This window comes from Acinetobacter sp. YH12219 (genome assembly GCF_013417875.1).
GTDB lineage: Bacteria > Pseudomonadota > Gammaproteobacteria > Pseudomonadales > Moraxellaceae > Acinetobacter > Acinetobacter amyesii.
On record NZ_VPDC01000002.1, the window covers coordinates 1 to 57,671 of the forward strand.

The 57,671-nt window shown below is 41.1% G+C and carries 51 protein-coding genes (1 of these 51 running past the window's edge); 22 read left to right on the forward strand and 29 right to left on the reverse strand.

Annotation, left to right across the window (positions count from 1 at the left end):
* Positions 1–103 precede the first annotated feature (103 nt).
* The 5 genes from FTV04_RS01245 to FTV04_RS01265 all read left to right on the forward strand — a co-directional run bounded on the left by FTV04_RS01245 (position 104) and on the right by FTV04_RS01265 (position 4,088).
* Complete coding sequence (locus FTV04_RS01245) at positions 104–655, forward strand: hypothetical protein (RefSeq protein ID WP_180088235.1); 552 nt, start codon at positions 104–106, stop codon at positions 653–655.
* A 96-nt stretch (positions 656–751) separates the two neighbouring features.
* The gene (gene puuE, locus FTV04_RS01250) at positions 752–1,714 is read left to right on the forward strand and encodes an allantoinase PuuE (protein WP_180088237.1); all 963 of its coding nucleotides are present in this window, start codon (positions 752–754) and stop codon (positions 1,712–1,714) included.
* 143 nt (positions 1,715–1,857) lie between these two features.
* Positions 1,858–2,361, forward strand: a complete 504-nt coding sequence (gene uraD, locus FTV04_RS01255; protein ID WP_180050819.1) for a 2-oxo-4-hydroxy-4-carboxy-5-ureidoimidazoline decarboxylase — start codon at positions 1,858–1,860, stop codon at positions 2,359–2,361.
* Positions 2,358–2,678 carry a hydroxyisourate hydrolase gene (gene uraH / locus FTV04_RS01260; RefSeq protein ID WP_180088239.1) on the forward strand — a complete coding sequence of 107 codons (321 nt, stop codon included), beginning with the start codon at positions 2,358–2,360 and terminating at the stop codon, positions 2,676–2,678. The genes uraD and uraH overlap by 4 nt, the downstream gene beginning before the upstream one ends.
* Before the next feature lie 30 nt (positions 2,679–2,708).
* Complete coding sequence (locus tag FTV04_RS01265; protein WP_180088241.1) at positions 2,709–4,088, forward strand: nucleobase:cation symporter-2 family protein; 1,380 nt, start codon at positions 2,709–2,711, stop codon at positions 4,086–4,088.
* Between the two features lie 225 nt (positions 4,089–4,313).
* On the opposite strand, the gene FTV04_RS01270 is transcribed toward FTV04_RS01265, so the two are convergent.
* Together FTV04_RS01270 and alc are read right to left on the reverse strand one after the other, a co-directional pair.
* The gene (locus FTV04_RS01270) at positions 4,314–4,814 is read right to left on the reverse strand and encodes an ureidoglycolate lyase (protein WP_180088243.1); all 501 of its coding nucleotides are present in this window, start codon (positions 4,812–4,814) and stop codon (positions 4,314–4,316) included.
* Between the two features lie 89 nt (positions 4,815–4,903).
* Positions 4,904–5,911 (reverse strand): allantoicase, encoded by a 1,008-nt coding sequence (gene alc, locus FTV04_RS01275; protein WP_180088245.1) that lies wholly within the window; start codon positions 5,909–5,911, stop codon positions 4,904–4,906.
* Between the two features lie 208 nt (positions 5,912–6,119).
* Between alc and hpxO the strand changes: the two genes are divergently transcribed.
* Positions 6,120–7,277, forward strand: coding sequence for an FAD-dependent urate hydroxylase HpxO (gene hpxO / locus FTV04_RS01280; RefSeq protein WP_180022858.1), 1,158 nt, complete (start codon positions 6,120–6,122; stop codon positions 7,275–7,277).
* A 104-nt stretch (positions 7,278–7,381) separates the two neighbouring features.
* Here the strand turns inward: hpxO and FTV04_RS01285 are convergent, their stop codons facing one another.
* Positions 7,382–8,311: a LysR family transcriptional regulator gene (locus tag FTV04_RS01285; protein WP_180088247.1), complete on the reverse strand. Its 930-nt coding sequence runs from the start codon at positions 8,309–8,311 to the stop codon at positions 7,382–7,384.
* Between the two features lie 248 nt (positions 8,312–8,559).
* Between FTV04_RS01285 and FTV04_RS01290 the strand changes: the two genes are divergently transcribed.
* Positions 8,560–9,615, forward strand: a complete 1,056-nt coding sequence (locus tag FTV04_RS01290; RefSeq protein ID WP_180054681.1) for an aromatic ring-hydroxylating dioxygenase subunit alpha — start codon at positions 8,560–8,562, stop codon at positions 9,613–9,615.
* Between the two features lie 70 nt (positions 9,616–9,685).
* Here FTV04_RS01290 and FTV04_RS01295 read toward each other — a convergent pair whose 3' ends face one another.
* Positions 9,686–10,126 (reverse strand): DUF2147 domain-containing protein, encoded by a 441-nt coding sequence (locus tag FTV04_RS01295; RefSeq protein ID WP_168379617.1) that lies wholly within the window; start codon positions 10,124–10,126, stop codon positions 9,686–9,688.
* A gap of 524 nt (positions 10,127–10,650) precedes the next feature.
* Here FTV04_RS01295 and FTV04_RS01300 point away from each other — a divergent pair.
* Entirely contained in the window at positions 10,651–11,487 is an 837-nt protein-coding gene (locus FTV04_RS01300; RefSeq protein WP_180088249.1) for an SDR family oxidoreductase, read from the forward strand.
* Between the two features lie 179 nt (positions 11,488–11,666).
* On the opposite strand, the gene benE is transcribed toward FTV04_RS01300, so the two are convergent.
* From benE to catA, 6 genes are all read right to left on the reverse strand, one after another.
* Positions 11,667–12,890, reverse strand: a complete 1,224-nt coding sequence (gene benE, locus FTV04_RS01305) for a benzoate/H(+) symporter BenE (RefSeq protein ID WP_180088251.1) — start codon at positions 12,888–12,890, stop codon at positions 11,667–11,669.
* 63 nt (positions 12,891–12,953) lie between these two features.
* Positions 12,954–13,739: a benzoate diol dehydrogenase BenD gene (gene benD, locus FTV04_RS01310; RefSeq protein ID WP_180088253.1), complete on the reverse strand. Its 786-nt coding sequence runs from the start codon at positions 13,737–13,739 to the stop codon at positions 12,954–12,956.
* A gap of 14 nt (positions 13,740–13,753) precedes the next feature.
* Positions 13,754–14,770, reverse strand: coding sequence for a benzoate 1,2-dioxygenase electron transfer component BenC (benC, locus tag FTV04_RS01315; protein ID WP_078190731.1), 1,017 nt, complete (start codon positions 14,768–14,770; stop codon positions 13,754–13,756).
* 94 nt (positions 14,771–14,864) lie between these two features.
* On the reverse strand, positions 14,865–15,374 hold the full coding sequence (gene benB, locus FTV04_RS01320; protein ID WP_168379612.1) for a benzoate 1,2-dioxygenase small subunit: 510 nt from the start codon (positions 15,372–15,374) through the stop codon (positions 14,865–14,867).
* On the reverse strand, positions 15,371–16,768 hold the full coding sequence (gene benA / locus FTV04_RS01325) for a benzoate 1,2-dioxygenase large subunit (protein ID WP_180027181.1): 1,398 nt from the start codon (positions 16,766–16,768) through the stop codon (positions 15,371–15,373). Before benA ends, benB begins: the two co-directional genes overlap by 4 nt.
* Before the next feature lie 85 nt (positions 16,769–16,853).
* Positions 16,854–17,774, reverse strand: coding sequence for a catechol 1,2-dioxygenase (gene catA, locus FTV04_RS01330; protein WP_078193335.1), 921 nt, complete (start codon positions 17,772–17,774; stop codon positions 16,854–16,856).
* A gap of 281 nt (positions 17,775–18,055) precedes the next feature.
* Between catA and FTV04_RS01335 the strand changes: the two genes are divergently transcribed.
* The 4 genes from FTV04_RS01335 to FTV04_RS01350 all read left to right on the forward strand — a co-directional run bounded on the left by FTV04_RS01335 (position 18,056) and on the right by FTV04_RS01350 (position 24,474).
* Positions 18,056–18,970, forward strand: coding sequence for a LysR family transcriptional regulator (locus FTV04_RS01335; RefSeq protein WP_180073804.1), 915 nt, complete (start codon positions 18,056–18,058; stop codon positions 18,968–18,970).
* A 191-nt stretch (positions 18,971–19,161) separates the two neighbouring features.
* Complete coding sequence (locus FTV04_RS01340) at positions 19,162–20,535, forward strand: MFS transporter (protein ID WP_180088255.1); 1,374 nt, start codon at positions 19,162–19,164, stop codon at positions 20,533–20,535.
* 126 nt (positions 20,536–20,661) lie between these two features.
* Positions 20,662–21,975: a DcaP family trimeric outer membrane transporter gene (locus tag FTV04_RS01345; protein WP_180088257.1), complete on the forward strand. Its 1,314-nt coding sequence runs from the start codon at positions 20,662–20,664 to the stop codon at positions 21,973–21,975.
* 369 nt (positions 21,976–22,344) lie between these two features.
* The gene (locus tag FTV04_RS01350; RefSeq protein ID WP_180088259.1) at positions 22,345–24,474 is read left to right on the forward strand and encodes a TonB-dependent receptor domain-containing protein; all 2,130 of its coding nucleotides are present in this window, start codon (positions 22,345–22,347) and stop codon (positions 24,472–24,474) included.
* A gap of 107 nt (positions 24,475–24,581) precedes the next feature.
* Here the strand turns inward: FTV04_RS01350 and FTV04_RS01355 are convergent, their stop codons facing one another.
* Positions 24,582–26,018, reverse strand: coding sequence for an amidase (locus tag FTV04_RS01355; RefSeq protein WP_180088261.1), 1,437 nt, complete (start codon positions 26,016–26,018; stop codon positions 24,582–24,584).
* A 120-nt stretch (positions 26,019–26,138) separates the two neighbouring features.
* Positions 26,139–27,563 (reverse strand): PLP-dependent aminotransferase family protein, encoded by a 1,425-nt coding sequence (locus tag FTV04_RS01360; RefSeq protein WP_180088470.1) that lies wholly within the window; start codon positions 27,561–27,563, stop codon positions 26,139–26,141.
* 197 nt (positions 27,564–27,760) lie between these two features.
* Here FTV04_RS01360 and FTV04_RS01365 point away from each other — a divergent pair, with 197 nt between their 5' ends.
* Entirely contained in the window at positions 27,761–28,576 is an 816-nt protein-coding gene (locus FTV04_RS01365) for a hypothetical protein (RefSeq protein ID WP_180088263.1), read from the forward strand.
* Positions 28,577–28,786: 210 nt separating this feature from the next.
* On the opposite strand, the gene FTV04_RS01370 is transcribed toward FTV04_RS01365, so the two are convergent.
* A complete protein-coding gene (locus FTV04_RS01370; RefSeq protein ID WP_180088265.1) occupies positions 28,787–28,945 on the reverse strand; it encodes a hypothetical protein in 159 nt (52 codons plus the stop codon).
* A 121-nt stretch (positions 28,946–29,066) separates the two neighbouring features.
* On the reverse strand, positions 29,067–29,948 hold the full coding sequence (locus FTV04_RS01375; protein WP_218949878.1) for a LysR family transcriptional regulator: 882 nt from the start codon (positions 29,946–29,948) through the stop codon (positions 29,067–29,069).
* Positions 29,949–30,111: 163 nt separating this feature from the next.
* Between FTV04_RS01375 and FTV04_RS01380 the strand changes: the two genes are divergently transcribed.
* From FTV04_RS01380 to FTV04_RS01420, 9 genes are all read left to right on the forward strand, one after another.
* Positions 30,112–31,629, forward strand: a complete 1,518-nt coding sequence (locus tag FTV04_RS01380; protein WP_180088269.1) for a CoA-acylating methylmalonate-semialdehyde dehydrogenase — start codon at positions 30,112–30,114, stop codon at positions 31,627–31,629.
* Positions 31,630–31,644: 15 nt separating this feature from the next.
* Entirely contained in the window at positions 31,645–32,538 is an 894-nt protein-coding gene (gene mmsB / locus FTV04_RS01385; protein WP_180088271.1) for a 3-hydroxyisobutyrate dehydrogenase, read from the forward strand.
* A 91-nt stretch (positions 32,539–32,629) separates the two neighbouring features.
* The gene (locus FTV04_RS01390; protein ID WP_180088273.1) at positions 32,630–34,285 is read left to right on the forward strand and encodes an AMP-binding protein; all 1,656 of its coding nucleotides are present in this window, start codon (positions 32,630–32,632) and stop codon (positions 34,283–34,285) included.
* A gap of 121 nt (positions 34,286–34,406) precedes the next feature.
* Complete coding sequence (locus FTV04_RS01395; RefSeq protein ID WP_078190717.1) at positions 34,407–35,534, forward strand: acyl-CoA dehydrogenase family protein; 1,128 nt, start codon at positions 34,407–34,409, stop codon at positions 35,532–35,534.
* A gap of 80 nt (positions 35,535–35,614) precedes the next feature.
* Positions 35,615–36,388, forward strand: coding sequence for an enoyl-CoA hydratase (locus FTV04_RS01400; RefSeq protein WP_180088275.1), 774 nt, complete (start codon positions 35,615–35,617; stop codon positions 36,386–36,388).
* Positions 36,389–36,411: 23 nt separating this feature from the next.
* Positions 36,412–37,437, forward strand: a complete 1,026-nt coding sequence (locus tag FTV04_RS01405; protein ID WP_180088277.1) for an enoyl-CoA hydratase/isomerase family protein — start codon at positions 36,412–36,414, stop codon at positions 37,435–37,437.
* Between the two features lie 201 nt (positions 37,438–37,638).
* A complete protein-coding gene (locus FTV04_RS01410; RefSeq protein ID WP_180088279.1) occupies positions 37,639–38,976 on the forward strand; it encodes an MFS transporter in 1,338 nt (445 codons plus the stop codon).
* 519 nt (positions 38,977–39,495) lie between these two features.
* Positions 39,496–39,732, forward strand: coding sequence for a VF530 family DNA-binding protein (locus FTV04_RS01415; protein WP_180088281.1), 237 nt, complete (start codon positions 39,496–39,498; stop codon positions 39,730–39,732).
* Positions 39,733–39,860: 128 nt separating this feature from the next.
* Positions 39,861–40,559, forward strand: a complete 699-nt coding sequence (locus FTV04_RS01420; protein WP_180088283.1) for a DUF1826 domain-containing protein — start codon at positions 39,861–39,863, stop codon at positions 40,557–40,559.
* Between the two features lie 105 nt (positions 40,560–40,664).
* Here the strand turns inward: FTV04_RS01420 and FTV04_RS01425 are convergent, their stop codons facing one another.
* From FTV04_RS01425 to FTV04_RS01495, 15 genes are all read right to left on the reverse strand, one after another.
* Positions 40,665–43,820, reverse strand: a complete 3,156-nt coding sequence (locus FTV04_RS01425; RefSeq protein ID WP_180088285.1) for an efflux RND transporter permease subunit — start codon at positions 43,818–43,820, stop codon at positions 40,665–40,667.
* Positions 43,810–45,036 (reverse strand): efflux RND transporter periplasmic adaptor subunit, encoded by a 1,227-nt coding sequence (locus tag FTV04_RS01430; RefSeq protein ID WP_180088287.1) that lies wholly within the window; start codon positions 45,034–45,036, stop codon positions 43,810–43,812. The genes FTV04_RS01425 and FTV04_RS01430 overlap by 11 nt, the downstream gene beginning before the upstream one ends.
* 13 nt (positions 45,037–45,049) lie before the next feature.
* Entirely contained in the window at positions 45,050–46,372 is a 1,323-nt protein-coding gene (locus FTV04_RS01435; protein WP_180088289.1) for a TolC family protein, read from the reverse strand.
* Positions 46,373–46,419: 47 nt separating this feature from the next.
* Positions 46,420–46,851, reverse strand: coding sequence for a cation efflux protein, CzcI-like (locus tag FTV04_RS01440; RefSeq protein ID WP_218949694.1), 432 nt, complete (start codon positions 46,849–46,851; stop codon positions 46,420–46,422).
* Between the two features lie 198 nt (positions 46,852–47,049).
* Positions 47,050–48,453 carry an amino acid permease gene (locus FTV04_RS01445; RefSeq protein ID WP_180088291.1) on the reverse strand — a complete coding sequence of 468 codons (1,404 nt, stop codon included), beginning with the start codon at positions 48,451–48,453 and terminating at the stop codon, positions 47,050–47,052.
* A 213-nt stretch (positions 48,454–48,666) separates the two neighbouring features.
* Positions 48,667–49,305 (reverse strand): ATP-binding cassette domain-containing protein, encoded by a 639-nt coding sequence (locus tag FTV04_RS01450; RefSeq protein ID WP_180088293.1) that lies wholly within the window; start codon positions 49,303–49,305, stop codon positions 48,667–48,669.
* Complete coding sequence (gene modB, locus FTV04_RS01455) at positions 49,292–49,990, reverse strand: molybdate ABC transporter permease subunit (RefSeq protein ID WP_180088295.1); 699 nt, start codon at positions 49,988–49,990, stop codon at positions 49,292–49,294. The genes FTV04_RS01450 and modB overlap by 14 nt, the downstream gene beginning before the upstream one ends.
* Positions 49,991–49,993: 3 nt before the next feature.
* Positions 49,994–50,755 (reverse strand): molybdate ABC transporter substrate-binding protein, encoded by a 762-nt coding sequence (gene modA, locus FTV04_RS01460; RefSeq protein WP_180088297.1) that lies wholly within the window; start codon positions 50,753–50,755, stop codon positions 49,994–49,996.
* A gap of 9 nt (positions 50,756–50,764) precedes the next feature.
* Complete coding sequence (locus FTV04_RS01465; RefSeq protein WP_180088299.1) at positions 50,765–52,015, reverse strand: molybdopterin molybdotransferase MoeA; 1,251 nt, start codon at positions 52,013–52,015, stop codon at positions 50,765–50,767.
* A complete protein-coding gene (gene moaCB, locus FTV04_RS01470; RefSeq protein WP_180088301.1) occupies positions 52,012–52,935 on the reverse strand; it encodes a bifunctional molybdenum cofactor biosynthesis protein MoaC/MoaB in 924 nt (307 codons plus the stop codon). The genes FTV04_RS01465 and moaCB overlap by 4 nt, the downstream gene beginning before the upstream one ends.
* A gap of 60 nt (positions 52,936–52,995) precedes the next feature.
* Positions 52,996–53,559, reverse strand: coding sequence for a molybdenum cofactor biosynthesis protein MoaE (locus FTV04_RS01475; protein ID WP_180004420.1), 564 nt, complete (start codon positions 53,557–53,559; stop codon positions 52,996–52,998).
* 2 nt (positions 53,560–53,561) lie between these two features.
* Positions 53,562–53,813 (reverse strand): MoaD/ThiS family protein, encoded by a 252-nt coding sequence (locus FTV04_RS01480; RefSeq protein ID WP_180059966.1) that lies wholly within the window; start codon positions 53,811–53,813, stop codon positions 53,562–53,564.
* Positions 53,814–53,815: 2 nt separating this feature from the next.
* Positions 53,816–54,853, reverse strand: a complete 1,038-nt coding sequence (gene moaA / locus FTV04_RS01485; RefSeq protein ID WP_180088303.1) for a GTP 3',8-cyclase MoaA — start codon at positions 54,851–54,853, stop codon at positions 53,816–53,818.
* 356 nt (positions 54,854–55,209) lie between these two features.
* Positions 55,210–55,833 carry a molybdenum cofactor guanylyltransferase gene (locus FTV04_RS01490; protein WP_373683881.1) on the reverse strand — a complete coding sequence of 208 codons (624 nt, stop codon included), beginning with the start codon at positions 55,831–55,833 and terminating at the stop codon, positions 55,210–55,212.
* On the reverse strand, positions 55,833–57,671 hold the 3' portion of the coding sequence (locus FTV04_RS01495; protein ID WP_180088305.1) for a nitrate reductase. 954 nt of this gene lie beyond the right edge of the window; the window shows 1,839 of its 2,793 coding nt (coding positions 955–2,793); the start codon falls outside the window, past its right edge; its stop codon occupies positions 55,833–55,835. Before FTV04_RS01495 ends, FTV04_RS01490 begins: the two co-directional genes overlap by 1 nt.

A 57,671-nucleotide genomic window follows, 5' to 3' on the forward strand; every position in this document is an offset into this window, starting at 1 on the left:
GAGGATCAGAAAGCTTGTTTGAATCGATGTATTTCATCCGCAGATTATGCACGAATGCTAAGAAATCCGGAGTGCAAATATTAACCAAAAAGAAGATCGTTTTTTGATTTATGAAAGAGATCTATTATTTTTAAACCTAAATTTGGGTTTTATCTTATTTATATTGGCAGTGCTTACAATAGTAATTACAGCTAATATATGGTTTATTACACTTTGTATTTTTATTATTTGGAATGCAATAATTTATCATCCTCATATTTGGTTTGTAGATTCTATTGATTTAAAACAAGATATAAAAAATAAAACAAATGAATTTGAGAGTGTAAGACAGGAGAAAGGTGATTTTGAATATTTTAATGATGGTTTCACTTACACTACAACTGGGCCTGAAATAAGCACTAAAACTATATTATGGAAAAATATTCAAAGTATAGATGTCGTACGCCAAGATCTTGGAACCATTGATGAGATTCAGCTCTATATATTGTGTTCAAATACAATCATTTATATTACCGAAAATACACCGGGTTATTACTATTTCATTGATCAACTGCATCAGAATTTTCCAGAAATAGATGAAATTTGGCAAATTTCAATCATTGCAGATGATTCAGGGCAACCATTCAATATTTTAAAAAAAGGCAATGGTCATTGATATGAAAAGTTATTTAGCCGTCTACGACATTGGCGCATAATTTGCTTGTTTCTACCTAATTTTTTACTGTTTGATATAACAAATTAGGAAGTTGAAGTGACTACAGGCTACTTACGTGGACAAGACTTAATTGACCAGATCCAACAACAGGATTATTCCAGAGACCTAATTGGATATCATGGCGATGTACCTCAAGTCGTATGGCCTAATCAGGCACGTATCGCAGTGCAGTTCGTGTTGAACTATGAAGAAGGTGGAGAGAACCACATCGAACATGGGGATGCAGGCTCAGAACAATTCTTATCTGATATTATTGGAGCGGCTAGTTTTCCTGCCAAGCACATGTCGATGGACTCGATGTATGAATATGGCTCCAGAGCAGGTTTTTGGCGGATTCATGAAGAATTTAAAAAACGTGATTTACCCATGACGGTCTTTGGCGTGGGTATGGCTTTAGCGCGTAATCCTTATATCGTCGAAGCAATCAAACAAGCCAATTATGATGTCGTTTCACATGGTCAACGCTGGTTACATTATCAAGATATGCCGATAGAGCTGGAACGTCAGCACATGGATCAAGCGATTAGTGTGCTTGAAGCTTTATTTGGAAAGACGCCTATTGGTTGGTATACAGGGCGTGACAGTCCCAATACACGTCAGCTATTGGCTGAATTTCCGCAAATCAAATATGACTGCGATCACTATGGTGATGATTTACCTTTTTGGAGTCATTTGACGAATGAAAATGGTCAAACCCGTCCTCATTTAATTATTCCATATACACTCGAAAGCAATGATATGAAGTTTTGTTCACCAGGTGGTTTCAACAGTGGTGAACAATTTTATCAATACCTTAAAGATGCTTTTGATGTGCTATATGCAGAAGGTGAAAGCGCGCCAAAAATGTTATCGATTGGGATGCATTGTCGTATTTTAGGGCGACCAGGCCGTTTTAAAGCACTACAACGATTCTTAGATTACGTGCAATCACATGAAAAAGTGTGGATTTGTCGCCGTGGTGATATTGCGGAACATTGGTATACACATCATGCAGTCTAGTAAAAAAATATTTGGATAAAGAGGAGCTTAGCTCCTCTTTTTTTAGGCCTGTACTTAGGTAACTGACATCATAGACCTAGGTTGGCACTGATATTGCAAAACTAAATTTGAACAATCATTCAATAATTTTAGGCGATTTTATAGTGCAACTTGTTGAATTTAATAAAGCATCCGAAGCAGATGTAAAAACTTTTTTAAAGCACTGTGTGCAAATTGAAAGCTGGGCAGAACACATTGTGGCGCAGCGCCCTTATACCTCTGTCACGCAAATCATAGATCAAGCAGTAAAAGCTGCAAATGCTTGGACTTGGGATGAAATCAAAAATGCTTTAGATAACCATCCCCGGATTGGTGAAAAAAAGGCGCAGGCTGAATTAAGTAGTTTTGAACAACAATTTTCAAATCGAGAACAGTCTAAAATTTCAGCAGATGAAGAAACTCAATTTGCATTGCTCAAAGGCAATATCGCGTATGAGAAAAAGTATGGTTATCTCTTTTTAATCAAAGCCTCTGGCCTTAGTAGTGAAGATGTACTACAGGCACTGCAATATCGATTATTGAATGATCCTGAAACAGAAAAAAGAATTGTCCATCATCAACTGGCTGAAATTGCCTTATTAAGATTAAAACAGGAGCTTAGCGCATGATTAGCTCACATATTTTAGACACCAATCTAGGCAAACCTGCAGCGAATGTCCACATTCAATTATTTAATGCTGAAGGTAAGTTGTTGGGTTCAGCCCAAACCAATGCTGATGGCCGCGTTAATGATTTTGCACTCAAGGAATTTACAGCAGGTGCGTATAGCCTTGAATTTGCGACTGCTGAATATTTTCAGACGTTAAATACCGAAACCTTTTTTCCAAAAGCTGTGATTCATTTTTATGTAAAAGATGCCTCGCAGCATTTTCATATTCCTTTACTCATTAGCCCATTTGCATATTCTACGTATCGCGGAAGCTAAGAGCAAAGTTAAAAAATAGGGGATATAAAAATGACAGAACAAGATAAAACAGTTTCACCAGAACATGAATATTTAGGCGCAGGGAAAAGCCTTGCCTATGGACTACAGCATGTATTAACCATGTATGGCGGTATTATCGCTCCGCCATTGATTATTGGTACAGCCGCGGGACTTGAACCTGCGCAAATCGGTTTATTGATTGCCGCGGCGCTTTTTGTCGGTGGCTTGGCGACCATCCTACAAACCGTAGGTGTGAAATATATCGGTGCAAAATTACCCTTAGTTCAAGGGGTTTCATTTGCAGGTGTGGCGACGATGATTGCCATAGTAACCGCAGGCGGTGGGCTTTCTGCTGTTTATGGTGCGGTGATTGTTGCATCTCTAATTGGCTTTTTTCTAGCACCTTATTTTTCAAAAATTATTCGTTTTTTCCCACCGATTGTGACTGGCTGTGTGATCACCGTGATTGGTCTTTCATTGCTGCCTGTCGCGGTACGCTGGATGATGGGTGGGAACAATAAAGCACCAGACTGGGGAAGTGCTGAGAACATCAGTTTGGCATTTTTAACTTTGGGTATCGTGATTGCGCTGAATTTAACACGTAATGCAACCATTCGACGTCTATCTATTTTGTTAGCCATCGTCTTCGGTACGGTGCTGGCTTATGCCTTTGGCTTTTGCGATTTTTCTAAAGTTGCACATGGTAACTGGATTCAATTTCCAAGCTTCTTTGCTTTCGGTATGCCAACTTTTGAGTTAAGTACCATTATTGCCATGCTGATCGTAACTTTAGTGATTATGACTGAAACGACGGCAGACATTATTGCTGTCGGGGAAATTGTAGGTACCAAAGTGGATGCTGAGCGTATTACCAATGGCTTACGTGCAGATATGCTATCTAGTGCAGCAGCGCCAATTTTCGGTTCATTCATGCAAAGTGCTTTTGCACAAAATGTCGGTTTAGTAGCGATTACAGGTGTGAAAAGTCGCTTTGTTGTCGCAGCGGGTGGAATGATTTTAGTCGTATTAGGCGTTCTACCAATTATGGGGCGACTGATTGCAGCGATTCCAGTCCCTGTATTAGGTGGTGCTGGTTTAGTTTTGTTTGGAACGGTTGCGGCAAGTGGTATTCGTACCTTGGCGAAAATTGACTATAACGAGCAAAAGAACCTCATCATTGTTGCGACTGCAATTGCAGCAGGGATGATTCCAATTATCGATCATTCTTTCTATGCAAACTTCCCGAAATGGGTGCAAACACTCTTTCACTCAGGTATTAGTTCAACTTGTTTGATGGCGATTATTTTAAATATTGTGTTCAATCATTTGAATTTATTTAAAAATAAAGAAGTGAATATGAGCAAAGATCAGGTTAAAAACCCAAGCATGGCGATAGATGTGCATCATTAATCATGGCAGATCTTGGGTCTTGAACCATACGATGATTCATAGAATATAGTTTGTATCGAACAATAAAGCCCTCGAAGTAGAGGGCTTTTTTATTGCGATATTTTTTAATTAAACTATATCAAGAGGTGAAATAAATTATGTATTAACAGATGGTTAGATGGTTAGATGGTTAGATGGTTAGATGGTTTTTAGTCTATTTAACTCTAAGTATTTAAGCTAAATACATTAATTTGAAATGTGAATAGGCATTGGGAACTGGAACACATCACAATTATGCCCAGTCCCAATACGATCGATGACGGCAAAGCTACTTGGTGCTTCGAGTGTCAGGAGAGGATGATGCCATGTTCCTGCACGATAGTTGACTCCTTGGCTACCATCAGTGATGAAAGCACATAGCTGTGTAAGATCGGGGCTGTGATCATCCAACGCAGGTGCAACTACCACTAAAAAAGCCTGTGCTTGCATTGGAATAAACGCTTGTGAGCCGTTGGGATGCCGCTCTAACATCGAAATCGTAAAAGGCAATTCAGTGGTTTTGATATTTCTAAAGATGCTAATTCCAGCAACCGCATCACCTGAAATTTCTGCTTCCACGAGCGCATGATATCGCTCTGTATGTGCGTCATTGATGTGGAAAAAATCATGTCCAGTTGTACAAATAACCTCACCAAAAGGCGCAAAGCCTTCAATACTGAGAGCTTGTATTTTTATGCTGTGTGTCATGTTTAGATATCTTATAGGGTATTTAATTAAAAAAATTGAAACCATACACATAGGAAGCACGAAGGCTTCCTATTTTATCAATATTGCAATTAAGGATGTATTTTTCCCCATAACCGTATGCGACTAATCCCCCCGTCAGGAATCATATTGATGCGGATATGCGATATTTTTTCATGCTTTAAAATCTCACTGACGAAGCTATGAATGTGATCCATCTGCATGTCTTGTGAATCTAGCAAAAACGGCCAGAACATACTTTGCGGAATCAGTTGAGGGTCAGTGGCATCTTCCACATAAATAGCTTGTATGGACACTTGCGCAGGGAAGTTGCCTTTAAAATGGGCAGTATCAATATCAATTTTTTCAATTGCACCAGATTGACCCAAAGCCAAAATACACCAGTCAAAACCTGGTGCACGGCGACGTTTAGTTTCCCAACCATCTCCCATATTGATGCCGCGACCAGGGTTAATTAAGTTTCGTGGATGTCCAAAATGAGCATCACTATAAGCAACAACACGTCCACCATTTTCTAGCGCTACGAGGTCTAAAGTGTTCGTACTATCTTGAATCTGAACCTGAACTTCACCATAGACTTTAAATCGCGCAATACCGCCGTCTGGATATATATTTAAACGCACATGGGTAAAAACCTGATCAGTTGAGACCTTCAATATATGGTGTTGGCTCGGGCCCAATACGGTATTGCCTAAGATATTGACCCATGCTGCCTGTGCTAGCTCTCCACTTGGTGCAAAACAGGCCTCAACTGATGCGGAAGCTGGGTAATTCCCAGTAAAGAATGTTGTATCAATATCTAAGGCTTGAATTCGACCAGCAACACCGAGTTGGATAATTGCCCAATCATAACCTGCATGGCGTTTACGACGCGTTTCCCAACCATCCATCCATTTGCCATGATCATCAAATTTATCTTCGACAAAGATTGGTGCATTAAATTGAAGCATGCGTTTTGCTTCTGCAAAAAAATCATCTGAACATTCAAGTATTTTTGCACCAATACGGTCATCTGCTAAATTTGTAAGTGTCTGTAATTGTGCAGGAATATCAAAACTAGGTGCAAGTAAAGTTGCCATATATAAAATCCATTCACTATTTTCATTTAAAACATATGCATTTAGTTTTCAGTGTTAAAAATTTAACATTTGATAAAAACAAGCATTTACACGTGTTTAGAAGCACAGCGTGTGCCAACTTTAGAATTTTTTATTGTTTGTTTGAAAAAATGGCATGCTTTTCGCTTTTTAGGAGAAAGATATTTAAAAAAACACAGGGGAGTTATAGATGGACATTACAATTATTGGTGCAGGTATGGCGGGCCTAACGACAGGGATCGCTTTGAAAAAATTTGGACACCAAGTAACCATCTATGAACAGGCAGAGCAAATTTTACCTGTTGGAGCTGCTATTTCTTTATGGTCTAACGGTGTCAAATGTTTGAACTATTTGGGGCTAACCGAACAAGTCGAAAAGCTCGGTGGCAAGATGGATCACTTAGCCTATATCGATGGCTTAACTGGTGATGTTATGACGCAGTTTAGTCTGTTTCCTTTAATCGAAGAAGTTGGTCAGCGACCTTATCCAGTTTCACGTGCAGACTTACAAAATATGCTCATGAATGAGTTTGGCCGCGAAAATATTCATCTAGGCAAAAAAATGGTGAGCTTCTCAGAACAAGATGATCAAGTGATCACATGTTTTGCCGATGGAAGTGAGGTTCAGGCTGATTTATTGGTTGGCGCCGATGGTACACATTCATTGACACGAGCGTATGTATTGGGGGAACAAGTTGAGCGCCGCTATGCAGGTTATGTCAATTGGAACGGGTTAGTCGACATTTCAGAAGAATTTGCTGCGGCAGATCAATGGACGACATTTGTAGGAGAAGGTAAACGTGTTTCGCTGATGCCCGTTGCCGACAACCGATTCTATTTCTTCTTTGATGTCCCTTTAGCAGCAGGCTTAGAAAATGACCGCACACAATATAAGGCTTTATTTAAAGAATACTTTAAAGGTTGGTGTGAACCGGTGCAAAAGCTGATTGATGCTGTAGATGCCCAAAAAACCAATCGGGTAGAAATTCATGATATTGAACCTTTTGCAGATTTCTACAAAGGTCGTGTGGTGATCGTGGGTGATGCAGCACACAGTACAACGCCGGATATTGGACAAGGTGGCTGCCAAGCAATGGAAGATGCAATTTATTTAGCTCGTTCTTTGCAAATCAATACTTTGGGCTTACAAGATTCATTGCGTCGTTATCAAAATAAACGTAATGAACGTGCTAATGAATTGGTTCTGCGAGCGCGTAAACGTTGTGATGTGACGCATATGAAAGATGAAAGTGTGACGCGCGAATGGTATGCAGAACTGCGTAAAGAACAAGGCAATCATATTATGAAAGGCATCATTAGTAATATTGTAGGCAATCCATTGGATTAAAAAAATAAACTAATAAAACTTTAGCTTTCAGCAGCCAGTACGGGTTATTCGCACTGGCTTTTTTTTAAATAATTATTTGCTATTACAACGCCAAAATATTGGTTTTAGGGGGTCATGGATTTTAAATTGATTTTAATTTCTTCCATTTTTTCCACCAAATGATTAATCATGATCTGAGAAATTCGAGAAGTTTGGCGCTTCGATGCGACACATAAAGCAATGGTCAAACTGTGCAAACCTTTTTCACGGATCGGTTTAAAAATAATCTTATTATTCTCAAGCAGTGGTAAAGCATCCATGTATGACATCAAACTGATACCTAATTGCTGTTGAACCAATGACAATATCATTCTAATGTCATTACATTCGATCTTTTGAATCGGACTAAACTTATGATGTTTATATAAAGTCTGTACATATTCACTAATAATGAGTGGATCACTCGGCAAAATATGCCGTTCATTTAACGTATCTGAAAGATAAATTTTATCCATCCCACCCAAGGTATGATGCGGCGACATCACAAAGCCCAACGGAATTTCTATAAAGGATAAAATCTCTAATTGGCTATGGCTTTTAGGATTTAAAATAATGCCAAAATCTAATTCTGCATCAACGATTTTTCTGGAAATATCTTCACTGCTATTCATGCTGATGTTGAGGTTGATCCACGGATAAGTTTCAGCCATCTTTTGAATACAGTCGACAACAAAGCTATCATTCAAAGCCGCAATAAAACCCATTTCAATGTTTCCTCGGTTTAAACCTTGGATTTCATCAAATCGAGTTCGTGTCAGTTGATATTCTTTTTGCCATTTTAATAAATCGGCATACAGTAATTCACCCGCGAGCGTCAGTTTTAAGCCCTGAGGTAATCGTTCAAATAGGGCAACCCCCAGTTCTTCCTCTGCCAAAACGATTTGCCGATGTACTGCTGAGACTGAAATAAAAAGTTGTTCAGCAGCTTTGCGCAGACTTCCAGTCCGTGCAACCGCCATAAAATATTCAGAAAATCTAGAAAAGGTAATCGACATACAAGCTTCAATCTCTATCGCGTGATTAGCGAATTATAATGTTATGCATTTTAAGCGATATTCATGCCAGCTTTATCAAATCGTGCAGAGATCAATGCTTATTGTTCTAAAAAACAGAACAATCTATGCAAATCATTCTAATAGACAGAAATGTGTTTAGATTTTAATTTCGACTTAGAAAATAAGGATTTAGCAAAATTTAAATAGTGCTAAATGCTAAAGAAATATTGAAAATTTCGAGATGAACTATGAATGCCATTCCAGTACTCAATTTATTTACCCAACCTCAGTGCAGTACATTTGATGCCAACGACTGGAATATTTTGGCGCAGCATTGGTATCCCGTTGCACGTGTAGAAGATGTTTCGACTGAACCGCAACAAGTGCAATTACTCGATGTAAAAATGGCGTTATATCAAACTGAAAGTGGAAAAATTCATTTAGTTCGTGATATCTGTCCACATCGAGGGGTGCCATTAACCAAAGGCTGGGTCAAGGGTGAAGACATCATTTGTCCATACCATGGTTTACATTATAACGGCGCAGGAAAGTGTGTAAAAATTCCTGCACAGCCTGAGTTGACACAAATTTCAGAGCGTTTTTCATTAACTAAATTTCCAGTCGTATTGAAATATGGATTGGTGTGGACCAGTTTATTTAACCGAGATGAATCTACGGCCAATTTTCCAAATTTAGACACGTGGGATAACGAGCAGCACCAATCTATATTGCCACCTTATGTAGATATTGGTGGTTCAAGTGGGCGCCAGCTCGAAGGCTTTATTGATGTTGCACATTTCGCATGGGTGCATCATGAGAGCTTTGCAGACCGTGAAAATCCTAAAGTACAAAAATATTCGACAGTACGTACGGACTATGGACTACATACAGAATATCTTAGTGATGTGAGTAATTATCCGCATGGTTTACAACATTTAGCGCCAGAAGATTTTTTATGGAAAAGAACGTTTGATGTCTATCCGCCATTTTCTGCAATTTTAACCATCGATTTTCCTGAAAATGGAGTGTTAAAAATATTAAATGCCTGTTGTCCTGTATCGCATAATAAAACCCGTTTATTTGTGCCTTTAACTCGTAATTTTGATACCACAGGCGATTTACAAGCGGTCTATGATTTTAATGCACAAATTTTTGCTGAAGATCAGGACATGGTGGAAAGTCAAAAACCTGAGGAATTGCCACTGGATATCAGTATGGAGGCGCATTTCGAAGCAGATCGCTCATCGACAACCTATCGTCGAATATTAGCCGAATGGGGGCTAAGCAAACGTTATACCGTTTAAATTTTATATTTGAAGTATTCATACAAAAAAGCGACTCAATCGAGCCGCTTTTGACTTTGTACACTAAGGATTAGTTTACACGTATCCATGTCTGGCTGCGTCCAAGCGCAGATACACCAATATAGCCACGACCATTTAAAGTCTTGCCGTCATTCGACATTTTGGCATTGAAACTATAGGTTTTACCATTTTTCGGGTCAGTAATTTTACCGCCGTCATAGGTATTTTTACCGGTATTTTTCAAACCATTCACGATTTGCACACCGAGTAGTGGTTTATTGTGGAATTTACCTACACATTTTTGGCAGTTTTCTGCTTCACCCGGGGTGAGTACATCCACGATTTTTGCAGATAAAACGCCCTTTGATGTTTCATTAAATTGAACTACAGATAAAGGTTTTTTGGTTTGGTCATCGATGGTTTTCCATTTAGTACCATGCAATGGATCAGCAGCCAAAGCTAAGCTAGACACCAGTGACAAACCGATTAGGCTAAGAGTTGTTTTTATCATTTTAGAACCTCTATTGAACATAGTAAGAGATGTGCATCCCTGATCTTCCAAAAGGTGGATACACAAGACTTGGAAAATTACAAAACATCAGCCTTGCTGTCTTCAAGGGCTATATTCACAAAAAAATAAGTATATATTGTGGATTTTATATACTGATTTTGAATATGTAGAATCTGGATCGTGTAGAAAAATAGAATAAATGTTGAGCTTTGTTTATAACATTTGGGATTTGTATCACTTTTATAAATATCAAACGCTGTTTGAGCTGAAAAATTTAGAGCTACAATCCCAAAAAAAGCCGGAGCTAAAAGGCTCATTTAAGTTTTCAATTTTTGCTCTAATCATGTTGAATTACATTAATTTGATTTGAAGCAATAACGCTAAAGAGCTATGTATAGCATTCATATTTTACAATTAAATAAAATCATTTCATTCATAGATCAGTTCTCGTTAAGCTTGTGTTATGAATAATATGAAAATGCAGCTTGTTCACTGAACGAGATTAAGTGTGTATAGGAATAACGATGAAAAATTTTAACAACAAAGTCGCAGCCATTACTGGAGCAGGTTCAGGTATTGGGCAGCAGTTAGCCATTCAACTGGCTCAATCAGGTGCGCATCTAGCATTAAGTGATCGCAACCTTGACGGTCTTGCACAAACGGCTGAAATGATTAAGCACACCGGTGTGAAAATAATTCAGACCCAATTAGATGTGTCTGATCGTGCCGCTGTAGAGCAATGGGCGGCTGCAACCCAAGCTGAATTTGGCCAGGTCAATTTGATCTTTAATAATGCAGGTGTCGCGTTAGCCAGTACTGTAGAAGGTATGCATTATGATGAAATTGAGTGGATTATGAATATTAATTTCTGGGGCGTGGTATATGGGACAAAAGCATTTTTACCGTATTTAAAACAAAGTGGCGATGGACATATAGTTAATATTTCCAGCTTATTTGGTTTGACGGCTCAACCGACTCAAAGTGCCTATAATGCAACGAAGTTTGCAGTCCGTGGTTTTACTGAATCTTTACGCCAAGAATTAGACTTGGAAAATGCTGGAGTCAGCGCAACTTGCGTGCATCCGGGTGGGATTCGAACCAATATTGCAAATAGCGCGCGTATGAGTGACAGTATTCGTGCGTTAGGGATGAACCCAGATAGGGCAACCAAAGCATTTAATAAAGTGCTAAAAACACCGCCTGAAGTCGCAGCAAAAGGCATTTTAGATGCGGTAAAGCAGAATAAACGTCGAGTTTTAATTGGTAATGATGCCAAAATTATTGATTTAATTCAGCGAATTGCACCTACACGTTATGCCCAAGCCATAGATCTACTTAGTGGTAAGAAAAAACGTAAATAATTCAAAGATAAGTAAAAAAGGGATGATGCAACATGATCCCTTTTTTATCCTATAGAGCTCTTAATTTCGAATATTGAATTTTTAAGTTTAAATGACAAGAAAATCAAAAAATTGAGTTTTCGATTAAACAAAGAAGATGTAATTTTCCATCTTCTTTGTATTAGCAATGCGTTTGGATATTATGAACTTTTAGAATCTTGAGTCGTTGTCATTGGCGCTTGTGTAGTTACACGGTTGGTCAAAATGACATGTGCCGCAACACCGATACAAATCCCCCAAAATACTGAGCTTAGCCCTAAAAAATGCATACCTGAGGCTGTCGCTAAAAAAGTGATTAGCGCCGCATCACGGTTGGCCTCATTTTTCATCGCAACGGACATGTTTGTTCCAATCGCACCTAATAACGCTAAACCTGCAAGTGCAGCGACCAACTCTTTAGGTAATAGGCTAAATAACATGACAATACTGCCTGCAAATAAGCCGCCTAAAATATAAAAAATACCATTGGCAATACCAGCTATATAACGTTTTTCTTTTAGTTCATGTGCATCTTTGCCCATACACATGGCTGCGGTAATAGACGCTAAAACAATGGTAATGCCTCCGACACATGCTACAGCGAGCGAGGCAATACTGGTCGCAGTGATAATGGGCTTAGCTGGCGTGTCATATCCACTTAGTTTCATGATCGCCATCCCCGGAAGGAATTGACCACTCAGACTGACTAAAATTAAGGGAATCGCCAAATTTAAAGTCGAGTTCCAAGTCCAAACTGGAGCAATAAACTGCGGTATAGCGAGTTGAAAATTCACATCAACAGGATTAATTTTTCCTAATGTAAAACTCAGGATGACACCAGTCAGTAAGACCCAAATCATCGCGTAGCGTGGCGAAAGTCTTTTCGATATGAGAAAGACCAATAACATGCCAAAGACAATGATCGGCATACTATCTGTCGCAGTGAACAGTCCAAGTCCAAACTGAAATAAAATACCTGCCATCATTCCCGCAGCGACATCTTGAGGAATCCATTTTAAGAGTTTGTCAAAATAGCCAGTGATGCCAATCAAGAAAATAACAATAGCGGACGTGATATAAGCTGCTATGGCTTCATTCAGTGAAATATTCGGAAATAGGGTGACTAAAAGGGCTGTACCGGGCGCTGACCACGCGGTAATCACCGGGGTTTTATATTTAATAGAGAGATAAATACCCGCCAGCGCAGCACCAATAGAAATCCCCCAAATCCATGAAATCATCATGGCTGGGGAAACTTGAGCTTTTTGTGCGGCTTGGAAAAAAATAATCAGTGGGCCTGAATATGAAATCAGCACGGCTAAAAATCCTGCAACCGTCGCTGAGATCGACCAATCTTCTTTTAATGTTTTTAACAGGGGTGCCATCGCTTTTGCCTCCATGCGACTATGTCAATGAGCCTGTTGAATTAAACCAATGATTTTTAGAGATTAACCTTGATCTCCACCACCAACAGGGACGACTGTTCCTGTCATATAAGATGAATCATCGGATGCCAAAAATAAGATGGCATTGACTTGTTCCTGAATTGTGCCATAGCGGCCTAAGAATGTGCGGTCAATGGTTTGATCGACCACGTCTTGCATCCATTGTTTTTCATGATCTGACAATGGGTTGGCGTTTCTAGGTACTTTTCGTGGTGGCGCTTCTGTACCACCTGTAGCTACGGCATTGACTCGAATACCATCTTTGGCATGTTCAAAAGCGAGTGCAGAGGTTAAGCCATTTACCCCACCTTTTGACGCTGAATATGGCACACGGTTAATACCACGGGTTGCAATAGAAGATACATTTACAATTGTCCCTTGCTGATTTTGAATCATTTCAGGTAACACGGCTCGGCAGCACCACATAGTTGGAAATAATGAACGATTAACTTCCTTAATGATTTCTTCTTCTGAAAACTCTTGGAAGGGCTTCATCCAAATCGCACCGCCAACGTTATTGATTAAGATATCAATTCGGCCATATTTTTCAATGGCTTGAGCAGCAACTGCATGAGCGCCTGCAAATGTTTCAAGGTTGGCTTTAACAATAATGGCATCGCCATTGTGGGCTTGAATATCGTTCAGCGTATCTTCAACAAAATCTGAGAGATCTGCCAATACCACTTGAGCACCTTCTCGGGCCACTTGAAGGGCGACTCCACGACCGATACCTTGAGCGGCACCGGTTACGATGACAACTTTATTGTTAAATCTGGCTTGTTCTGACATTAAACTATTCTCCCTTAATTCGCTGAGAATTTTTCAAACAAGAAGTTTGCAGGTTTAACGCCTTCGGTATCTAACCAGCCACGTACCGCTTCGACCATCGGCACAGGACCACAGAGGTAAATATCTACATCGCCATTGTTTAACCAATCTTTTTCAACATGACTGGTCACATAGCCTTTACGTTCATGCTGTGACTCAGGGTGAGCGACCACAGTACGGTATTCGAACCATGGGAGTTTGCTTTGTAATTCATCGAGTTTGTCTTTAGCTACGATGTCAAAGTCATTGGTTACGCCAAATACAAGACGAACAGGTTGTTCAGAACCTTTTTCTTCAAGCACTTGTAACATGGACATAAACGGCGCAATACCTGTACCACCTGCAAGCATGACCACAGGGCGGACAACATTACGCAGATAAAAACTACCAAAAGGTCCTTTGAAGGTCATTTTGTCGCCGGCTTTCGCATCGGCACTCAGGAAAGTACTCATTTTGCCTTCAGGGACATTACGAACCACGAAGCCTGTTAAACGATTGCCCGGCTTTGAACTAAACGAATACGAACGAGTTTCTTCAGTCCCCGGAATGCCGACATTGACGTATTGACCTGCCAAGAAGTTAATGTCAGGTTGACCTTCATCCAGTTGAATATCAAAGGTAATCGTAGAATCCGACATATTTTCAACACGAGACAATGTGCCTTGAAACTCATGAATTTCAGTTTTACACACGTCAGATGATGCACTGATTTGGAAAACCGCATCTGAACTAGGACGACATTGGCAAGCTAAAATATAACCTTGCTCTGCTTCTTCGGGGGTTAAAGCGTCTTCGATATAAGATTCTTCAGGCATGTCGTAAGTACCCGACTCACAAAATGCACGGCATGTCCCGCATGCGCCATCACGGCAATCTAGAGGGATATTGATTTTTTGACGATAGGCTGCGTCGGATAGGGTTTCACCTTGAGCAACACTAATAAAACGAGTAACGCCATCTTCAAATTGAAGTGCAACATTATGGTTTGACATGGCTGAATATCCTTTTGAAAATCTGGTATAACGTGTCCTTTCAGCCAAATATCCTTCTGGCTGAAAGTTAAACCTTGCTTAGTGAAATAAGCTTTTATAGGTGATAAATATCAATAACTTGGTTGATATAATCGTTTTTAAGAACAACATATTTACTGAGGATTTTTGGCTGCTCGCCTGAAAAATCAATTTCATAACGTGACATGCCAAAGTAGCTATAGTTGGTTTTGTAGCGGAAACTTAAGGTGTTCCAGTTAAAACGCACCGTGACTTTGTCGCCATCACGTTCAACAATCTCTACGTTATTAATGTTGTGGCTAGTTCGTGTATCCGGCATCGTGGCAGATGAACGCTCAGTTTTAATGCGGAAGACACGGTCTTCTAAACCTTGACGGTCTGGATAATAAATCAAAGAAATCTCAGACTGTGGATCTTCCGTTAGGCGGTCGTCGTCATCCCAAGCTGGCATCCAAAATGATGCAGTTGGGGCATAGCACGCTAGCCATTCATCCCACTGTTCATCATCTAAAAAACGCGCTTCACGGTAGAGGAACTGAGATACAGCTTCAATGCTTACGCTGTCTAAATGTGCAGTTGCATTCATGCGACATCTCCTTGTTCATTTGCGACTTGTTCTGCCAATTCTTTTTCTTCAGCAATGGCATGTTTCATGGTTTTTAACCAATATTGATGCTGAGCAAGGTAAAGACCTTCATCTTCGGTTTTGATGCCACTTAATAGAGGTTTTAATCCAATTTCATTGGCTGCATCATCCGGTCCATGAATCCAGTGTTTTGAACCACGGCACATGTCGTTCCATTCCAGTTCAATCCCTGCATAACCTGCTTGGCAGGCACGGAATTCTTCTAAATCGTCAGGTGTTGCCATGCCTGAAGCATTAAAGAAGTCTTCATATTGACGAATACGACGTGTACGTGCTTCTGGCTCTTCACCGACAGGGGCGATACAGTAAATGGTGACTTCAGTTTTATTGACAGAAATCGGGCGTAAAACTCGAATTTGTGAACCGAATTGATCCATCAAATAGACGTTTGGATAAAGACATAGGTTACGTGAACGCTCGATCATCCATTTCGACATCGGTGCGCCGAATTTTTCGGTATATTCATCGGCTTTGCTAAAGTTTGGCCGGTCTTCTGGGTTAGCCCATTGTGTCCACAACAACATGTGACCACTGTCAAAACCATAAGAACCACCGCCTTGCTTGCCCCAAGAACCCGCACTCATGGCACGAATATTATCTGCCGCTTGTGCTTCTTTACGGTGCTGAGTGGTCGCTGCATAGTTCCAATGCACGGCTGATACGTGATAGCCATCTGCGCCATTTTCAGCTGTCAGTTTCCAGTTACCTTCATAGGTATAGGTAGATGAACCACGTAAAACTTCCAAACCGTTTTCCGACTGACCTTCGATCATGTCGATAATTTTGGTGGTTTCACCTAAGAATTCTTCAAGGCTTGGCACATCAGGATTTAAGCTACCAAATAAAAAGCCTTTATAACTTTCAAAGCGCGCGACTTTTTTCAAGTCATGTGAACCATTTTGGTTAAAGCAATCTGAATAACCCGCTTCGGCAGGGTCTTTAACTTTGAGCAATTTACCTGAGTTATTAAAAGTCCAACCATGGAATGGACAGGTGTAGGTTGCTTTATTGCCTTTTTTATAACGACATAACTGTGCGCCACGGTGTGAGCAGGCATTGATCATGGCATTCAGTTCACCATTACGGTTACGTGCAATGATAATGGGCTGGCGACCGATATGAGTCGTGTAATAATCATTGTTATTTGGAATTTGGCTTTCATGTGCCAAATACACCCAGTTACCTTCAAAAATGTATTTCATTTCAAGATCAAACAACGCTTGATCGGTAAATACTGAGCGGTGCAGTTTAAATTCACCAGTATCAAAATTATCGACAAGAAGTTCATCAATACGATCTAGATGGCTGGTGTTAATTACAGGAATACGTGGCATGTCCATTCTCCGACTGTCCAATGAGGGGATAGTCGCCGAGTTGTCAAACTTGGATGAGACAGCTCGGCTTCCTTTGAGTGAGTAATTAAGCGCTAGCGCGTCGACGATCAACTTCAGTATTTGGTGCTGCGGCTTGTTCTTTAACTAACTCAACATTAAAGCTAATGTGCTTAAACGGTTGGTTTAGACCACGACGCGCAATTTCAGCTTCGTCTGTGATATCAACAGCAGTTGCTACCAGACCATCACGAGTTGCAAAGGCAAAGTCGTCCCAAAGGTATTTGTCACCTTCGATGTTGAATTGAGTGGTTAGCTTGCGGTAACCTGGTGCAGAGATAAAATAATGTACATGTGATGGACGGTTACCATGACGGCCTAATTTGTCTAAAACAAATTGAGTTGTACCTTCTGGAGGGCAGCCATAACCAACTGGCATCGTGGTTTGTGCAACATATTTACCGTCTTGGTCAGAAAGAATCGTACGGCGAAGGTTAAAGTCAGATTGTGACTTATCAAAGAAAGAATAGTTACCCAGGCTGTTGGCATGCCAAATTTCAACTTTAGCGCCTTCAATGATGTTGCCTTCGGTATCTGTTACTGTACCTTCAATAAACAGAGTTGGAATTTTATCGGTTTCCGTACCATCATCCATACGAGCAAAGCCAACTGATTCAGGTGCGCCAGCTACATATAAAGGGCCTTCAATGGTACGTGGTGTACCACCTGTAATACCTGCTTTCGCATCAGCTTCATCGGCACGTAAATCAAGGTAGTGCTCTAAACCTAAACCAGCGGCTAAAAGACCTAATTCGTTCGCTTGACCTGCATCTGTAAAATACTCTAGACCTTTCCATAGTTCAGTTTGAGTAATATCTAGATCTTCAATCGCTTGGAATAAATCACCCAATAAACGGACCACAACTTGCTGTACACGTTGGTCAACAGGCCCTGTCGCTGTATCTACGTTCATTTGTTTAACCAGAACATCAATCTCTTGACGGTTCATACAATATCTCCTTAAGTATGCATTTAAGTATGGGTGGCTATCACTCGATAAAAGAGGTCTTTGGCTGCCACGTTCCTTGTTTGGTTGTCTAACAATACTTTTTAAGTTGTTTCGTGTAGCGGCTGAAGCTTCTTTCAGGTAATGCGCTGCACGATGTTTTTGATCTGTTGGATGGGATTAAATTTGCTTAATCCTGTCTATGTGATATACCTTAAAAGAATAAAATCTTCACGTCGAAGATCAAATTTGCATTTTATTATACTTAATAGGTATCGATAACCATGGAACTAAGACACTTAAGATACTTTGTCGCAGTGGTTGAAGAGCAGAGTTTTACCAAAGCGGCAGAAAAACTATATATAGCTCAACCACCTTTGAGTCGGCAGATTCAAAATTTGGAACATGAGCTTGGAATTCAGTTATTTGAACGCGGTAGCCGACCGCTTAAGACCACAGAAGCAGGCCAATTTTTTTATCATCATGCTTTAAAACTTTTGTCTAATGCAGAAGAAATTAAATCGATGACGAAACGAATCGGTTTGACCGAAAGAACAGTGACAATCGGTTTTGTGAGCTCTTTATTGTTTGGTTTACTCTCGAATATTTTGTACTTATTTAAGCAACAACACCCACATTTAAAAATAGAAATGGAGGAAATGGCCACCACTGAACAAATCAAAGCATTAAAAGAAGGTCGTATAGATGTCGGCTTTGGGCGTTTGCGTATTTCAGACCCCGCGATTAAACGGGTTTTACTGCGTGAAGAACGCTTAGTGGTAGCCTTACATGCCAGTCATCCTTTTGCACAAAAAAAGGAAGGTATATATCTTGCAGATCTGATCGATCAGCAATTGATTTTTTATCCAAATCACAACAAACCAAACTTTTCGACCCAAGTGCGTGGCATATTTTCAGAGTATGGTTTGGAACCTAAAAAAGTACGTGAAGTACGTGAATTACAACTGGCACTGGGCTTTGTTGCAGCCAATGAAGGGGTTTGTATCACCCCAATGAGTGCCCAAAGTGTGCAATTAACACATTTAACCTTTGTTCCGATCTTAGACGAAGCCGCGATCAGCCCTGTATTTATGGCTGTACGTAATATGGATGAAAGCGAAGATATTCGTGGTTTATTTGATAGTGTTTATCAAGTATATGATTTAGAAGCGATTCCTTATGATCGTGCTGTGTTTTGAGTATGCTGTCGCTAGACGTTCAGATGAACTGCACATATGAAATGATCTATTTAAATAAAGCGGAATCAAGGGATTAATTTGTATTCAACTTTTTAGGTATACAAACATGCCTAATCGGTTTTGGACATTAAGCACCGACTTATTCATTGTGAAAAGCGAATTTTACAAGCTTCACAATTAGGAGGTGGGCTATGCAAAACCAGAAAATTAATATTAATACCTTGGTTGATGAAGCCAAATTTACGCCATTTCATTGGGGTGTTTTGATTTGGTGTCTTTTGATTATTATTTTTGACGGTTATGACTTGGTGATCTATGGCGTTGCCTTACCGTTGTTGATGCAAGAGTGGTCATTATCTGCGGTACAAGCCGGCTTACTGGCAAGTACGGCTTTATTTGGCATGATGTTTGGTGCCATGTGTTTTGGCACACTGTCCGATAAAATTGGTCGTAAAAAAACCATTATGATCTGTGTCGGTATTTTTAGTGGTTTTACCTTCTGCGGCGCTTTTGCAAGTACGCCAGTCGAGTTTGGTATTTTACGCTTTCTTGCCGGTCTAGGCATCGGTGGCGTTATGCCGAACGTTGTGGCATTAATGACAGAATACGCGCCAAAACGTATACGCAGTACCTTAGTTGCACTGATGTTTAGTGGTTATGCCATTGGTGGTATGGCTTCAGCATTATTGGGAGCTTGGTTAGTGCCAATATATGGCTGGAAAATCATGTTTTATATTGCGATTATTCCATGTCTGGCACTGCCTTTAATTTGGAAATTCCTCCCTGAATCATTGATGTATTTAACCTCAAAGCATAAAACAGATACGACTCGAACAATCGTCTCAAAAATTGCCCCTGAACAAGTCCTCACAACAGATACGCAATTTGTACTCAATGAAGTTTCTGAAGAAGACAAAGCTCCGTTAAAAGCATTATTTCAACAAGGCCGTAGTTTCAGTACGTTCATGTTCTGGATTGCATTTTTCATGTGCTTATTGATGGTTTATGCACTTGGAAGCTGGTTACCAAAATTGATGATTCAAGCTGGCTATTCACTTGGTGCAAGTATGATCTTCCTCTTTGCACTGAATATTGGTGGAATGGTAGGTGCTATTGGTGGTGGTGCTTTGGCAGACCGATTCCATATCAAAAAAGTACTGAGCATCATGTTCATGTGTGGCGCATTGGCTTTAATCTTACTGGGCTTTAACAGTCCGCAAATGGTTCTGTATACCTTAATTGCTGTAGCAGGAGCAGCTACCATCGGTTCGCAAATCCTACTTTATACCTTTGTCGCACAATACTACCCAACCACGGTACGTTCTACAGGTATGGGCTGGGCATCGGGTATTGGACGAATTGGTGCAATCGTTGGACCGGTACTTACTGGTGCGCTGTTAACGATGAATTTGCCGCATCAAATGAACTTCTTGGTGATAGCCATTCCCGGTGTCATTGCTGCTTTAGCGATCTTTATGGTGAATTTGCAAGCATCGGTAGAAGCGTCCACTCAAGGTCAATCGCCAAAGCTCAATACGCAAGCCATTAAAAATCCAGCAAATTAAGCTGTCATTTACAGATTTAACATTACCCCAAAATTTTAAGTTTCCAGGCCCTGATGCACAGCATGAGGGCTAGTGGGAAATTGTGACAAAAAATCAGGAAAGGGCATCGCCCAAATCGAGGTCAGGATGAAAACTCAAAAGCTAAATTTAGTCAAAAAAACCTTTAAAATTAAACCGATGATACTAGCTTGTGCAGCCGCGTTCCCCATGTGGACACATGCGGCAGTCAGCGAAGCTGAAGTTGAGCAGTTGCGTGAAGAAGTCAAAGCGTTAAAAGCCATGATGCAGCAATATGTTCAACAACAAAACATCTTGTCGAGTGAAATCAAAGACGTAAAACAACGACCTGTAGTTGCTGCACAAGCACTAAAACCGACTCAAACACCGAGCCTGAGTTTAAATACCAAATCGGGCGCTGAGTTTAGCTTGTATGGCAATGTGCGTGCAGATGCATCTTATCAGTCAGAAGGCGGCAGCTTATCTCGCTTATATAACCAAATGAATAGTGTTCCGCTAGAAGGGAATGCTGAAAGTTCAGATCGTTTAAAAGCAACACTTGCTGCCACACGTTTAGGACTAGACTTTAAAACGCCAACTCAAGTGGGAGATGTAGGCGGTAAAATTGAAGTCGACTTTTTGGGCGCAAATGATGGACTGAGGATTCGTCATGCCTATTTGACCTATGGTGATTGGTTGGTGGGGCAAACATGGTCTAACTTTGCTGTACCTGATTATATGCCTGAAACCATTGATGCATTGGGCTATGTCGGTGGTGCTGTTAAACGTACACCACAAGTTCGCTATAGTCACAAATTTAGTCCAGAGACAAATCTTGTACTCGCTGCTGAAGATTCTAAGGATGACAGCTCAAATATGCGTTTGCCTGCATTAACAGCGCGGTTAAATTATAAAATGATAGATACGCTGATGTTAAGCGCACGTGCGATGGGTGCTGAAAAGAAAACGGATACGGATACAGAAACTGCATGGGGGCTTGGTCTGGGCGCAAAACTAGATTTGACGGATAAAACAGTGCTCAAAGCGGATTATTACCATGTCAAAGGCGACAGTAGTTTTGTGTCATGGACGAACCAAGGTTTTGTGACCAATGCGGATAAAGACATCATCGCCACCAATGAATTTGACTCGATTACAGTAGGTTTAACTCAACAAATTTCAGCACAATGGCGCGGAACATTGGGCTATGGTTATATGAAAGCAGATAATAATGCAGATTATGTCAACTCATTAGTCGATAAAACCAAGGCCAATAAAAACTTGTGGCAAGCATGGGCAAATGTATTTTACAGCCCTGTTAAGCCGATTAGTTTAGGTCTGGAATATGTCTATGGTGAACGTGAAGCTTTTGGTGCTGCGCCAAATGGCAGTACTAAGGGTGAAGATAACCGAATCAATGCGGTCGCGATGTACAACTTCTAATGCCCTTACAGAGAATTGTTTAATTTAAATTGCCTTAGAAATTTCAATATCAATTTAACGAGAGCGTGATTGAAAGTATGTTCAGGATTTGACATCTAACTTTCCGAAAATCTTTGAATGCGTACTCTCAATCCATACACGCCCTTGATCTTCTCAGATTGAGGGCTTTTATCTTATTTAGAAACTTTTATTTTTTGACTAAAAAATATAATTATCTGTTTTATTTCATTTAACAAATCATTTGAATATAAAAATACGAAGAAGGATATTGATAAAAATCATGAATTTTGAAATATTTTGATACATACATGACGATAAAACACACTACAATCCTTGCCGTCAATTTCGTTTCACTTAGAAGACGCAATCATGGATGTCCCTCAATTTTCCAAATATAACAACACGTCACTTAAGCTTTTAAGCCTGATGATGCTTACTGCAATGGCACAGTATAGTGTTGCAGATAGCAATGTATTACCTGAAATCACCATTAACGTTGAACAAAGTTCAATGGATGATCAAATAAAAAAAGCACTGACTAAAGTAAATGGTGCAACCAATGCGATCGTTGCAGCAGACATTCAAGATGTACCCAAGCGAACAAATGCTGATTTATTTAAAAATCAACCGGGGATATACGCGGCATCTTCAGGAAATGAAGGGGTGAAACTGTCGATACGTGGCTCGGGGATCAATCGTGCACCGGGGGCGCATGCTTCAGGGTTGTATGTAACCTTAGATGATTTGCCATTTACAGGGCCAGGGGGAACACCTTATGAACTGCTTGAGCCGCTGTGGGTAGACCATATAGAGGTTTTACGGGGGGCTAATGGTTTAACACGTGGCGCATTAAGCTTGGGTGGTCTAATTAACTATGCCAGCCCAACCGGAAAAAATGCAGCAAAATTATCAGTGCATCATGAAATGGGTAGCCACGGTTATCAAAAAAGTGAAATCAGCTCAGGACAACAAATCGGTGACTTAGACTATTATCTGTCCTTAACGCAAAGTGATGATGATGGTTTTCAAGATCATTCCTCAAGCCAAAGTAAAGGTTTATCGGCCAATGTGGGCTATCAAATAAATCCTAACCTAGATACACGTTTTTATTTGCGTTACCGAGAGACTGAACACCAAACACCGGGACGTCTAACCCAACAGCAGATTGAACAAGATCCCAAACAAGCAGTCCCCCTAAATATCTCACTGAATAATAATCGCCCGCAGCCGGGAAGTCTTTGGTTGGCGAATAAAACCAATATGACCTTGGAATCAGGTGATCGTTTACAGATGGGTCTGGCCTATCATCATTATCCGATGGATTTGCAAGAAGGATTGTATAGTACCGATGTTGACTATGACGATATCAGCACCTTATTCAACTATCAATTTGACCGAACGCTGAGTGGGCATGAAAGTCAAAATACTTTAGGTTTTCGTAGTACCACGCATTTACCTGATGGTCAGGTTATTGAGCGCTTGCGCGTAGCGCAAGGCGCGTATGCTGCGGGTACAGAAACGCGGCATTATACCTACCAAGGTGGTGACTATGTTTTACATTATGCCAATGCCTTGGCACTACATCCACAGTTTTGGCTCGATAGTCGTGTCGCCTTGGCGTACATCCACCGTGAAAGTGAAGTGACATGGCCTGTGCAAAGCCATAAAGAAAATATTCGTGAATGGAATGTCCTGCCATCGCTAGGTTTTCGTTATCAAATTCAACCTGAAACACAGCTCTTTGCCAATGTCAGTCGAAGCTTAGAAGCACCACATCCATGGGCTTTAATTTGGGGTTCGGATCAATACTTCCCAGAAGGTAGTGGCGCAGCAACGGGACGCCAAAGTGCTCCGATTCATTTGAATAGTCAGACAGCGAATACTCTTGAACTAGGTGGACGTGGTCAACATGCATTGGGTGAATGGAATATTGCATATTACTATTCACAGGTTAAAAATGAACTACTGGCCGTTGAAATCCAATCAGAGCCTAAAAAGATTATTGCTGAATCGAATGCTTCAGACACCATCCATCAGGGGCTTGAAATCGGTTTAAACAGTTCACTTTGGCAAAATGATGAATATGGACAAGTTCAACTGAAACAAGCCTATACCTTGAATGATTTTCACTATAAAAATGATGCAGTTTTTGGAAAAAATGAGCTTGCAGGGATACCAAAACACATCTATCAGGCTGAACTGAAATACGAACATCCTTTAGGCTTCTATGCCGCAGTCAATACACTTTATGCCGCAAAGGTCGCAACAGACTATGCCAATAGTTTCTACGCAAAAGATTGGCAAATTTGGGGATCATCGTTCGGCTATATACAACCGCAAAAACAGTATATGGCGTGGTTGGATTTTAGAAATATGGGCAATAAAAAATATGCATCTACCGTTACACCGGGCTATAACGATGCCGGCAAAGATCCTGCTCGTTTAACACCGGGTGAAGGTCGGGCGGTATATGCAGGACTAACGTATCATTTTAATTAAGTATCTTGTATTCAAATACAGTTATCCCTTGCAAAGCCTTATGCTGCGGATCTGAGAATAAAAAAGGGAGCCAATCAGCTCCCTTTTTTAAACCTTTGATTGGGCTGTTAAGCAGTTCGAGGCATATCCTGAATACGTCGCCATGGCTGAGCTTCTTCAATTTCATACGCCAGTTCGATCAAGGTTTTTTCATCCCCGACATCGGCTGATATTTGCATACTGATCGGTAGTCCATCGTTTTGCGTTTCTCCCATAGGAATCGACATACCCGGCGCACCCACCACATTTTGGATAGGGGTAAAAGTCACATAGTTCTGTATACGTTCGAATAACTGGTCAAACGGTAATTGAGGTGACAAATAGCCAATTTTAGGTGTGGTATGTGCAAGTACAGGCGATAGCAAAACGTCATAATGCTTAAAGATTTCACGATATTGCTGCTGCATTTTCTTTAATCGATACAGAAACAGCGGGGTTTTATAAAAGTTCTTTTTATACAACTTCGATAAACCAACGGTTAAGTGATCTAACTCTTTTGGATTAAAGTCAGCACCAAAAATTTTCTTGCCAAATGTACTCAGTAAAAAGGACAACATCCCCCAATATTCACTGAAATCTTCAACAAAGCTTAAGGAAAAAGGTAACTGAAGTTCTTCAACATGATGGCCTAATTTTTCTAAGAGTGCTGCGCTATGCATTAACGTTGCAGTTGTTTCGCTATCTATTTGCCCTGTAATCGATTGCGGGACTAAGCCGATGCGTAGTCGACGTTTAGAAGGCCCATGAATCATGCCTATGCGTGGCAACTTTTTATTATAATAACTTGACTCCATTCCTGCATAGAAATGCGCAGTATCTCGTATGCTACGGGTTAGGACACCTTCACTGATGATATTAATCGGAAGAGAGCCTGCTGCTTCACTATCAAAAGTACGGCCACGGCTAGGCTTTAATCCAATCAAACCGCAGCATGCAGCAGGGATTCGAATCGAACCACCGCCATCATTGGCATGGGCAATTGGCACTACACCGGCTGCAACGAGAGCTGCGGAACCCCCTGAAGATGCGCCGCAGGAATAACTTAAATGCCACGGGTTATAGGTGGCTGATCCATCTTTATATTCGGTGCTGGCATTTAGACCAAATTCAGGGAGCTTAGATTTGCCTAATACGACAAAACCTTGATCTAAGATTTGTTGGCTAATTTGAGGATTACGGTCGGCAGGTTTTGAACCTATGGCCTTTGAACCATGGCGTGAGGGCAATCCTTGATAATCTAGATTATCTTTAAAGAAAAAAGGGACGCCCGCAAATAGACCATGTTCAACATATTGATTTTTCTCTAAAGCACGTTGAAAACAGTCCAGTTCAATGGCATTTAGATGCGGATTGACTTGTTCCGCACGTGCAATGGCCGCTTGTGTTATTTCCTGTACAGAGGCTTCTTTAGATTTGATGAGCTGTGCAATCCCCACAGCATCTAGATCTGTGAGTACATCCGAACTAAAGGCATGTATGCGTTGACTGTGTTTTTGATCTTCCATGAACGAACCTATTTGTTTTTTGAATTTTGGTAAATTTTGAATGAATTCGTTGTTATCTCAACAACAAATATATGTATTTGAACAATATCCGTTTGAGCATAATAATGACAATAAAAATTGTCAAATATTCATCTGATCTGAGGAAAGTGCAGAGATTGTACTAAGGAGGGCATCTAAAGCCTGTTGAATCTCATCCTTCCATGCAAAGGAACAATTTAAACGGATATATTGAGTTTTGGCTTCTGATACGTTAAATAAACGGCCTGGAGCAACGCCGATCTGCTGGTGAATTAGGGCTTCATAGATTGCCATACTTTCAACGTTTTCTGGTAATTTTAACCAAAGAAAATAACCACTTGGATGATATTGTAATTTGCATCCAGTCGGTAGGCGGCTTTCCAAATAACGGTAAAACTGTAATTTATGCTGTTGTAGACTTTTTCTTAAGACCCTTAAATGTTTTTCATAATGATAATTTGAAATAAATTCCACCAAGGCATTTTGCAATAAGGTATTAACGGAAATCGTGCTCATAAGCTGTAAGTGTTGAATCGCTTGAGAATATTTACCCGCATGCACCCAACCGACCCGAAATGCAGCGCCCAACGTTTTAGAAAAAGAAGAGCAATGTAAGACCATATTATTTTGGTCAAAATATTTCATTGAAACGGGCTTCTTAGAGGCATAATGCATTTCCTCATACACATCGTCCTCAATTAAATGCACATGATATTGGTGTAATAACACGGCAATTTTTTGCTTGATTTCATCACTCACTGTGAAGCCAACAGGATTATGCGAATTCAGCATCAGCCAGCAGATCTTGACGGGATAAGTTTTTAAAATATGTTCAAATGCGGTTAAATCAAAACCGTCTTGTGGATGTTCAGGTAAGGTCACCACTTTAAGGCCTAAGCGCTCAGCAGCTTGCAAGGCGCCATAGAAAATATTTTGCTGTAACACAATATAATCACCCGGTGAGGCTATGGCCTGTAAGGAAAGATTCAGTGCATCCATACAGCCTGAGGTAATCACAATATCCTCTGGATCTGTGGCAATGCCTTGCATGCAATAGCGCTGTGCAATTAACTTACGTAAGGCTAAATTACCGGGTGGAAGATTATCAATGGCATCGTAACTTTTGGGATTCCTGGAGATTTGCCCCATGATTTGGGTTAACTTTTTAGAAAAAACAATGTCTTGAGCTGGAAAGGCTGAACCCAATGGAACGATTTTTTCATCTTGTATCGATTTTAAATACTTAAAGACCAGTGAGTTAATTTCAACAGGAGTGTTTAAGGACACGATTTGAGTTTGTTCAGCCTCTATTTCGACTAAGCCTTGCGCCACATAGTAGCCAGATTTCTCGCGCGCATAGATCAAGCCACGCGATTCTAACTCCTGATAAGCATTCATGACCGTGATTAAACTAAAGCCGGACAACTGTACTTGTTCACGTAAAGAAGGGAGTTTTTCGTGCGCTTTTAAAGTGCCATTTTCAATCAGTTGACGTAGGTGCTGTGCGAGCTGTTCCGATTTATACATAGTCATCAACAAGTCAAGATTCTGTTATAAATATATCAGTAAAAGTTTCCCAGCATTATATTTTTATAACAGATGGGTCGGTACTGTTATATGTTTTTTCAAATTCACTGTATCTAGTTTTAAGCTTGAATTTTTTATAAGGTGCATTAACCACAACACTTGTGGCGTCAAATGGTATGGAAGTTAGGGAGTTGACTATGTTTAAAGCCAGTGAATTAGAACTGTTACAACATTTACTGGTGGGTGTTCCATTGACAGATTCAACGCTGCATCTGTTGCAACAACAGCATACTAATTTAGAAGCAGTACTTTTACGCAGTCGAATTTTACGACAAGTACAGCAAGTGGGCTATGTCAGTATTTGTCAGGAGCATATGCACGCCAAGGCTGAAAATGCGGCTTTTTTATTTGCACCTTTTATCCTAGCGAATTTGAATCAGAAGGTGATGTACGCTACACCGCAAAGCCCTGAAAATGTTGCGATATTGAATCGTTATTATCATGCTGAGGCTAAACTTAGCGCATTTAAAGTTGATGATGTTTTATCGGGACTAAATGTCTACATTGAGCTACATAATGAACAACTATCGCCAGCAGAATACTTCTATTTTAGTTTGATCAATAGCTTATGTAATCCGAAAGTTTCCAAAATCATTTGTATTACACATCTACATATCGACTTAGAAAAATTAAATCAGCTTGCTGAATATTTAGATGTTGAAATCCATGTCTTGGCGGATAAAACGGAAGAGATTGATTTTGATCTAAATCAAATCAATATGTTAAAGCTGCTATTTAAAGACAAAGATCAGCAATATATCGATTTATGCCAAAAATTTTCGTTTATTAATGCGAAAATTTTACAACGATTGGGTTTATATGAATTTGATCGTGCGCAAGTCTTGGTAGAAGACATGTTTTATTCAGAACACATCTTTGAAAAAATGTCGGTCTACGGTGAATATATTCAAACACATCTACAGCACCAAGTTAAAAAGCAAAGTCCTGCATAAGCGATTCAGATGGGCAAGTAATTTTATAGCTGTAATTTGATCACTTTAAAAATGCAAAAAAGCTTGTAAATGTAGACTTACAAGCTTTTTTTAAATTTAAAACCAAATTATTTGGCTTAATGATCAATTCATTATGAACTGATCATGAGCGAACATGAAATGTAAGATATACATGCAATAGCGAGTTGCAATAAGCGAATAGATTATCGTTTAAGGTAGATATGAATTATCTGCACCAACGACAAACGCTACACCAATACAGAATAAAAGCACATAGATCGAGAACCAAATAATGGCACGCTTAAAGGCCTTATCTGAAATTTCACTGTCTGCAAATTTTTGCGGTTTTTTAGGCTCTTGATTGCTCATAAGATGTACTCTAAATCCCTAGTGGTTATAGGTGATTATTGGGGTATATCGCTTGAAAGCATAGATACAACATTCATCTAAATTTCTATAACAGTTATAGTTTGGAAGGTAGCTTCATTTCTTAATCCATTAATAAATTATGATATTGGTCGGTTCTTTTTCTCAAAAAGTCCCAAACCAGTTTAATACGCGGCTCATGCTGTAAATCGACTAAGGTCAGCATCCAAAAGGTATGCACAAAACGAACATCTTGCGCCAAGACTTGTTCTAATTCGGGTTTTTCCTCGGCCAAAAACTTGGGCAATATTGCCAATCCTGCACCCGCACTCACAGCAATTTGTTGAGCCAAAATACTACTACTTCTAAAGTTTGCATTGAGCTGAATAGGTAAACGTTCTAAACAATACAGTTCTGGGCTATAGACTAGATCATCTATATAGTTCACAAAAGTGTGTGATTTTAAATCTTCTAATGTATGAATGGGTTGCGTGTTTTTTAAGTATTCTTTACTGCCATAAATCTTTAAACAATAGTCTGCCAGTCGAGTAATTATATAGGGGCCTGATTTCGGTCGATCGATGGAAATAACAATATCTGCTTCACGATGTGAAAGCTTGATCATTTTCGGTACAGGAATAAGGTCGATAGTCAGCAGAGGGTATTTTTTGGACAATTCTGCCAAGAGCTGTGTCAAAAATGCCGTTCCAAACCCTTCGGGTGTGCCAATTCGCACACGACCTTGCATAGGTTGGTTGGGTTTTTCGATTTGTAAAAATGCCTGTTCCATTTGTTCAACGCGAGGAACCAGTGCCAAACCTTCTAAAGTGAGTTCATAACCTGTGGCTTCACGTTTAAATAATGGCGTGCCTAAAGCCAGTTCTAGCGCATGTATACGTCGAGAAACCGTACTGTGCTCAACACCGATAATACGTGCGGTATTGGTTAGGGTTTTCGCACGAGCCAAAACCAAAAAATACTGTAAATGATCCCAATCTACTTTCATTGTTATTGTCATCCCTGTGCATATTTGCACATCAATCGTGCGTGAATCTCTATTGGTAGTCAAAATTTTCTTTGCTAGTTTGAAGTGAATTGGAAAATATAAATATAAGGCTTTTGGATATTTTCTAAGTCAGTACAAAACAATAAGTGCCTATGGAGAGGTCATGAACACAATGTCAAATATTCAGTCTGCGACGGCTAAATTATTAATTAACGGTAAATTTGTAGAGTCAAACACTACAGAGTGGCAAGACATTCTAAATCCTGCAACTCAAGAGGTTTTGGGTCGTGTTCCAATGGCGACTATGGAAGAAGTGGATGCAGCGATTGCTTCAGCGCAAGAGGCGTTTAAGACTTGGCGCTTAACACACGTACAAGCACGTATGCGCATTATGTTGAAGCTACAAGATCTGATCCGTAGCAATATGAAAGACATTGCCCGTGTACTGACTGCTGAGCAAGGAAAGACGCTAGCAGATGCTGAAGGTGATATTCAACGTGGTTTAGAAGTCGTTGAGCATGCGTGTTCGGTTGGCACACTTCAAATGGGCGAATATATAGAAGGTGTTGCACGTGGTGTGGATACCTATACTTTGCAGCAACCTTTGGGTGTATGTGCAGGAATTACGCCATTTAACTTTCCTGCGATGATTCCACTGTGGATGTTCCCAATGGCCATTGTCAGTGGAAATACCTTTGTCTTAAAGCCATCTGAACAAGATCCATTGTCGACCATGATGCTTGTAGAACTTGCGATTGAAGCCGGTATTCCAGCAGGTGTATTAAACGTAGTTCATGGTGGTAAAGACGTTGTTGATCGTTTATGCACACATCAAGCTATTAAGGCCATTTCATTTGTAGGCTCTACGGCTGTTGGTACACATGTATATAACCTTGCAGGACAGCATGGAAAACGTGTGCAGTCGATGATGGGGGCTAAAAACCATGTGGTGGTGATGCCAGATGCCAATAAAGAACAAACTTTAAATGCTCTCGTTGGTGCAGCATTTGGTGCGGCAGGTCAGCGTTGTATGGCTTTGTCGGTTGCTGTCATGGTTGGTGAAAGTAAAGAATGGGTCAATGAACTGGTTGAAAAAGCCAAAACGCTGAAGGTTAATGCAGGGCATGAGCCGAATACCGATATTGGCCCAGTCATTTCACCTCGCGCAAAAGCACGTGTACTGGATTTAATTCAAAGCGGTGTAGAACAAGGCGCAGAGCTGTTGCTGGATGGTCGTGATGTTCAAGTCATCGGCTATGAGCAAGGAAACTTTGTCGGAGCAACGATTTTTAATCAAGTTTCAACCGATATGCGCATCTATACCGAAGAGATCTTTGGACCCGTATTAGCCATTATTCATGTCGATACTCTGGAGCAGGCGATTGAATTGATTAATGCCAATCCATTCGGCAACGGTGTTGGACTATTTACACAAAGTGGTGCAGTTGCTCGTACATTCCAAAGCGATATCGATATTGGTCAAGTGGGTATCAATATTCCAATTCCTGTACCTGTACCTTTCTTTAGCTTTACAGGATCGCGTGGTTCAAAACTGGGTGACTTAGGTCCATATGGTAAGCAAGCAGTTCAGTTCTATACACAAACCAAAACCATCACCAGTCGTTGGTTCGAAGATACACAAGAAAAAGGTGAAGTGAATACCACCATTAACCTACGTTAATTTAGGAGTTCAAGGATGAATATTGCCTTTATCGGTTTAGGAAACATGGGCGGAAAAATGGCCCAAAACCTACTCAAAGCAGGTTTTACGGTTTACGGTTTCGACTTAAGCGAAATTGCGATTCAGCATTTTACTGAAGCAGGTGGCATTGTTTGCCAAAGCCCACAAGATGCAGCGAAACAAGCAGATGTTGTGATTAGCATGTTGCCTGCTGCCAAGCATGTCAAAGAAGTGTATTTGGGAGAAAATGGTGTATTGGCGGTAATGAAAGCAGGAAGCTTATGTATCGATAGCAGTACCATTGATCCGCAAACCATTAAGGACATAGCCGAGGTAGGTGCTGCATATCAGATAAAAATCTGTGATGCACCTGTTTCAGGCGGAACTATTGGTGCTCAGGCAGGTACATTAACCTTTATGGTCGGTTCGGATGATCAAACCTTTGAAAAAACCAAAGCGGTATTGGGCCACATGGGTAAAAACATTGTGCATTGTGGTGATGTGGGTGCAGGTCAAATTGCGAAAATTTGCAATAACTTGATTCTTGGTATTTCCATGGCAGCCGTTGCTGAAGGTATGGCGCTCGGTGCGCGTCTGGGGATTGATCCTCAAGCCTTAGCAGGTGTGGTGAATAGTTCGAGCGGACGTTGCTGGAGTTCGGATGTATGTAATCCATGGCCGGGTATCTCAGCAAATGCACCTGCAGGACGTGGCTATACCGATGGTTTTGCAACGCAGTTGATGTTGAAAGATTTAGGATTGGCTGTAGAAGCCGCAGGACAAGTCAAACAGCCGATTATTTTAGGCGGACTGGTTCAGCAAATGTATCAACAGCTGTGTTTACAAGGTAATGCACACTTAGATTTTTCCAGCATCGTGCAGCAATACTTACCTAAGGACGCTGAATAATCGCATTGAATTTTTAAATCTAGCCTAGGGATGGCTAAAAATACTAACACTCGTGTCGGAATAACAATAAATTGAGACTGAGGTAGATAAGATGTCGAATTATCAAGATGTTGCAAAGGCATTTGACTTAAATCATGCTGCCAAAGAAATGTTATCAGGCTCTTTAGAGCAATTAAATGCATGTTATGAATGCTGCGACCGTCATGCGATTGATCAAGATAAGGTTGCACTGTATTGGCAAGGCAAAGATGGGCGGAAAGAACAATATACCTTTGCAGAGCTGCAACAGTGGTCAAGCCTATTTGCCAATTTTTTAAAGTCACAGGGTGTGCAAAAAGGTGATCGTGTATCGGGTTTATTACCCCGTACAGTTGAATTACTTGTGGTGATTTTAGGGGCTTGGCGAATAGGTGCTGTATATCAACCGCTATTTACCGCCTTTGGCCCCAAAGCCATTGAACATCGTTTACACCTTGCACAAAGCAAATTGGTGATTAGCGATGTTGGTAATCGCAGTAAATTAGATGAAGTTGCACATTGTCCTCAAATCGTTACTGTTGCAGATCTAGCGGGTCAAGGGATACAACAGGGAGATTTAAACTTTTGGGATGAAGTAAACGCACAGTCTACAGATTGTGAAATTGTCCTACAGAGCATCAATGATCCATTTCTTTTGATGTTTACTTCAGGTACTACAGGTCCTGCAAAACCTTTAGAAGTCCCGCTCAAAGCCTTAATCGCTTTTGGTCAATATATGAAAAATGCGGTAGGGCTACGTGAAGATGATTCGTTTTGGAATATTGCCGATCCGGGTTGGGCTTATGGTTTGTATTACGGAATTACTGGGCCACTTTTACTTGGACATGCAACACTCTTTTACGAAGGTGGTTTTAGCATTGATAGTTTGTGTCAGATCGTAGATGACTACAAAGTGACGAACCTTGCAGGCGCACCGACAGCGTATCGGATGATGATGGCAGCTGATCCTGAACAAATGGCAAAACTCAAAGGGAAATTTCGAGTCGTCAGTAGCGCTGGTGAGCCGCTTAACCCTGAAGTGTTCCGCTGGTTTAAACAAGTTTTAGATGCACCGATCTTTGACCATTATGGTCAGACTGAAGTTGGTATGGTGGTGTGTAATCATCATGGCTTACAACATGATATTCGCGCAGGTGTCGCAGGTTATGCCAGTCCGGGATATCGCGTGGCGGTTGTTGATGAACAAGGGCAAGAGTTAGCTGCAGGAACGCCGGGAGTGCTTGCCGTCGATATCAGTCAATCACCGATGATGTGGTTTGGTGGCTATAAAGAAAGTCGTAAGTCACCCTTTTTAAAGCATTATTACCTCACGGGTGATACCGCAGAATTACACGCAGATGGCAGTATGAGCTTCGTTGGTCGTAATGATGATGTGATTACAACATCAGGTTATCGTATTGGGCCATTCGATGTAGAAAGCGCTTTACTTGAGCATGATGCAGTGATTGAAGCTGCGGTCATTGGTGTACCTGATCCTGATCGGACAGAAATCGTAAAAGCTTTTGTGATTTTAGCTGAGCATGTCACAGCGTCAGAAGAGTTAGCAGAGCAACTAGGGCAATTTGTGAAAAAGCGCTTATCTGCACATGCTTATCCACGATTGGTGGAGTTCGTTCAAGAACTACCGAAAACCCCAAGCGGAAAAATTCAGCGTTTCTTATTAAGAAATCAAGAGATTGCGAAACAATCCACGCAGCATGCAAGTTAAAAGACGCAACGATTAACCCTAAATGAATGCCGAACAATCAGGATCAGGAATCAAGCTTTCATTCATTTCCAATCATTTTTAAATTGGATGAAAGCAATTGATTGATGTACAGGAAGATAAGATGCAATTTACCGAAGAACAATTATTAATTCAGGACATGGCACGCAGTTTCGCACAGGAACAAATTAAACCTCAAGCAGCTGAATGGGATAAACACGGAACTTTTCCCAAAGCGGCTTTAGCGCAGATGGGGGAACTGGGTTTATTGGGTATGTTGGTATCAGATGAATGGGGTGGTTCAGATACAGGTAATCTTGCCTATGTTATGGCTTTAGAAGAGATTGCCGCGGCCGATGGGGCAACCTCAACCATTATGAGTGTACATAACTCGGTAGGCTGTGTTCCTATTGCTAAATTTGGCACAGAAGAACAAAAGCAGAAATATTTAGTGCCTTTAGCACAAGGCAAAATGATCGGTGCATTTGCATTAACTGAGCCACATACGGGTTCAGATGCTGCTGCCATTAAAACTCGTGCAGTAAAAGATGGCAATGAATGGGTGATTAATGGTGCTAAGCAGTTTATTACCTCTGGACATAATGCAGGGGTCATTATTGTTTTTGCTGTGACTGATCCAAGTGCAGGGAAAAAAGGCTTGAGTGCTTTTATTGTCCCAAGAGAAACACCCGGTTATGAAGTGATTCGTACTGAAGAAAAGCTTGGATTACATGCCTCAGATACCTGCCAAATTGCACTAACAGACGTGCGAGTGCATGAAAGCCTAATGTTAGGAAAAGAAGGTGAAGGTTTGAAAATCGCCTTATCAAATCTAGAAGGCGGTCGTATTGGTATAGCGGCGCAAGCAGTTGGTCTTGCACGTGCAGCATTAGAAGAAGCAACCCGATATGCCAAAGAGCGTATTACCTTTGGAAAGCCGATCTTTGAACATCAGGCAGTTGCGTTCCGATTGGCAAGTATGGCAACAGAAATAGAGGCCGCACGCCAATTGGTCTATCACGCGGCACGTTTAAAAGAAGCAGGACAACCTTGCTTAAATGAAGCGTCTATGGCCAAGCTTTTTTCATCTGAAATGGCTGAACGTGTTTGCTCAGCAGCATTACAAGTCTTTGGAGGTTATGGCTATCTCAAAGATTTCCCGATAGAGCGTATATATCGTGATGCACGTATTTGCCAAATCTATGAAGGTACGAGTGATATCCAACGTTTAGTAATTGCCCGCAGCTTATAACGTTGTCATTAAGACATTTAAAACGACAAGGCTTCAGACGAAGCCTACTCATAAATATTGAACATATATAGGGATCTCACATGCAATTTGAAACGATTCTGCTCGAAAAGAACAATGGTGTTGGACTTATTACTTTAAATCGTCCTCAGGCCTTAAATGCGTTGAATAGCACAATAATTAAAGACCTTAATTTGGCCTTGGATGATTTAGATCGAGATCCAACCATCGGTTGTATGGTTATTACAGGTTCAGAAAAAGCCTTTGCCGCTGGTGCAGATATTAAGGAAATGGCTGAACTGAGTTTTCCGAATATTTATTTGGATGATTTTTTTCATCTGGCAGATCGAATTGCTCAGCGCCGTAAACCTTTAATCGCAGCTGTCTGTGGTTATGCGTTAGGTGGAGGCTGTGAGTTAGCGCTCATGTGTGACTTTATTTACTGTGCCGACAATGCAAAATTTGGTTTACCAGAAGTAACTTTGGGTGTAATTCCAGGAATAGGTGGTACACAGCGTTTAACGCTTGCTATTGGTAAGGCCAAAGCCATGGAAATGTGTCTGACTGCCAGACAAATGGGCGCAGTAGAAGCAGAGCAGAGTGGTTTAGTTGCTCAAGTCTTCCCTAAAGAGGAGTTAGTCGAAAAGACCTTAAATGCTGCTAAAAAAATAGCCGAAAAATCTGTAGTGGCAACCATGATGATCAAAGAGTCAATTAACCGTGCATTTGAAGTCAGTTTGCAAGAAGGTTTACGCTTTGAACGTAGAACATTCCATTCGATTTTTGCAACTCAAGACCAAAAAGAAGGCATGCAAGCATTTGTTGAAAAGCGCCAAGCCAATTTTAAAAACAATTAAAAATAAAAAAGGATTATATGGATATGAGTACAAATAACTTAATGATTGAAGAACATGTACATTTAGGCCAAATCAGTTTAGATCGCGTGGCAAGTTTAAATGCCTTGTCTTTGGAAATGATCCAAGGCATTCAACAGCAATTAGCACTATGGGCTGATCAAACCATTATTCATGCCGTACTTATTCGCTCAAATAGTCCTAAAGCATTTTGTGCAGGTGGAGATATTCGTTATCTCTATGATAGTTATATGAATGGTAAAGAAGATCATCAAGCTTATTTTCAAGCTGAGTATGAAATGCTGAATACCATTCGTGCCTATGAAAAACCCATTATTGTCATACTCGATGGTTATGTACTTGGTGGTGGATTTGGCTTGGCGCAAGCATGTCATGTGCTTATCAGCAGCGAAAAATCTAAATTTGCCATGCCTGAAACTGCCATTGGATTTTTCCCAGATGTGGCTGCGACACACTTTTTATCCCGTTTAGATGATATTGGTGTGTACATGGCAATTACGGGTGATCAAATCAGTGCCAGCGATGCGTTATATCTAGATTTGATTGACTACCATGTTCCGAGTGAGCAACTTATTCAATTAGAAGAAGATTTAAGAAATTCTAAGCAACTAAGTAAGGAAAATATTGAACAATTGATTGCGAAATATATTACTCGACCAGCGGAAAGTGAACTTAGTCAAAATGCAGATTTAATTCGTAAGCATTTTGGTTTTGAGAGTATTGATGCCATTGAAAATAGTCTTGAAAATGAACAGCATAATGATGCTCAAGCGTGGGCGTTAAAAATACGCAATACCTTGGAACAACGTTCTCCAATTGCGAAAAGAATCAGTTTACAACTCCAGCATTTAGGTCGTGGTCTTTCACTAAAGCAATGCATGCAAATTGAACGACATTTACAAGACGTTTGGTTTCAACATGGCGATATTGTCGAAGGTGTACGTGCATTAATTGTGGATAAAGACAAACAGCCAAAGTGGCAACAATCTAGTCCGAGCTTAGATAAAATAATGGAGGAAATATCTATTTAATCAGTAGATTAATAATTAAACGGTTCAAACACGTGGTCAATATTCATATTTGATTTCATGTTCGATATGAACAAGTGACTTAGCGTAAATTAAAACATATAAGATCTAAAAAATATTGATTTTCAAGAAGAAAATCATCAAACAAATCAAGCATCGTGAAAATGCAATATAGAAATATCTTGCAGAATAAGGAAGATAACAATGCAAAATGTACAGGGAAACACAGCTCCACCAGCTAAGTCCTCGCATCGTTTAGCGGGTATTTCCAGCATGGTGGGTACAACCATCGAATGGTATGACTTTTTTATCTATGGTGCTGCCGCAGCACTCATTTTCAACCGACTTTTTTTCCCAAATCTTGATCCCTTAACTGGCGTGTTGGCTGCATTTGCTACCTATGCTGTAGGATTTATTGGTCGACCACTTGGTGGAATTGTTTTTGGTCATTTCGGCGATAAAATCGGTCGTAAATCAATGTTATTGGTCACATTAATGTTGATGGGTATTCCAACGGTGATGATTGGGTTGTTACCGACATTTGAAACCATTGGTTATTGGGCAACGGTCTGTTTAATTATTTTAAGATTTATACAGGGCATGGCCATGGGTGGAGAATGGGGCGGAGCAGTCCTCATGGCGGTAGAGCATGCGCCAGCGGGTAAAAAAGGCTTTTGGGGAAGTTTACCGCAAGCCAGTACAGGTGGTGGTTTATTGCTCGCTTCGGTAGCTTTAGGTCTAGTCTCAATGTTGCCTGAAGAAGCACTATTTAGCTGGGGTTGGCGTCTACCATTTTTAGCTAGCATTATTTTACTGGCTGTAGGTTGGTATATTCGTGTAAAAGTACCTGAATCACCAGACTTTGAAAAAGTGAAAGCTCAAACCGAATCAATTAAAGTTCCAGCAAAACAAGTGTTTAAAAATCATCCTAAGCAATTGATTACCATCATTTTATCTCGAGCTGCTGAAAATGCTTGGTTCTATTTGGCATCGACATTTGCTTTAGCTTATACAACCACACAGCTAAATATTCCTCGACAAGATATCTTGTTTGCAACGATTTGTGGTGCTGCAGTCATCATGGTTATTACGCCAATTTTTGGGCATTTGTCTGATAAAGTTGGGCAAAAAAACATGTTTAGATTTGGTTTATGCGTATTGGCTTTATACAGCTATCCATTTTTTGCGATGTTAAATACCAAGGATCCGGTATTGGTTTGGACGGCCATAGTGATTGGTATTGGTGTGGTTTTTCCTTTGATGTATGCACCGCAGTCACAGTTATTTTCACGTCAATTTCCAGCAGAAATACGTTATAGCGGTATTTCAATCTCAGTTCAATTTGCAGGCGTGCTAGGTGGCGGTTTAGCACCATTAATCGCGACGAAATTGTTGAGTATTGGTGATGGAAGTCCAAATTTAATTATTGCGTATATTTCAGGCTTTGCAGTCATTGCGATTTTTGCATCTTCATTTTTAAAGCCAGATCAAATAGAGCAAAAGACTAAAGTATTTAGTAGTGAGGAAATCAAATCTTCCTAAATCAACAATCAGGAAAACAGTAGACTGATTTAAATATAGAAATACATGTGAACTAGCCATAGCAACAATTGTTATGGCTTTTTTTTGTCTAAGGATTGTGGCAGGACAAATAATATTGTCAGTATTGCGTAGGATCTTGGCGGCACAAAATATGTTTGATGTGTAAGAGCAACAAATCAAGTTTGTTACACAGATGAAAGATTTAAGCACCCATAAATTAAAAAAGTATTAAATATCAAAGTCTTAATTATACTATTTCGTATAATATATATTATGTTAAATAGCATATCCAAGACTGTGGCCTACACAACGCATCTGTTGCCACAGCTCGACATCGTGAATCTGTAAAATTATCATTCACGATGCCGAGTACGCTAATGAACATAATATACGTTATGCCGAAATCAGAATCTTATCAATTGGCGAATCTGACGTTCCTGATGTTTAAATTCAAACCCTCTCATTTTTTCAACTCGCTCAGGTTATAATAATGGTCTCCCAAAATATGATTGATCTAATATGAGCACCTCCAATGACCCTTTACACGGCAAAAAACTTGCTGACATCTTGGATGAATTATTGGATTACTACAGTGGTTTTGAAGGCTTAAGCCGCAAAATTGAAATTAGATGTTTTTGCATAGATCCAAGCGTTAAATCATCACTACGATTCTTACGTACTACACCTTGGGCACGTGAAAAAGTAGAAAGCTTATATTTGTATGTCTTACGCCAAAAAGCCAAACAGAAAGCGTAACGATGAATGCCTATGCTCGAATAATTTTGTATAGCAGTTTATGGTTTAAGATAGAATAAAACTGCTTAATCCTTCTAGCACTTCCTTGTACGCAGTATCTTCGCCTCAGATTTAAATTGATCCCTATTATGAGCAATACTTTTTCCCAGCATCCTCAAATTGGTGTAGTCACTACATTTTCTGAATTGATTCATCGTCATTTCGAAGGTCAAATGAATGCGCTTTGCTGGCAACGCAGCATACAAGGCGACTTTAAAGAAATAGTCGAAAAACTCGAACTGATTGAAAATATAACCGAAATTTCTATAGATGATCTGATGAAGTTAACACTTTCATCGCAAGGCCATTTAGCCAGAGAAGTTATTTTAAATGATCTGCAACAATTAACAGCATTTGGTGCATCACCTTCGTTGAACTTGCTCAAATGTTATGAACGAGATGATGAATTCGATTTCATCTCAACCGATGTTTATTCTTTTCATGTCGATCGATCACCTATCGCTACCGATACCTTTTTATGTACATATTATGGTGCTTCCAGTGATATTGTGCCAAATGATCAAGTCACACAAAAAATCTTAATTCCTGAAATACGAGAGCAACTCAAAGCTTTATACGATGGTCCTGTCTCAGAATTTGATGACTTTTTAGCGGAATATTTTTTTGATTTACATTATCAGCTCAAAGACAATGCTGTGCCTGTAAATCTAGGCAATGGTCATCTATGGCGTTTGGCGGTTGATCATCCTACACAGCCAGTTTTGCCTTGTGTGCACCGCGCACCTGTTGAAAATGCAGGTGAGTATCGGCTTTTGCTGATTTGCTGATTTTAAATATTGATTGGATTCTGAGTCCATACGATCCATTCTGTCTAATGAATGAACCGTATGGGTTAATGCAATATCGTTTTAATCAAAATTGCTTAGTCTAGATTATTGAGATCGAGATGTATTAAGCCAGCGGTAAAGCACAGGCAATAGCACCAAGGTCAGCAAGGTGGAAGAAAGAATACCGCCAATCACCACAGTCGCTAAAGGCCGTTGCACTTCCGCACCTGTACCTGTTGCCAAAGCCATTGGTACAAAACCTAAAGAGGCAACACAGGCAGTCATGAGTACTGGGCGTAATCGAAGTACAGCGCCCTGCCATACGGCTTCATGCAATGGATACTTGTCCCCCAGTTCTTTAATGAAGGTCAGCATGACCAGGCCATTCAGCACAGCAACACCTGAGAGTGCAATAAATCCAATCCCTGCAGACATCGAAAGCGGAATATCTCTTAACCAAAGAAACAATACACCGCCCGTTAAGGCAAAGGGTACGCCAGTAAAGACCAGCAGACTTTCTTTCACATTATGAAATACTGCCATTAATAAAATAAAGATGGTCAGTAGTGCTAAAGGAATGACAATTTGCATTCTTGCTTTGGCAGATGCAAGGTTTTCAAATTGACCGCCATATTCAATCCAATAACCGCTTGGTAATGCATATTGTTTCAGCTGAGTCTGCATATCCGCCACAAAAGAACCTAAATCACGGCCTTCAACATTGGCAGTCACTACAATACGGCGTTTACCATTCTCACGGCTGACTTGATTGATCCCATCTACATTAGAGACTGTGGCAACATTTGAGAGTACAATACTGCCACCATTTGGCAACTTTAACGGTAGTTGTGAAATCGTACTTACATTACGATCTTGATCATTTAAACGAATAACAAAATCAAAACGGCGATCACCTTCTAAAATCTCTCCTACACTTTGTCCACTGACACTGGCTGCCACAGTATCCTGTATAGATTTAACGCTTAAACCATATTGCGCAGCCAAAGCCTTATCTATTTCAATATTTAATAAAGGTAAACCTGAAGTTTGTTCAACTTTTACGGCGCTGCTCCCCGCAACTTGCTGCATAATTTTGGCGATCTTAGTGGCTTCTGTGTTGAGCACTTGCATATCATCGCCAAATATTTTAATGCCCACATCACTACGCACACCTGAGATCAACTCATTAAAGCGCAGTTCAATCGGTTGAGAAAACTCACTGTTATTGCCAGGAATCGTAGCCACATAAGCCACCATACGGCCACGCAGTTCATCCACACTTTCTTTAGGGTTCGGCCATTCATTACGTGGTTTGAGCATAATATAACCATCGGAAATGTTCGGAGGCATTACATCGGTTGCCACTTCTGCTGTACCTGTACGAGCAAATACAGCCTGAATCTCTGGAAATTTTTTCAGCAGCAATTTCTCAGCGTTCTCCTGCATTTTTAATGATTCTTCTAGGCCTGTGCTTGGTGAGCGCATCAACTGAACTGCAAAATCACCCTCACTCAGCTGTGGTGCAAACTCACTGCCAATTTTGGTGCTTAAAAGCCCAGTAATGAGCAGTAAACACAGTGCAAAAGTCATCACTACAGCCTTGTAATGAAAGGCTTTATTTAAAATTTGAAGATACTGCTTTTTCAGCCAATTCATCCAACGGCTTTCTGTTTCTTTAATTTCACCTTTCACCCAAAGCGCTACAGCAGCAGGTACAAATGTAATAGACAGAATGATCGCCGCCACAAGTGCCAATACCACAGTTAATGCCATCGGATGGAACATTTTTGCTTCTACACCACTTAAAGCAAAAATTGGTAAATAAACCACTAAAATAATTAACTGACCGAATATCAGCGGACGGCGCGCCTGACGTGCAGCCAAAAAGACTTCTTTAAAACGTTCATTTTGCGTTAATGGACGCTTTAATGTTTGCTGTGCATGCGCCAAGCGGCGGATACAGTTTTCAACAATAACCACAGCACCATCAACAATAATCCCGAAATCCAGCGCACCTAAGCTCATCAAATTCGCGCTGATATTCTTTTGTGCCATGCCGGTTAAGGTAAACAGCATTGACAGCGGAATAACACAGGCCGTAATGAGTGCTGCACGGATATTGCCTAAAAAGATAAATAAAATGATGATGACTAGAATTGCGCCTTCAACCAAGTTCTTTTGAACGGTTTTAATCGCTTTCTCCACCAATGTGGTACGGTCATACACTGTTTCAATTTTTACCCCTTTGGGTAAGCTGGCTTGAATGTCTTTAATTTTGGAATCTACAGCTTTCGAGACAGTTCGGCTATTTTGTCCCATAGCCATCATGGCAATACCTAAAACCGTTTCTTCTCCGTTATAGGTTGCACCACCTGTGCGCAAATCATGCCCAATGGAGACTTGCGCAATATCACCCACCCGAATTGGACTGCCATTTGGGCTGTCAATCATGGTGTTTTCAATATCTGAAATGGTGTTTAAGGTTCCCGGCACTCGAACTGTTAACTGCTGACCATTTTCCTCAATAAATCCTGCACCACGGTTTTCATTATTTTCTGTAAGCGCTTGCTGTAATTGTTCTAATGACAGGTTCAGCTGTTGCATGCGGTTTAAATCAGGTGAAACCACGTAGGTTTTATTAAAACCACCAATACTGTTGACCTCGGCAACACCTTGTACACGCTGTAATTGCGGACGCACAATCCAGTCCTGAATTTCACGCAAATCCATCGCGCTATATGCCGTACCATCTGCTTTTTTTGCATTGGGTTCTGCTTTCAGCACCCATTGATAAATCTCGCCCAAACCTGTCGAAACGGGCGACATCGTCGGAGAAACCTGAGCTGGCAATGACGACTGAACTTCCTGTACCCGCTGATTAATTTGCTGACGTGCCCAGTAAATATCCGTACCGTCTTTAAAGACAATCGTGACTTGTGACAGGCCATAACGGGAAATAGAACGGGTCAACTCCAAATCTGGAATACCTGCCATCGCATTTTCAATCGGATAAGTAATCCGCTGTTCAACTTCTAACGCTGTAAAGCCATTGGCCTGCGTATTAATTTGCACTTGGGTATTGGTAATATCAGGTACTGCATCAATCGGCAGTTTTTGATAACTGTAAATCCCGACGGCAATCCATGTACAGACAAACAGCATCACCCAAATTGCATTTTGAATTGAAAACTGAATAATGCGTTCGAATAGACCTTCTGGCTTTGGTAAATTTGTGTTAGGATTCTCTGAATTAGTGTTCATGGCCAGCCTCGTCTTTTTCCAGTTCAGATTTCAGTAAAAAACTGCCTTGGGAAATATACTTTTGCCCAGCCTCAAGACCCGAAATCACTTCTAGCCATTGCCCATCACTGGATGCTTGTCCAAGTTTTAGCGCTTGCGCTTTTAAATGCACTTGACCTTTTTGTTCAGATTCAACAATAAAAATACTGTCTTTACCCTCTATGCTTTGCACGGCGGACTTTTGCACCCGTAATACATTTTTAGTACCTGAATCTGCCAATAGCACATTGACCATCACATTCGGGCGAAGCTCAGCAGATTGTTGTTTTAATTTGGCGCGTACCACCAAGCGTCCAGTTTGCACATCTGCCTGTGATGTCAGGCTTTGTATCTCTGCGCTATAGAGCTGATCTGAGCCATTAATTTTGAAAGAGACGTTTTGACCCTTTTGTAATTGTGCGGAATATTGATGAGCTAAGTTAAATTCCAGCCACAAATCTTTAAGCTGTTCGATGGTGAATAATTGGTCTGCCAATTGCACATTTTCACCCACCACAATATCTTTTTGACTAATCACTCCAGAAATTGGCGCGCGAATAATAAATCGCCCATTTTGACCGCTATTTGCGCCCAAAGCTTGCAAGCGCGATTGTGCTGACTGTACGCTAATTTGAGCCTGACGATAGGTATTTTCGGCACGCTGAAAGTCCTGTTTGGCAGAAATCCCTTGAGACCATAGCTTTTGCTCACGCTGATAATCTTGGCGAGACAAATCTAAATTGGCTTCTACCATACGCAAATTAGCTTGCTGATCAATTAATTCAGGCACAGAAAGCACAGCTAGAGTTTGCCCTTTTTGTACGGTTTGACCGAGTGCCACACTGACTTGCTCGACATGTCCGCTAAAATTTGGGGAAATATGTGCCTGCTGATCTGTATTGACGGCCAATTTACCCGGCAATTGAATAATATTTTCGACCAAACCATTTTCCGCAGTCGCAATTTTAATTCCTTGTTCTATCATTTGCTGAGCACTAAGCTGAAGTTCACCTTCTTCTGCGTGTTCTGCTTCAGCATCACTATCATTAGCCTCGTTATGCTCTCCCTCACTCTCAGTTTTATCTGCATCGGATTTGTTTGTACTTAACCAAATAGCAGTACACAGCATCAGCGTTAAGCCAATCAAAACTGCAATCATCAAAAGCTGTGAAATTTTTCCATCTTGTTTAATTTTCATGTGATTAACTGCCTTATTGTGCTGATGCGCTGTTGATGAGGGTTTGGGATGCTTCAATGGCTTTTTTATTGAGTTGGCTATAAGCATCTGAACGGCTGATTTCTTCATAACTAGTGCCAATACTTAGGGCTTCAGCACTGAGTGCGCTCTGCCAAGCCTGCGCCAAAATTTGTATTTGGCTAAGTCGAAGGTCTTGGAGTTGTTTTGTGGTTTGCTGTACATCTGTAATGGCAAACTTCCCTGCCTGAAAACCTTGCAAAGTTCGGTTTTGAACCTTTTCAGCCAAGCCAATCTGACTGCCTGTGGCATCAAACTGCGTACGTAGACCTTTAAGCTGGTGAATGCTGTTGGCGATGTCCAAAACTTGCTGTTTTAACTCGCGCTGTTGCTGATGATTTAATAAAATTTGCTGTTTTTGCGCCATTGGAATGGCATATTGCTGGCGGTTAAAAATATTTAGCGGAATATCCACACCAAGTACCAAGACCGTATCATTGGTATCTGTTGGAGACTTGGTACGTGACATGCCCATATTTAGGGTTGGGTTTGGACGTGCCTGTACTTTTAAATGTTCAATTTGCTGATTTGCTTGCTGAATATTCAAGGCATACAATTTTTGTAGCCAACCCTCCGATAAATTACGCTCAACTAAACTTTGGCTCTGTTCAGGCCAAGGCGTAACGCTGTTATTCAGCGCGATTTGCGACGTAGTTTCCCCCCATAAATTAGAAAGATGACGCGCAGAAGTTTGCTGTTTTAAAACTGCTTGTTGGTATAGACGTTGTATCTCCAAAGCTTCAATTTGAGCACGCTCCACATCCACCAAAGCGATACTGCCTGCTTGATAACGTTTTTGTGCACTGTCCAAATTAGATTTGCTGAGTTTGAGCTGTGTAGCGTAAATTGATTGCTCATTTTGAGCGATGGCTAGCTGTGACCATGCAAACTTCACAATCAGCTGACTTTGCGCATTCCAAATCTGCTGTTGCAACTGAATTTGCTGTGCAGAGGTACTCGCGAGTGCTTGATTGATTTTCCGCTGACCGAATACATCCAGTGGTTGGCTGATTCCGATACTGAGCTCTTGATCTTGATTTTTACCAAAACCATTTTGTTCAATCGATAGACTTGGGTTCTGCCAGAGCTTGCTTTGGCGCACATTAAAATCTGAGATTTGCTGTTGTTGTTGCCAAATATCTATTTGTGCTTGGTAGTTTTGTACTTTGGCAAATGCAGATTCAAAACTACTGACATTTTCGGCAAACGTACTTTGTAAGGCCGTCGAAATACCGACAGCTAAGCCTAGACGTATAAACGCCGTAAAATATAAAGACATGATTTTTCCCACTCATTTATTAAAAAAAGTGGCAGGAATGTTTTAGGCTACCCCGCCATTAGCGGGGCATAAACAGGAGGAGGTGTTTGCAGTAATAAATCAGGGGCTTGATAAAGATTCTTCCAAACAAATTTTGGCGAATATTCAAAGCTCTGATGTGCAATAAAAAGAATCGATTGTTGGTTTTGTACAATCAAATGCGTCATAGACGGCAAATGGTCTTGATGATCTTCACCGAGTTGCAGATCGTTAGCGATATTTTTGACTGGTTTGCTACTGGATTCATCAGATGCTTGATGCAACGAATGCTGTGGATCGGTTTCATTGCTAACGCATAAGATATTTTGATGATGACCAAAATGATAGCTTTGAACAACTTGAGTTTGCTCTTCATGCACACAGAAAGCGGCTGCCACGTTCCAAAGGCTTTGGAACATGAACAATCCAACTAAGACTGTTATCCATGTCGCAGAACGCATATTGCATCAATCAAGAAAATTTTAACGATTATAAAGCTTGGAGTCGGTCGAAGGTCAAGTGAATCTTTGAATTTGTCTTAAAAATGGATTGCCATAGAGATATAACGTAAGGCATTCGCTTTAATCCCCTGACACGGCACATGCTAAAGACAATCCATTGGTTCATGATTACGATTTTTATCGGCGAAACCTTTATTTTTAATTCAGTTCGGAATCATTCTTTACTCTAGATTTTCTTGTCACAACTAAGCCGCAGATAACCACCAATGTCGTAACACCTAAAGATAATGAAGTTTCATAACTGTAGGCTGGAGATAAAAACATATAGATCAGCACACTTAAGATCACCAAAATGACTGCCCATGTGAGCCATGGAAATAGCCACATTTTAAACGCAACCTCAGTTCCATTTTTTTCGATTTGTGTTCTCAATTTAAGCTGTGAAAATGCAATCACTAAATAAACCAATAAGGCAATTGAACCTGTTGTAGACAGTAAAAATCCAAATACTTGGCCTGGAAATAAATAATTGACTGCACAGCAAATTAAGCCCACTACAGACGATGCAAATACAGCAATAGCAGGTACACCAGAGGCATTAATAGATGTGACCCATTGAGGTGCTTCTTTGCGTGTCCCCAATGAAAATAACATCCTTGATGAACTATAAAGTGCGGCATTCATACAACTTGCAACCGCAATAAAGACCACACTATCAATAATCAATTTTGATTGTGGGATATTTAAGCTGACCAAGACATACTGGAAGGTGCCTAATTGTTGTAATTGCGGTGAACGCCAATCAACCAATGCAACCGTTATAAAAATTGAAACCACAAAAAATAAGATGACCCGATACAATACTAAATTGGTTGCACGTTTAATTTTTTGTTCAGGATCTTTTGATTCTGCTGCAGCGATAGACAGTATTTCTACACCAAAGAATGAAAATGCTGAAATCAATATTGCTGAAAGTACACCACCCAGGCTATTTGGCATAAATCCATCATTTTTAAACAGATTTTCTACACCACTTACATTAGGTGCTAAGGGCCAAAACCCCAATATGGCGGTGAGTCCAATGCCGATAAAAATTACAATAGCCAAGACTTTTATCAGAGAAAACCAAAATTCAAACTCACCAAAACTCCGAGTACTAAAAAAGTTGGCTAAACTGAGAAGCACAATGAAGAATGTTGCAAATACAGCACTGGATATTGATGGAAACCATGCATGCAAAATTTCTGCACCGGCAATTGCTTCAATAGGAATAACTAAAACCCAAAACCACCAATATAACCATCCGATAGTAAAGCCAGCCCATGGCCCTATGGCTTTTCTTGCATAGGTTGAAAATGAGCCTGTGTCAGGTTGAGCTACAGCCATCTCCCCCAACATTCGCATGACTAAAAAAACCAATATACTAGTAATTATATAAGCAAGAACGGCGGCAGGCCCTGCTTTTGCAATCGCAGCAGATGATCCAACAAACAGTCCAGCACCAATTACACCACCGATACTGATCATCGTGATATGCCGATTAGATAGCCCTGCACCCAGTTTTGCAGTTGAATTATGTGTGGCTAAGCTATCATCATGCATCGATTAGATTCCCTGTCTGCACGTTCAGTCGTACAAATCATTATTTCCAAGATCATTAGGAATAAAAAAGGGAAAACACTGTGTTCTCCCTTGTTTTGTAACAATTTAATCTAGAAAATGAGTTTTTCATAGTTCTAATCAAAACTTTAAGATGCAGCTTAATGCCATTTTTTCATCTAATTTACTGTTATTACTTATATAATTTATATTTATTTAAAAACTTATTTGACCATTTTCTAGATGCAAAATATGGGCTTTTAAATAATCTAACTCATCACTATGATGCGTGACATATATCATCGGCAGCGCCGACTGTTCTTTCACCGTGTTTAAAAATGGCAATATTTGATCTTTCAGCCTGCGGTCAAGTCCTGTCAGCGGTTCATCTAACAGCAGCAGATCAGGCTGTGACAGCAATGCCCGACCTATGGAAACACGCTGCGCCTCTCCGCCAGATAGTTCATGTGCCCGCCGTTTGAGCAGTGGCTTCAACTCAAGCAGATCCGCTACTTGCTGAAACTGAAATTGTGCATTTTCCTGAGCAGCTAAGTTCTCTGCATATTGCAAATTTTTCTGCACATTCATATGCGGGAAAAGCCATGCCTTTTGAAAAATCAGCGCTATATGGCGTTTATGCATCGGCACGCTAATTTGCTGTGCGGCATCAAACAATTCACACTGATTCAGCGAAATAAACCCTTGCTGCGGCTGCAGCAAACCAACCAAATTTTTCAGCAGCGTAGATTTCCCACTACCTGATGGCCCCATAATGCCCAGCAGCTGATCCTGCATCTGCAGCCGAGCCTGCAACTTAAAATCGGTGTATTGAAACTGAAAATCACACTGAAGCATGGTTGGCTCCGAGTTTTCGCTGATAGCGCTGTAAAATATAATAATTGGCAATCAATGCGCCAAAAGCCGCCAGCAATGAAAGGATCACTAAACGCATTGCGGCCTCTTCACCATTTGGCTGCTGTATCAGCGAATAAATGGCGATAGGAATGGTTCGGGTTTCATCTGGAATATTGCCGACAAAGGTAATGGTTGCGCCAAACTCACCTAGACTTCGGCTAAAGCCTAAAATGCTGCCAATTAAAATCCCTGGTAAAGCCAGCGGCAGGCTGATTGAGACAAATACCCGTAAAGGATGTGCGCCTAGTGAGCCTGCAACCTGCTCAAGCTGTTGATTGATCATTTGAAAAGACAAACGGATCGGCTGCACAATCAGCGGAAATGACACAATCATCGATGCTAAAACGGCGCCTTTCCAATTAAAAACCAGCTGAATTCCCCATTCAATTAGCATCTTGCCGATCCAGCCATTTGAACCAAACAGCACCAATAGCAAATATCCTAGAACCACCGGCGGCAGCACCATTGGCATTTGTAAAAGTGCTTCGACTAAAAATTTCAAATGAAACTCATAGCGCGCCAGCACCCAAGCCAGCCCAATAGCAAATGGCAAGCAAAATACAGTGGCGCAAACGGCAACCTTAGCCGACAGAAACAAGGCGCTCCACTCTTCTGGGCTGAGCATGCTTTAGCCTTTCACACCAAAGCCATAATGCTTAAAAAGCATTTTGCTTTGCGCATGGTCTTTAAGATAACGGTAAAACTTCACGGCCTCAGGTTTAGCTGCGCCTTGATGTGTTAAAGCCAATGGATAAATGATCGGTTGATGAGTATGATTTGGAAAAATCCCGGCTATTTTAACTTTAGAACTGATCAGCGCATCGGTACGGTAAACAATCCCCGCTTGGCACTCACCGCGTTCAACAAAAGCCAAAGCCGATCGTACATCATCTGTCCCGACAATCCTTCCATTCAAACTTGATAGCCAGCCCAACTTGGTTAGGCTTTGTTTGGCATATTTTCCAGCAGGTACAGACTCCATTTGCCCTGTACATAAGTGACCTTTGAATGCCTTGGCAAAATTAAACTGCGGCACGGCTTTAAATTGCATATTCACCGCTTTAGGCGTAATCAGCACCAAATCATTGCTTAGCATGTTGAATACTTGCTTTGCAGGTATTTTCTGTTTTTGCACCAAATAATTCATCCAGTCCACATCTGCTGAAAAATACAAATCACTTGGCGCACCGGCTTCAATCTGTTTGGCTAAAGCAGATGACGCGCCAAATACCGGTACAATTTTGATGTCTGGATTCTGTGCCTGATATTGCTTTGCAATATCGCTGATAGCATTGCTTAAACTGGCTGCAGCATAAATTTTGACTGTTTCCGCCTGAGATGCGCCAGCAATGAAGCTCAGTCCTAGTGCTAAAATAAATTTGAATCGCATAGCAAACTCCTAATGCTGAATAAATACGCCTTGAAGAATTTGTCCTGCTTGCACAGACTGCCCTGCAGGAATCCGAACAATGCAATTAGCTTGCATTAAATTGCTCAACATATGCGACTGCTGTTTAGACAGGCTGGTTAGTTGAAGCTTGCCTTGCTTATCAAAGTGCGCCGACATTCTTAAAAACCGCTCACGTGCATCTGCTTTTAGGTCATGTGTCATGACTGCGCTGAACCAGTCCAGCGCAGGTGTTTGACCTTGTAGGGCTTTCAATAATCTATCTGTATAAATTTGCATGCCGACATAGACTGCAGCGGGGTTGCCCGGCAGTCCGAGTAAATAACAGGAACTGCTGTCAGGACGTCGATATTGTGCAAACAGCATCGGTTTGCCGGGTTTTTGTTTCACTTTCCAGAAAATTTGCTGAAAACCGATGTCCAAGGCTGCCGGCCGAACAAAATCATAATCACCGACAGATACGCCGCCAGTCGTTAAAATTAAATCAAAGCTGTCTTTTAAACGGTTGAATAAATCTAAAACCGCCTGTTTTTCATCTGCAATATGAATCACTTCAACTTGGACGTGCTGCGACTGAAACCATACTAAAATCAGCGGCGCATTGGCATCAAATATTTTACCAGCACTGTAATCTTCTATATTTTGCGCAACTTCATCACCTGTAATTACGACCGCAATTTTCGGATAGGCAAAAACTTCGCAGTGTGAAATACCAGCCATACTGAGCGCTGCAATTGATCCAACCGTCAGCTTTTGACCACGCGCTGCTAAACATTGTCCAAATGAAATTTCCTCACCTGCATCTCGAATATCTGCATGCGGGCTTAAGGCTGCAGTCAGTTCAATCTGCTGTCTATCCGCCTTTACAATTTCTTGCCGCGCTACAGTTGCCGTGCCTTCAGGTATCGGCGCGCCGGTAAATATGCGGACAGCTTGCCCTGCTTTTAAGCTTATTTGAGCCGTTTGCCCTGCGCGGATTTCTCCAATCAGCTTAAATTGCGCGCCGGGTTTAATTTCACCCGCTGCGCAAATGGCATAGCCATCCACTGCGCTTTGCGCAAATAAAGGCAGCTGAATTGGTGAATGCACATCTGCCGCCAAATAACGGCCTAAAGCGTGCTGAAGCGCCAAAGTTTCATGCGCTAAACTTTGCGTATGTGTCTGAATCAGCGTAAGCGCTTCGTCCACTGAAATCAGTCCAGCCTCGGCCCCGCAGCCTGCGTGCAATACGGCTTGGTTCATTGGTAGCCTCCTGCATGCGGAATATTCTTCTGCACATCAAATAGATGCACCAAGGAAGGTAAAATGGCAATCAATGATTCTTTTGCGCCTTGTCTGCTGCCCGGCAGTGTAATGACTAAACTGTCATCAATATAGCCGGCAACACCGCGGCTGAGGGCCGCATAAGGGGTGCGTTTCTGCCCAAAACTGCGGGATGCTTCCATCAGCCCTGGAATTTCCCGTTTTAACAGCGGCTGAATGGTTTCAACGGTTAAATCTTTCTGGCCTAGACCTGTACCGCCCACGGTCAAAATCAGCGGATATTGCGTCTTATGCTGTTCAATAAGAGCCAAAAGCTGTTCAGGACTGTCCGGTATCACTTGATAGCTGATGTTGCTGAAGTTTGCTTCTTCTAAAATTTCGAGGACATTTTGCCCTGCAGTATCTGATTTTTTACCGGCAGCAACCGTATCTGAAAGCACAATAATCGACGCCGATAAGCTTTCTTTCAATACACGGGTAAAATGTGATTTACCGCCTTTTTTCTTTTGCAGTTTCACCTGATCTAGGCATAAATCTTCAGGCTCACAGTGCGGTTTCAGCATGTCATACAGCGTTAAACCGGCAAGACTGACCGCAGTTAATGCTTCCATTTCCACACCCGTTGGGCCAATGGTTTCGACCACAGCACTGATTTCGACATGCGCCTCAAATAATTCATATTCGACATCTGCACGGTAGATCGGCAGCGGATGACACAGCGGAATGAGTTCATCCGTGCGTTTTGCGCCCAATATACCTGCAATCCGTGCGGTTTTCAGCGCATCGCCTTTTTCTGTATTGCCATTACGCAGCAGTTCAATGCAATGTGGCGGTGCATGCAGTATTCCAGTTGCAATGGCTGTACGGTAACTTTCCGCTTTCATGCCCACATTTTTCATTGCTTTATCCTTATTTTGTTCATTTTCAGCTGTAATATTGAAAATATTGAATTTTGGGTTTTATAAATGCCATTGGTAAATATTGGCGTTCAAATGCATGGTCTGGCTATTTTGATGTGAATGTTCGCATGACTCGCTATGAACATGAGCATGCTTCGTTTCGTGATCTGCCACTTCAGGCGCGTGATCCTTACGAATACAGCAGCCCTCTACATATTGACTGCTGCCATCCATATAAAACTCTTCTTTCCAAACAGGCACTTCATGCTTTACACGTTCAACCGCTTCTTCGCAGGCTGCAAAAGCTTCACGGCGGTGCGGTGCATAAGCCATAGCAATAATTGCAGTATCACCAATATCTAAACTGCCAATACGATGCACAACCCGTACATATGACACGTCGTATTTGGCTTGAATTTCCTGTTCAATTTGTCGGATCATTTTCTCAGCCACAGGCGCATAAGCTGTATATTTCAGGGCTTTTACCGCTTTGCCTTCATGGTGATTACGAACCGCGCCAATAAATACACCTATACCGCCGCATTCAGGAAATGCCTCAATGCTGTCAAAATCAGCTTGGCTGAATACCGTATCTTGTATGCGTGAAATATGCTTGAGCTCCATATTCAGCCTCCCGCTACAGGTGACAGCAGCACAACGGTGCTGTCCTGCACCAATGCGGTTTGTCTTGGTACAATATCTTCCCCAATGGCACAGGCGCAGCGTTCAAGCATGCTGAATGACTCCGGAAATTGATCTGTAACTTGCTGTAAAACCTCTGCAATTGATTGCTGTGCCAAGCAAGTCAGACTTAAATTCGCTGGCAGCAGGCGTTCAATAGCGCCAAAAGATTCTATTTTGATGGTGATCTGAGTCATCTTTAACCTCCAATCATATGCATGCTGATTTTTCTAGATGGGCTGGATTGGGTAGTTATGGCATGAAAGCCTTGTTCCTTCTGCCAAATGTAACCGCCTAATTTTTGCTGCAAAGCCATTGCATCGAGCGGCATTAACTCTGTTGTTTTACTGCTTTTCAGCTGCTGAATTTCATGGCTGAGATTTAAACCTTTTCGGGCAAACAGGCAGTTAAAAAACTCGCCTTGCGCATTCAGTCTCAAACGGTCGCAGCTGCCGCAAAAAGAATTGCTGATGGTTGAAATAATGCCTATAGGCAAGCCGTTGATTAAGTATGATCTGGCTGGTGACGCGCCTTGACCTTGCAGTGTTTGCACTTCAAAAGCAGTCTTTAGTTTATCCAGTATGTCTTGTTCAGTAACGACCGCAGCTTTAGACCAGTTTTGATCGCCATCCAACGGCATAAACTCGATAAACCGCAGTTCGAAACCTTTTTGCAGCGCCCATGCTGTTAATGGAATGATTTGCTGTTCATTTAGACCTTTGATTAACACAGAATTAATTTTGATTTCAAAGCCCGCTTGCTGAGCTGCTTCAATCCCGTCTAATACAGGCTGTAATTGTTTTTGTGTCAGCTGGAAAAATTGCGCTTCATCCAAACTGTCTAAGCTGATATTTATGCCGTCTAGTCCTGCTTGTTTTAGGGCGTGTGCATATTGCTTCAGGTAATGCGCATTGGTGGTCATGGAAATACGTTTAAGGCCTAGCTTTCTCAACTGCTGCAGCTGTTGAATAAAATGCACAACGCCTTGACGCATGAGAGGTTCGCCGCCCGTGATCCGGATCTGATCAATCCCGCGCAGCACCATAAACTCACAAAAATTGTAAAGTGATTCAAAACTAAGAAGATTATGTTTTTTCATCCATTCAGGATGTTCAGGCATACAATAGACACATTTAAAATTACAGCGGTCTGTCACTGAAATGCGCAATTTGCGTTTTTCACGGCCAAACTGATCCTTAAAAATGGTCGCTGGCTGTAATTGTGTCATGCTGTTCATGTTTATCTTCCATGGTGCTGTCATTTGCCCTGTCTTAGCTCAGTACAAATTTTGCGCCCTCTTTTCTTGCAGTAAAAATTGCAATAAGTGTTCCAACTTTGCGCTTTTTTGAATATTTATTTCAGAGGATTTGGTTTGTTTTTTTGACACACAAAATCAATAACTTATAAATAACTAATAGCAATTAAAAATATAAATTGCCGTTAAGCCCATTATCTAAGGTATAAAAGCAGTCTGTTTTATCTCTAGATATCATGCTCAAAAGCTTCATATTGGCTGTAGATTTTCTCTCTGGGTTCAAAAACAGCACATTAGGCTCATTATTTGAAATGAAAGCTCCGCAAAAGGTACAGCTTTTAGAGAAAATTCAGCTGACGGTGCTGCTGCAGCTCATCTAGAGAGTTAATGCTGTGAAAAAAGAGTGCATTATTTTGAAAACGTGCAACTTGCATGTGCATTTTACTAAAACACCCCTTCAAACTGCGCTGTTTTTGATCAAGATGCACCTGCAGCATTGTGAGACTGCTTCGTTTCAGCAAACAAAATGGATACAGCGCTTTGCCATTAATTTCCACTACAGCTACTTCACACAAGGGATCCCGCTGCATGGCCTGATGCAATCTCGAAAGCACTTTCTTCGGGATATAGGTCACATCGCACGGGACAAACAAAACATAATCAGACTCAACATGTGACCACGCGCTTTTCATCCCTATCAATGGCCCTAAAAATCCGGCTTCATCATCTTGATAAAAGCGGATCGAGGGAATGAGCCGTTTATAAATCGAATGGTCACGATGGCTGTTGATCCAGACATTTTCAACCCGTGATTTCAACTGCTGATGGATCTTAATCAGCTGAATTTCATTATCAAATTTTTGCAGCACTTTATTCATTCCGTTCATTCTGCGGGCCTGACCACCCGCCAAAATAACCAAGTCTGTTTCTGGATAGCCTACTGATTTGGTGATTTTCTTCATCATTCTGCGTACTCCGTCTGACAGGCTTTAATCAAACCCCGTATTTCTGCTAAGCACGAACCGCAATTACCGCCGGCTTTTAAACATGCTGTGACTTGTTTTTCATGGCTAATATTCTTTTCTTTAATGGTTTCGATAATGGTATTTTTGCCGACTTTAAAGCAGCTGCACACCAGCGGACCTGCACTGTTGGTCATATTCATTGGCTGACCTGCCAGCAGCGCTTTGCGGTGCATTGCGCTCAGCCGTTCACGCTTAAACATGCCTGCAATCCAATCACGATCAGGCAGCAATGCTCTAGGCGCAATATACAAGCTTGCAATCAGATGACCGTCTTGCAGAACCACAGAATGGCTTAAATGTGCCGTTTGATCCTCTAAATTCAGCCATTCAAATGATTCGTCAGTAAATGGCAGCAAGTTTTTCAGCTGCTGCGCTGTAGTGCTGAATTTTTGACGGTTTGCAAGTTCATAGCGAGTAGCTTTTGCTGTGGTGACTTTAGTCCACCAAATCGTATTTTGAATGGTAGATTGCACAATGTGTTCAAAGCCCTGACGCACGTACAGCACGCCTTGCCACTGTGTATAAAACGGCTGCACAAATACAGGTGTGTGTTTAAACTCAGGTTCGCCTGAAAGCGCATCAACCACAGGGTTAACCACTTTACCAATTCTCGCATCGGACGCTACCTGATCATTCCAATGAATTGGCGCAAAAACTTGTCCACGGCGTATATTGCTGCTGACTTGTGCACGTAAGATGCACAGTCCCCAATTGGATTTAACTTCAACCAATTCGCCATCTTTGACACCAAACTTCAAGGCATCTTGCGGATGAATTTCACAATACGGCTCTGCACGATGCGTACTTAAGTTTGCCGACAAACCTGTACGGCTCATAGTATGCCATTGGTCACGAATACGGCCTGTGTTTAAAATTAAAGGATATTCGCCACAGACCTGATGCACAGGGTTAATTGCGGCTGTCGCCACAAATTTAGCTTTGGCATCCGCATGGCTGAATTGGCCTTGGGCAAACAAACGGCTAACAGCATCATCGGCTTGATCAGCTTGCCATACAGGCCATTGGGTTGGCGCAAATTGGTTATAATCTTCTAAACTTAATTCAGTTAGGCCTTGAAGATTAAAATAACGAAAATGCTCTGCCGAAGCTCTTTGCGCTAAGGGTACATTTTTATACGCAGATAATTTTGCATGTTCTATAAATATCTCATGACTATTTTTAAAGTCAAAACCTGAAAACCCCATTTTTTTCGCAATTTGCGCTATCGCCCACCAGTCTGCTTTAGCTTCACCCGGAGCATCTAAAAATGCAGTTTGACGTGAAATACGGCGTTCAGAGTTGGTAACGGTTCCGTCTTTTTCACCCCAGCCTAAAGCTGGTAAAAGCACATCTGCATATACCGTTGTGTCAGTGTCCTTGCAGATATCTGACACCACTACAAACTCACATTGTTCAAGTGCACGTTTGACTTGATCCGCATCTGGCAAGCTAACGACAGGATTTGTCGCCACAATCCAAATGGCTTTAATTTTTCCGCTTTCGACAGCTTGAAATAAATCGACTGCTTTTAACCCAGCCTTGTTGGCAATATGAGGACTTTGCCAAAACTCTTGTACTAATGCCTGATGCGCTCTGTTATCGAGGTCTAAATGTGCCGCCAGCATATTGGCTAAGCCACCAACTTCACGGCCACCCATCGCGTTCGGCTGTCCTGTCATGGAAAATGGCGCTGCGCCTAATTTGCCAATTTTTCCAGTCAGCAAATGACAATTGATAATGCTATTGGCTTTGTCCACACCACGTGAAGACTGATT

Excerpts from the sequence above, each read along its gene's own strand:
- uraH (WP_180088239.1), top strand. The coding sequence starts at position 2,358 with ATGATTAGCTCACATATTTTAGACACCAATCTAGGCAAACCTGCAGCG.
- FTV04_RS01265 (WP_180088241.1), top strand. The coding sequence starts at position 2,709 with ATGACAGAACAAGATAAAACAGTTTCACCAGAACATGAATATTTAGGC.
- FTV04_RS01270 (WP_180088243.1), bottom strand. The coding sequence starts at position 4,814 with ATGACACACAGCATAAAAATACAAGCTCTCAGTATTGAAGGCTTTGCG.
- alc (WP_180088245.1), bottom strand. The coding sequence starts at position 5,911 with ATGGCAACTTTACTTGCACCTAGTTTTGATATTCCTGCACAATTACAG.
- hpxO (WP_180022858.1), top strand. The coding sequence starts at position 6,120 with ATGGACATTACAATTATTGGTGCAGGTATGGCGGGCCTAACGACAGGG.
- FTV04_RS01285 (WP_180088247.1), bottom strand. The coding sequence starts at position 8,311 with ATGTCGATTACCTTTTCTAGATTTTCTGAATATTTTATGGCGGTTGCA.
- FTV04_RS01290 (WP_180054681.1), top strand. The coding sequence starts at position 8,560 with ATGAATGCCATTCCAGTACTCAATTTATTTACCCAACCTCAGTGCAGT.
- FTV04_RS01295 (WP_168379617.1), bottom strand. The coding sequence starts at position 10,126 with ATGATAAAAACAACTCTTAGCCTAATCGGTTTGTCACTGGTGTCTAGC.
- FTV04_RS01300 (WP_180088249.1), top strand. The coding sequence starts at position 10,651 with ATGAAAAATTTTAACAACAAAGTCGCAGCCATTACTGGAGCAGGTTCA.
- benE (WP_180088251.1), bottom strand. The coding sequence starts at position 12,890 with ATGGCACCCCTGTTAAAAACATTAAAAGAAGATTGGTCGATCTCAGCG.
- benD (WP_180088253.1), bottom strand. The coding sequence starts at position 13,739 with ATGTCAGAACAAGCCAGATTTAACAATAAAGTTGTCATCGTAACCGGT.
- benC (WP_078190731.1), bottom strand. The coding sequence starts at position 14,770 with ATGTCAAACCATAATGTTGCACTTCAATTTGAAGATGGCGTTACTCGT.
- benB (WP_168379612.1), bottom strand. The coding sequence starts at position 15,374 with ATGAATGCAACTGCACATTTAGACAGCGTAAGCATTGAAGCTGTATCT.
- benA (WP_180027181.1), bottom strand. The coding sequence starts at position 16,768 with ATGCCACGTATTCCTGTAATTAACACCAGCCATCTAGATCGTATTGAT.
- catA (WP_078193335.1), bottom strand. The coding sequence starts at position 17,774 with ATGAACCGTCAAGAGATTGATGTTCTGGTTAAACAAATGAACGTAGAT.
- FTV04_RS01335 (WP_180073804.1), top strand. The coding sequence starts at position 18,056 with ATGGAACTAAGACACTTAAGATACTTTGTCGCAGTGGTTGAAGAGCAG.
- FTV04_RS01340 (WP_180088255.1), top strand. The coding sequence starts at position 19,162 with ATGCAAAACCAGAAAATTAATATTAATACCTTGGTTGATGAAGCCAAA.
- FTV04_RS01345 (WP_180088257.1), top strand. The coding sequence starts at position 20,662 with ATGAAAACTCAAAAGCTAAATTTAGTCAAAAAAACCTTTAAAATTAAA.
- FTV04_RS01350 (WP_180088259.1), top strand. The coding sequence starts at position 22,345 with ATGGATGTCCCTCAATTTTCCAAATATAACAACACGTCACTTAAGCTT.
- FTV04_RS01355 (WP_180088261.1), bottom strand. The coding sequence starts at position 26,018 with ATGGAAGATCAAAAACACAGTCAACGCATACATGCCTTTAGTTCGGAT.
- FTV04_RS01360 (WP_180088470.1), bottom strand. The coding sequence starts at position 27,563 with ATGTATAAATCGGAACAGCTCGCACAGCACCTACGTCAACTGATTGAA.
- FTV04_RS01365 (WP_180088263.1), top strand. The coding sequence starts at position 27,761 with ATGTTTAAAGCCAGTGAATTAGAACTGTTACAACATTTACTGGTGGGT.
- FTV04_RS01370 (WP_180088265.1), bottom strand. The coding sequence starts at position 28,945 with ATGAGCAATCAAGAGCCTAAAAAACCGCAAAAATTTGCAGACAGTGAA.
- FTV04_RS01375 (WP_218949878.1), bottom strand. The coding sequence starts at position 29,948 with ATGAAAGTAGATTGGGATCATTTACAGTATTTTTTGGTTTTGGCTCGT.
- FTV04_RS01380 (WP_180088269.1), top strand. The coding sequence starts at position 30,112 with ATGAACACAATGTCAAATATTCAGTCTGCGACGGCTAAATTATTAATT.
- mmsB (WP_180088271.1), top strand. The coding sequence starts at position 31,645 with ATGAATATTGCCTTTATCGGTTTAGGAAACATGGGCGGAAAAATGGCC.
- FTV04_RS01390 (WP_180088273.1), top strand. The coding sequence starts at position 32,630 with ATGTCGAATTATCAAGATGTTGCAAAGGCATTTGACTTAAATCATGCT.
- FTV04_RS01395 (WP_078190717.1), top strand. The coding sequence starts at position 34,407 with ATGCAATTTACCGAAGAACAATTATTAATTCAGGACATGGCACGCAGT.
- FTV04_RS01400 (WP_180088275.1), top strand. The coding sequence starts at position 35,615 with ATGCAATTTGAAACGATTCTGCTCGAAAAGAACAATGGTGTTGGACTT.
- FTV04_RS01405 (WP_180088277.1), top strand. The coding sequence starts at position 36,412 with ATGAGTACAAATAACTTAATGATTGAAGAACATGTACATTTAGGCCAA.
- FTV04_RS01410 (WP_180088279.1), top strand. The coding sequence starts at position 37,639 with ATGCAAAATGTACAGGGAAACACAGCTCCACCAGCTAAGTCCTCGCAT.
- FTV04_RS01415 (WP_180088281.1), top strand. The coding sequence starts at position 39,496 with ATGAGCACCTCCAATGACCCTTTACACGGCAAAAAACTTGCTGACATC.
- FTV04_RS01420 (WP_180088283.1), top strand. The coding sequence starts at position 39,861 with ATGAGCAATACTTTTTCCCAGCATCCTCAAATTGGTGTAGTCACTACA.
- FTV04_RS01425 (WP_180088285.1), bottom strand. The coding sequence starts at position 43,820 with ATGAACACTAATTCAGAGAATCCTAACACAAATTTACCAAAGCCAGAA.
- FTV04_RS01430 (WP_180088287.1), bottom strand. The coding sequence starts at position 45,036 with ATGAAAATTAAACAAGATGGAAAAATTTCACAGCTTTTGATGATTGCA.
- FTV04_RS01435 (WP_180088289.1), bottom strand. The coding sequence starts at position 46,372 with ATGTCTTTATATTTTACGGCGTTTATACGTCTAGGCTTAGCTGTCGGT.
- FTV04_RS01440 (WP_218949694.1), bottom strand. The coding sequence starts at position 46,851 with ATGCGTTCTGCGACATGGATAACAGTCTTAGTTGGATTGTTCATGTTC.
- FTV04_RS01445 (WP_180088291.1), bottom strand. The coding sequence starts at position 48,453 with ATGCATGATGATAGCTTAGCCACACATAATTCAACTGCAAAACTGGGT.
- FTV04_RS01450 (WP_180088293.1), bottom strand. The coding sequence starts at position 49,305 with ATGCTTCAGTGTGATTTTCAGTTTCAATACACCGATTTTAAGTTGCAG.
- modB (WP_180088295.1), bottom strand. The coding sequence starts at position 49,990 with ATGCTCAGCCCAGAAGAGTGGAGCGCCTTGTTTCTGTCGGCTAAGGTT.
- modA (WP_180088297.1), bottom strand. The coding sequence starts at position 50,755 with ATGCGATTCAAATTTATTTTAGCACTAGGACTGAGCTTCATTGCTGGC.
- FTV04_RS01465 (WP_180088299.1), bottom strand. The coding sequence starts at position 52,015 with ATGAACCAAGCCGTATTGCACGCAGGCTGCGGGGCCGAGGCTGGACTG.
- moaCB (WP_180088301.1), bottom strand. The coding sequence starts at position 52,935 with ATGAAAAATGTGGGCATGAAAGCGGAAAGTTACCGTACAGCCATTGCA.
- FTV04_RS01475 (WP_180004420.1), bottom strand. The coding sequence starts at position 53,559 with ATGGAGCTCAAGCATATTTCACGCATACAAGATACGGTATTCAGCCAA.
- FTV04_RS01480 (WP_180059966.1), bottom strand. The coding sequence starts at position 53,813 with ATGACTCAGATCACCATCAAAATAGAATCTTTTGGCGCTATTGAACGC.
- moaA (WP_180088303.1), bottom strand. The coding sequence starts at position 54,853 with ATGAACAGCATGACACAATTACAGCCAGCGACCATTTTTAAGGATCAG.
- FTV04_RS01490 (WP_373683881.1), bottom strand. The coding sequence starts at position 55,833 with ATGAAGAAAATCACCAAATCAGTAGGCTATCCAGAAACAGACTTGGTT.